This is a genomic window from Thermosipho atlanticus DSM 15807, from assembly GCF_900129985.1.
Taxonomy (GTDB): domain Bacteria; phylum Thermotogota; class Thermotogae; order Thermotogales; family Fervidobacteriaceae; genus Thermosipho_A; species Thermosipho_A atlanticus.
The window spans coordinates 346,030-403,700 of sequence record NZ_FQXN01000001.1 but is presented as its reverse complement, the minus strand read 5'-3'; the positions used below and the strand labels follow the sequence as shown (position 1 = coordinate 403,700).

Genomic DNA, 57,671 nt, shown 5'->3' with positions numbered 1-57,671 from the left:
TTTAAAAAAACTCTCTTTTGACGAAACTTTCATAAACGAATTTATAGAACAAATTAACTATTTTGAAAGTGAAGCAGAGATAAGAGACAACATTGTAAGAGGTTATCTTGATGAAGAATGTATTGAAGCAATTATTGATGAAATTACTAATGAATTATCAGCACTTAACAAAAATGAACTAACGGTTTTGGATGTCGCAGCTGGTTCAGGATTTTTTACAGAAAAAGTTAAAAAGAAATTGGAAAAAAACAAAATAAAAATTCATCTTTTTGCTTTAGATATAACACCAGGTATGCTAAAAAACCTTCAACAAAATGGTATTTCAATTGTCTGGGGAGTAGCTGAAAAAATTAAAGATTCTATCAAAATTTTTAATGAGTATTACAAAACAAAAATACCTGAAGAATTTGATGCTATTTTTACCACTTTAGCTTTTCATCATTTCTTAGAACCCGAAGAAGTTCTAACCAGCATGAAAAAAGTCCTGAAAAAAAGAGGTAAAATTATTATAGTTGATGTTTTAAAACATAGTTACAAAGAACTTGCTGAAACACTTAAAGATACACACCTTGGATTTTCATGTGAAGAAATTAAAAACATGGGGATAAAATTGTTCGAAGACGTGAAGGTTGAACCAATGAAAGCCTATTGTAAAGTTGATGGAAAGATAATAAATCTTTACAAAGCAATTTTCAAATAAAATTTAAAAGGGAGGAAAAAGTATGAGTACAGGTAAAAAGAAAATAGAATGGGTAGCAAACTATATGCCCCTTCTTAACGAAATAAGTAAAATGGGACAACCACTTAAAAATTGGAAAATAGGAATGGCAATCCACATGGAAGCAAAAACAGCATATCTTGCTATAACTTTACACAAACTAGGAGCCGAAGTAATTGCAACAGGTTGTAATCCATTATCTACTCAAGATGATGTGGCACAAGCATTAGCTGAAATGGGAATTACAGTTTATGCCAAAAGAACACATGATGAGAATGAATATTTAAAAACTGTTCACAAAGTGTTAGATCATAAGCCCGATTTAATATTAGATGATGGCGCTGATATGACAGTAATCGCCCATACTGAAAGAAAAGAAGTCTTGGAAAATCTTAAAGGAATATCTGAAGAAACAACAACAGGAGTAAGAAGAATAAAAATTCTACAAAATGAAGGAAAATTAAAAGTTCCGGTAATAGCGGTAAATAATGCGCGAATGAAACACTTATTTGATAATAGATACGGAACAGGACAATCAACATGGGATTCTATCATGAGAAATACAAACTCACTAATAGCTGGTAAAAAAGTAGTTGTTGCAGGATACGGTTGGTGTGGTAGAGGAATAGCATTGAGAGCAAAAGGATTAGGAGCCCATGTTATTGTTACGGAAGTTGATCCGATAAAAGCAATAGAGGCTTTGATGGACGGATTTGAAGTATTAAATATGGATAATGCAGTGGAAATTGCAGATATAATTGTAACATCAACGGGAAATAGAGATATAATAAAAGAAGAACATATCTTAAAAATGAAAAACGGTATAATCCTAGCCAACGCTGGTCATTTTAACGTAGAAATACCAATGGAAAAAATCGAAGAAATGGCAGAAGAAAAATTTGAAGCCCGAACAAATGTAACTGGATATAAAATAAATGGAAAAACTATATTCGTAATTGGTGAAGGAAGATTAGTAAACTTGGCTGCTGCAGATGGACATCCAATAGAAATAATGGATCTTTCATTTGCTTTACAGTCTTTATCTTTGATGTATCTATCAGAAAATTATCAAAAACTTGATAATAAAGTTTACGATTATCCAAAAGAGCTTGATGAAAAAGTTGCTTATATGAAACTCAAAACCTTAGGTATAAAGATCGATCACCTCACACAAGAACAAATAGAATATCTGAAGAAATTTTAAAACCAATATGACAAACACAAAATACATTAAAAGGCCCCTTAAGGGGCCTTTTAGTATGGCATTAAATTCATATTAAATCATTACTTTGTTCGCAACAAGCCTAATAAATCCTACATATTCACCTGCATCTTTTCTCAAAGCAATTAAGTCATCTGGCCATGGATTTTTCCCAATTGTGTCTTGAGCCTCTTTCCATTTAATGTATAAATTACATCCATTCGATAAAGTATCTGCAACCTTTATTTCAACTAACCCTGTTCTATCCCACAACTTTTTCCACCAATCAACTGTATGCCAACTCCAACAGTCTTGACCCCAAAAATCTTTTAAGTGTTCTGGAATATCTTTTTCAAATTCTTTCATCAAACCTGGCACAACTATACCTATTATCCCACCAGGTCTAACAAACTTTTGTAAATAATTCAGATACAAATCATCAGTACCAAAATAAATATATGAATCAATACAAATAATTGCATCAAAAAATTTTTCTGCAAATGGCATATTTCTTGCATCTCCACGAATCGGAAATACTTTATCTTCTACTCCTTTTTCTTTTACCCTATTCCAATTCTCCGTTGGGTCTATCCAAAGATCGTAAGCCCATACCTTTACGTTAAATTCCTTGGCAAGAAATATACTTGAAATTGCCTTTCCACACCCCAAATCAAGAACTTTCATTCCAGGTTTCAACTCTACTTTTTCACAGAGCCATTCAGTCAGCCACAAAACATTTGGCCCCATAGAATTATCTAAAATCCATTTAGAGTCATATTTGTTCGATAATGGAAAGTCTTTATGATATAAAATATCTGTTTTTTTCACACTTTTTCCTCATTTCCATCAATTTTCAAAAAATTCATTTTGATTTAACAAACTACTCTACTATCCAATAACTTCAGTTAAATATTTTTTTATTATACTTTTTGATTTTTCAAAAAGTTCCTTCTCTTGTTCATCAAGTTGTATATTAACAATTCGTTCAACGCCATTTCTTCCAACTATGGCCGGAAAGCCTATATATAAGTCATCTATAAGAATAGACGGTGTCCAAACTCTTTTTTCATCTTTATACATACTTTCAATAAAAGTAGCAGTAACTGCTCCTATAGCTAGGTTAGTTGCTCCTTTTTTTTCAATAATTGTATACGCTGCGTTTTTCGTCTCTACAAACAAATTCTCCAAAGGTGTGCAACTTCTTATTGTACATCTTTTACAAAATTCTTTTATATTTACACCTCCTATTGTTGCGCTACTCCAAACCATCAACTCGCTGTCTCCATGTTCGCCGATAATATAGGCATGGATACTTGTTGGCGACACTCTACATTGTCTTGATACTAGTGAACGAAATCTTGAAGTATCTAATATTGTTCCACTTCCTATTACTCTTTCATGCGATATACCGGTTTCTTTCCACAAAATATACGTTAATACATCGACCGGATTAGTTACGTTAATTATAATACTATTTCTTGCATATTTAGAGATTTCTCTTGCTATGCTTTTAATAATTCCAGCATTTCTTTTTGTTAGATCCAATCTTGTTTCACCAGGATTCTGTGAAGCGCCTGCAGTTATAACTACGAAATCACTACCTTTCATTTTTTCAAAATCTCCAGCGTAAATATTACTTCTTTTAAACATAGGAGTACTGTGATACAAATCTAAAGCTTCTCCTTCAGCTCTTTGAAAATTTTTATCAATTATCACCATTTCATCTACTATCTCTTTATGTAATAATGAAAAAGCAATACTTACCCCAACACGTCCGGCACCTATTATAGATACTTTCATAACTTTCCCCCCTCTTTAATTAATCTTCACCCTTTTCAGATAAAGTTTTTATTTCGTTCTCAGTGTCTATAGTAATCCTCTTGCCTTTTATTGTACTGTTTCTGATACCTTCATTAGCGTTCTTAATCGTTGTTAAAGCTCTTTCAATTGTATCGGTTTTCTTGCTTATACTTTCAAGTAATTGCATTAGCGTGTCAACAATTTGTTTGTATCTACCAATATCCCCTTCTTCCTTTAATCTAATATACCTATCCTGTAACGTATGAGCTATAACAAATACATCTTTATAACTACATACAAATACTTTGTTTTCTCTTCCTATATTCACAAGCTCCGGTGCTATATCCAAAACTGCTTCTGGAACTACTAGAATACAACTATCTACTGTATTTGCAAGATTTTGATATTTTTGAACTCTTTGAATTTCTTTTTTCACTTTATTTATTACTTCCTTTTTCAATTTTTCTCGTTCGTTCATATCTTCAGTACTATTGTATTTCTCTAACAATTTAAACACATCTGGAAGTTTTGAATCAATTGGAATAAATTTTCCGTCACCTAAATCCCACGCAAACTCAACTTCCCCATTTTCAGTCTTAAGATTTGTTTTTACTAACCCAACTTTAATAGATTCTTTAATTGCATCCTTTAATAATATTTCTCCTGTCATGCCACGCGTTTTTGTCCCGGAAACTGTCTTAGTAAAAACAGATATCATTCGTTTCATGTCTTCAATTTGTGCATCTCTTCTTTTTTCAATTTCTTCCCTTGATTTCCCCTGCTCAAGTAAAAATTTTTCAGTATTTTTCTTTTGTTCTTCAAAGAAATTCTTCATTTGTTCAACAAGTTCAGCTATTCTTTTATCTTTTTGTTCGTCTATTTTTATTGTTTTTTCACTTAATTCGGAAAATAGTTTATGAATGTTTTCTATAAATTCATTAAATCTTTTTTCTCTTTCTTCGTTCAACTTTTCTTTCTGTTTCTCAGCTTCTTGTCTTGATCTTTCAATCTCTTCATATTTAGCTTTTAATTCTGCGATCTGAATTGATAAATTATTTATATTAGCAAGTTGATTTGCAAATTGTTCAGTTTCCTTATCCTTTTTCCCAAAACTATATCCTAATTTATAACCAACAAAAATCCCGATCACAAAAGTAAATATAGCAAGTATGATAAAATAAATGATTTCCACAAAAAATCACCTCTTTTTATTCTCTTCATATTTATTTTATCACATATGTTCAACATAATTTAGAAAGCTTGAAGTAAATATCTCCTTCATGCAAAAATACATAATAAAGAATTATATTGCACTATTTAAAAAATATTGAAAAGAATATTTTAAAAACATAACCCCTCGAAAACCGAGGGGTTATAATGTTTATACGTCAAAATAGTTTTCAAATTCTTTGGGATGTGGAACCGCGTTTATTTCAATCTCCTCCTTTAATTTTTCCTTTACCCAATGCTTAATAAGTTCTTTAGGAAAAGTTTCTAAATATTCATTATCCTGCTTGAGTGCATAACACGCTTCACTCAAACTCGATGCAAGAGGTTTCACCTTTTCTTTGTACGCATCTCCTTCAAATGGCCCAAATCCTTCAGCAGTTGGATCTAAGTTTTGTTTTATACCATCAATACCTGCTAGAATCATTGCTGAAAAAGCAAGGTATGGATTTCCAGTTGAATCTATTGTTCTAAATTCGATTCTTCTTTTCTCTGGATTTTTCACATATGCGGGGATTCTAATTGCTGCTGTTCTATTTGCAAGAGCAAATACCGCATTAGTTGGTGCTTCAAACCCTGGCACAAGTCTTCTGTACGAATTTGTAGATGGATTAGTAAATGCCATAACAGATTTCGCATGTTTCAATAAACCTGCTATATACGACAAAGCATAATTTGAAAGATTATATATTTTATCCCCATTAAATATATTTTTACTATTTTTTACCAAATACTGGTGTATATGCATCCCATTGCCTGCCTCATCATACAAAGGTTTAGGCATAAATGTTACAACTAAACCATATTCTTTTGCTATTTGCCTTGCAACATATTTAACTAACAATGTATAATCGGCAGCCTTTAAAGCATCCAAAAAGCCTAGCTCAATCTCTACTTGACAACTCCCAACTTCATGATGATGATATTTCACCGGTACTCCATAGCTAAGTAGTCTATTAACTATTTTATTCCTTACTTCCATCAATGTATCAAATGGTGGTATTCTATGATAACCTCTCTTTTTTCCTATAAAATACTCTCCTCTATTTTGAGCATTCCAGAAACCTTCGCCACTATCAATTTTAACGCTAATATCGTTATTTGAAATGTTGTACTTGACATCTTCAAAAATATGAAATTCATACTCAGGGCCAAGATACACTTCATCGGCAATATCGGAAATTAGTTCCAATGTTCTTTTCATAATACTTCTTGGATCTTGAAGTGAAGGCTTTCCTGTAACAGAATCGTACACATCACAAATTATAGATAAAACTTTATCTTCACCAATATATTCTATAAACGCAGTACTTGGATCAGGAATTAAAATCATATCGCTATTAGTAACTTTCGCATAACCAAGATTTGAAGCATCGAACCCTACTCCATCGGTAAAAGTTTTCTCAGAAAAACTTGTTCTTGCTAAAGTTACATGTCTCCATCGGCCCCAGAGATCAACTACTTTTAAATCAATAAAATTAATTTTTTCACTTTTTACCAAATCCAAAATCTCTTTTATTTCCATAACACACCTCCACAATTTTTTTCACACTATAGTCTATCATCACAAAAGTAATATATCAATCTTATTTATGCATTTTTATCTCTCAAATTGTTAACTTTAAACTTTATTTCTTTGATTATCTTTTTCTTTCATTTTTATGCTATATTTAAATTGGAGGGAAAACATGAAAATCCTAGTTATTTTTTTTCTAAGTGTTTCTGTATTTTTGTTTTCTTTTTCATTCAGCCTTTTCGGACACCATGGTGCTATATGGCAATTACAAGTTGATAAAAATCTCTTGTACTCTTCCGCTTCCGATGGTATTGTAAACATCTGGAATATCAGATCAAAAACTCTTTTACTGTCTATTTATTCTCACAATTCTTGGGCCAGAGCCTTGGCTGTTGATGATAAATATATCATCGTAGGTGGGTACAAACCTGATGGTAATCTGAAGATCTATGATAAAGTTTCTGGAAAATTCGTTAAATCTTTTTCATCTAAAGGTTCAATTTTTACAATTTACACTAATTCAAATTATATAGTCTTCGGTGGTTCAGATAACAAAGTATATATAATTGACAAAAAATCTCTAAAACTTTTAACAATCCACGCCTTCCATGAAAGATGGATTAGAGATTTGGTTATTATCAATAACCAATTAATAAGTTGTGGTGATGATGGAAAAGTAATATTTTACGATATTAATAATCTTAAATTTGACTTTGAGAAAACCTTTAAGGGAAGAATCATAAAATTACTCACAATTGAAAATAAAGTATACGCAGTTAGTTCTTTCGGGATTATCTACGACATCGAAAAAGAAAACGAAGTATTCAAAATTGAAAATATTACAACAGCATATGCTGATGAAAATCATATATACATTGGGACAAATATTGGTGAATTATACATTTTAGATCACAATTTTCAAACTATAAACTACATAAAAATTGCCATAGATCCTATAATAAGCATTACATCATCTTCAAACAACGTATTTATTGGTACTTCCAGTGGCAAAATTTTACAATATAATCTACTTGAAAATTCCATAACTTCATTTTTAAATAATTTCTCTCTAATCAAAAAAACTATTTTATACAAAAATCAACTTTATGTTTTAAAAAATACCGGTTCTTTAATTTCCTATAATACGAAAACTGGTGAAGCATACCGAAACATTATAAACCAAACAAATATTAGCAACTTTTTCATTAATAACGATCAAATATACTATTCATCAAACGAATATAATGAATATAAAGTATACGATTCACAAAAAAATGTTATTTTTGAATCTGAAAATGATATTTCACTTTTATTTAAAATCGATAATTACGTGTTTATTGGCACATATGGTTTTATATATATTTTTGATAATGATTTACTTATAGACTATATCGAACTCGATAACGAATGGCCAATTTCTTTTCAGATAAATGCAAAAACAGTAAAAATAGGAACAAATACTGGTAAAATTATTGAATATTCATTAAATGATTTTTCTGTAAAAATACACAAAATTTCAAACAATCCAATAATCAAAATATTAAACAATTACATAGTAACTTTTAACGGTGAAATTTTTGAAAACGACAATTTGATTTTTACATTTGAGACTAACATCTTTGATACAACAATGTATAATAAAGATCTTATCTTAGGTACAAACAAAGAATTGATTATTTTCAACACAATTACACATAGCTTTTCAAAATTTGAAATTAGTTTTCCAATAGTTTCATTACAATCCAACGAGTTTTTGTATGCTTCTCTTTCCAATGGAGATATAATGGTTTTTGACTCTAATTTTAACGAATATGGAAAACTAGCCGAAAACGAAGCCAAAATTGTAACTGTTGATATAAGTAGTAATGGAAAGTACATAGTCACAGGCGGTGCAGATAAAAAAATAAAAATATGGAAAATTGAAAATGGAAAATTAATTCTCATCAAAACATTTACTGGACATAACGATTGGATTAGAACAATTAAAATTGTAGATCAAAAATTTATAATCTCTGGTTCAAGTGATAATACTGTAAAAATTTGGAATTTTAATGGAAGATTGTTAAAAACACTTTCATATCATACAGGATATGTGTGGAGTTTAGAATATAAAGATGGCGTTTTATACAGTGGTGGTTGGGATAATAAATTGTTTGCTTACAATTTAAATAAAATGAAGGTAATTTTCAGCAAAACATTTAAACAGCCTATAACACACTTAAAAATTTACAAAAATAGCCTCATTATTTCATTCATCAATGGCGATATTATCAAGCTAAACTTAACCAATCTTTCTATCGAGAAGTTTTTTTCTACCAAAAGTATCATATGGAACTTTGATATATTTAACAATATCCTTGGAGTTGGTGATGAAAAAGGATTCTGTTATTTAATTAATCTTGAAAATAACAAATTAATAAGAAAATTTCAGGCACATCGAACTACAATTTTCAACGTAAAATTATGGCAGAATAAAATAATAACTGCCAGCAGTGATAATACAATTAAAATTTTTGATTTCGAAGGAAATTTAAAAGGAATAATTAAGGATTTTTCATTATCTGTCTTAGCAGTTGCTATAGATCCTGCTAGAAATTATATTATTACTTCTTCAGGAAAAGATCCTATAATTTTGCAAATTCCCTAAATTGTTCAATACTTTCTTGACTACCCAATATTATTAATTTATCATTAGCTCTAATTATACTGTCCCCAGTTGGTGCAAACAAAATGCTTCCTTCTCTATTTATACCAAGAACCATTATATTAAAATTTTTGGCTAAATTAAGTTCTCCTATTGTTTTATCAACAATGTAACTTTCTCGAACAACTTCCAATTCCTCTATTCTATATGATTCGTTACCAAAAGCAACAATATCAAGAAAATTAACTGCATGGGGTCTGGTTGTCAACCTCGCCATTCTCGTCCCGGCAATTTGATCTGCCGCCACTACCGTTGTAGCACCTGCATATTTTAATTTTTGTATTGAACTAGTATCAGTTACCTTTGAAATAATTGTTAAATCAGAATTTAAAGTTCTTGCGCTTAAAACGACAAAAACATTTACAGAATCTTCAGGAAGAGTCGTAATTAATGCTTTTGCTTTCTTGACACCAGCATTAATTAATGTTTCCTCTTCTGTTGCATCCCCCAACACAAAGGGAATAGTGGTATCCTTGTATATATTCAAAACCTTATTAATCCTCTCTTCATCATTATCTATAATAACAAATTTTTCTCTTTCGTTTATTAACTCCCCAATCACATATTCCCCTGTTTTCCCCGCACCAACAACAATCACATGATCTTTTAATTTTTCAATCATTTTTTCAATTTTCCTCCTTTTTAAAAAATCCCGTAACTTTCCTTCGACAATTATTGCGGTAATTGTTGTAACTCCATACAACACAACACTTATACCACTGAAAATCATTATTGAAGTAACAATTTTTCCAATAGTTGATAAGTTATCTGGTAAATTATATCCTACAGTTGATATAGTAATAGTAGTAAAAAAGAAGGCATCAACTATCGATAAACCTTCGAAAAAATGATAATAGCTGATGCCTAATACGAGAATTAATATTACAAGTACTGTCAGAATTACTATCTGTTTAACTATAACTTTTCCCAATAAATTATTTTTACTCATTTCCAGGAATATACGGAATTACGCAAATAAATTCCGCATCATTTTCACCAATATTAACAAATTGATGCTCTTCATTTGCGGGGACATAAATAAACGATCCCTCTTCAGCTTCGTATTTTTTATCTTTGGAAACAGCCTGAATCTTTCCTTTAACAACAAAAATTTCATGCTCCCAATCATGCGTATGATAAGGTGTATTTGCACCAGGTTTTAATTTAAACAACCTCATAACAAAATTTCTTGCACCATCTTTTGAACCTATCAATATCCTTTTTTCAATTTTACCTTCATCTATTATTATAGGTTCTACTTTTTCTGGCTTTGAAACTAGCATCTTTCTCTCTCCTTTCAATTACAACATATCTATATGGTTCAACTCCAACAGAGTACGAAACAACATCCTTGAAATTTTTTAATATTTCATGGACTAACATTCGCTCAAAAGCAAACATAGGATCTAATTCCACTTTCTTGACACCATCTTTTTTCAACTTTTCCAATGCATTTTTTACTATTCTTTCTATAAGTTCTTTTCTCTTTTCTCTGTAATCTCCTGCATCAATAAGAACTGTTACTTTTGTATCTGATAACCTATTTAAGAAAATAGTTGAAAGATGCTGAAGTGCTCCGAGACCCTTGCCATGTTTTCCGATTATCTTTCCAATACCTTCACCATTTATCTTTGCAATAAAAACTCTCGGATTTTTCGAATAAACTTTTACAGATATATCAGGATCAAAATGAGATACAATTTTTTTAACAAACTCTTGAAGTTTTCTTTCATAATATTGCTTCTTAATAGTAATTTCTACCACTGCATCTCTTGCAAAAATACCTAAAAATCCAACAGAACCTTTATCAACAACATTATAATCATATTCACCTTTTTTTATATCATAATCCTCTTCAAAAACTGATAAAATTTCTTCTACTGATCTTCCTGTGATTGTTAACCTCTTCAAATACTTCACCCCTTATTTGGTAAACCCCATAATTCACGTTGAGTAATTCCTTTAATTTTATATTTCTTATAAATATAATATGTTGTTCCAAGTTGAATTAAAGTATTAGCTGTATAATAGAGAAATACACCACTCGGAAGTCCTATAAACAAAAACGGAAATATAAACGTCATTAATATACTTTGCCACGCCGTTTTAGTATCTTGACTTGTAATTAAAGCAAGGTAATAGCCTGCAAGAATTTGGATGATCAAGAAAGACCAATTTTCAGAAAGGCCACCTGCAGCTAAATCTTTCCATATAAAGAATGAACCATTAAAAGCAAATTCCTCTTGATAATACCTGATTACTTGATAAAGTACAATAAATACCGGTAATTGAATTAACGCCATTAAACATCCACTTGCAGGATTAATTTTATTTTCCCTATATATTTTTAGTAACTCTTCTTGTTGCTTTTGAGGATCTTTGTATTTTTTCTTTACCTGTTCAACTAGAGGTTGTATTTTTCTCATTTTTATCATAGATTTAGTTTGCGCATGGTAAAGAGGATAAAAAATAAACCTAACAATAATAGTAAATATTATTATTGTTAAACCAAAGTTTTTCGTAAAATCATTTATCCAACCAAAGAAATTGACGAGAGGATATTTTATATAATCAAACCAACCATTAAGTCCAGAAATAGAATTTAACATTTCGGATATGACGTCATAATCTTCTGGAAATGCATCTTTTATTAACGTTTTTTTATAAGGGCCAATGTATGCCAAAAATCTTAGCTGATTTCCTGCAACTAAATTTCCTCCAATAGATTTTTCATTGAACTTGACTATAGAAACAATTTTCGATTTTGCATACCCAGACACAAATATATTTCCTCTAACTCTATCATCCTGCTCAAATCCAACTCTGGGAATACTTACAGTTACATCTTTTGAAGCGTTGACAAGGACATTGAAAGTATAATTTGGACCTTCTTTAAAATCAAAAATCTTTTCAACACCATCATATGCAAACTTCAATGTTACTTCCGAATATTTATCACCATCTTTTAAACCCTGCCAAGAAAAAGTTGGTGTTCCCGCATCTAAGACATCAAAACCGTCATTAGAATATAAGAACACTCTCGTTCTTCTTTCCAAAATACTGTAAATTTCTTGGATGTTTCCCATATAATCAAAACGATATTCCATAAATCTAGTAATCACATAAATACCATCTGTTCTTTCTTCAACAGTAATAGTTCCAGCGTTTAATACTGTGAAAACTGCTAATAAAAAAAACACGACGGTTAGTACCTTTTTCAATGAGACCGCCTCCTTGTAAATATGTAAAATTCATCAGGTACAGGATCCTCCCCACCCTCATGCATAGGATTACATTTCAAAATGCGCTTGAAGCCCAGGAATAATCCTTTGATTACTCCAAACTTTTCAACAGCTTGCAAAGTATATTCCGAACAAGTCGGAGTATAAATACAGGTAGGTGGTTTTAAAGGTGAAATTACCTTTTGATAGAATCTTATCATTATTTTAACTATTTTTTTCATTGCTTACCCTCTCAAACATCGCAAGAAATTCGCTTAAAAATTCTTTATAAGTGATATTTTCAAATTGATCTGAAAGCTTTTTCCTTGCAATTATTAAATAATCGTATCCTTTTGGAATTGTACTCTTGTTATTCCTAATACTTTCACGCAACCATCTTTTTAATTTATTTCTTTTTACTGCTTTTCCAAATTTCTTTTTAACTGAAAATGCATATCTACTGTAATCTAGTCCATTCCTAATATATAATACTACAAACCAATCATTCTGAATTCCTTTTCCATTTCTTATTACATTCAAAATATCTTTCCTGAGCTTCAAGCGTTCATATTTCCTAAAAGTATTCGTTTTTAAACTGCTAATCTCCATCTTCCTTTTCTTCTACGATTCTTTAATACTTTTCTACCTGATGCTGTTCTTTTCCTTGCTAAAAATCCATGTGTCCTTTTTCTTTTAATTCTTGATGGTTGATATGTTCTTTTCATAATCCTTTCCTCCTTTTCTTATTGTATTTTCCTAATTTATATTAACATAAATTTAAATTTTAATCAACCACGTTTCTTAAATCTTCTTAATGCTTCTAGAAAAACAGTATAAATCTTTTCAGAAAATTTCTGACCAACCATATTTCTTATTATTTCCAAAGCTTCCTCCTCACTCAAAGCTTTTCTATATGGTCTATCTTCAGTCAATGCTGTAAAAACATCTGCAATTGATATTATTTGCGCTCTTAAAGATATCTCATCGCCTTTCAAGCCATCTGGATATCCACTTCCATCCCAATTTTCATGATGATGTCTAATTATTTCTGCAACTAAATCCCAACCAGGAATTGATTTTATTATTTTTTCACCATAAATTGTATGTTTCTTCATTATTTCAAATTCTTCGGCTGTCAATTTTGATGGTTTATTTAAAATTGACTCTGGAATTCCAATCTTTCCAATATCGTGCAAAATGGCACCGTATTTTATTGCTTCAATTTCTTCAGGATCACTAATACCCAATAGATTAGCAATTTCAACGGATAAATCTACTACTTTTTTCGAATGATTCCCAGTAACAGTATCCTTTAATTCAACAGCTTCAGCCAAGGCAGTAATTAATTGTAAATCCCTTTCATTAACCAACTTGTGTGTTTCCTCAAGTTCTTTAATAGTTTTCTTAAAAGAGGATGAAGTAACCTTATATTCTTTAATTATTCCAGAAAATTCATCAAAAATTAATTTCAAAGTATTCTGTAAATTCTCCAACTCTGGAACATCCGTATCTAAACAATGACACTGAACTGTTTCTCTTTTTTTGAGTTTTTCATATGAATTTTTTAGTTCACTAACTATATTGTTGATTGAATTACAAACTTTTTCATCTTTTTCACTGTAGAATTTGATAACATACAACAAAAGCATATACAAAAAGAGCAAAGGTAGTAAAAAGTAAACAGAATATTTTAAAACTTTTTTTAGATCATATCTTATAACTACTTCAAATCCATAGTCAGTTACCTCAGATTTTGAAAATAAGCCCTTTGTCTCTAATTTTGAACCTATTAATTCGTAATTGTTGGAATAAACTACTTCATTTTTAAAAAGAATCAAAAACTCTTCTTCTTCAGCTTGTGGCATTTTAATTACTCGTTCAGGAATTTCATAAAGTAAATATCCATCTTTTACTTTTTTTACATATTTCAAACTCATATTCGAATAGTATATACCTTCAATGTAAGAATTCGGACCTTCGTTCAAAATACCAGATAAATTCTGATTCAATTTTTTATCAAAAAAATTCAAATCTAACTTTGATACGATAAAATTGTCAGTACTAAATAAATTATTTATAAACGCAGCAAAAACTTTAACCCCAGAGGTTAAATGGCTTTGTAAAAACATATAAAAAAAGAACAATTGTAATATCACCAATAACATAAAAATAACAAATACAAACCTTTTTTTTATTCTATTCATTTCCCACCTTTATCTCAGAAAAATTAAGTACCTTTATTTTTCTTTGTAATGTGCCAATATAATTAAATCTTTTACCATCAACAAAATTATTTTGCAAATAAAAACTTATAACTTGATTTGCACTCAAAAATTTGTGAGAAGCAACTAAATCAATAGCTTCTTCAATAAGATCAGCAACATAATTAAAAGGATTATCAGTAAACGAAATCAAATAAATTTTTTCTTTAGGCCCATTGTATTTTGTTAATTCCATATCCAATGCACTATCAGTTAAAACAAATAAACCTTTATAAATTGAACTTATCTGTATAATGATGTCAATTGCTTCTTTTGATGTAGTTGTAATTACTATAGCATCATATTTATTCCAGTCTTTGCTATGTGAAAACAAAGTGTTTAAACCGTAATAATACCAATAATCACCTTTAAAATTCTCAATTATTTTTACAAATTCATTTGAATAAGCTTTGTTCCTCGGGTCAAGAATGATTAAAACATTTTTAACATTTTTACTCCTTAAAAAATTCTCAATTGTATCAATCAAATAGTCATTATCTGGTACAAGCGAAAAAATTCTATTAGTGCTTGCCAACAATCGTTTTGAGGTAATTGTTGGTGAAAAAGCCACTAAATCATATTTTTCCAAAAATGGTAATAATTTTTTTCCATCCTCACTAAACATCGGACCAATTATTATATTAATTCCCTTACTTTTAAGCGATCTAATTATCTTTTCATGTCTACCTTCTTCATTATATTCAATTAAATGTAATTCTCCATGATAATCCTTCAAAAAATTATACGAAATATTTTTGGTTGAATACAAAAAACCAACTCTATTACTTAAATAAAAATACCAATAAACAAACAAAATAGCAATAATAGCTAAAAGCAAAAAAAACACTAAATATTGCTTTAAATTAATCATAATTTATTTTCACCTCTAAAAAATTTTAACATATTTTTTCGAATTTTAAAAAAACAAAAGCTCCCTACTAAAAGGGAGCCCTAAAAAATTAGTTCATTCTATCTACGAAACATTCCGCTAATTTTTCCAAGTTCTCCAAATCTTCCGAACTTGGACTAAATTGCACTTCAATTGGTTCACATACTAACTCCCAATTGTTCTTCTGTAGGTATTCGACGACTCCTTTAACTCCTCCACCACTCCAACCATACGTTCCAAATACGCCAAATATACGATTTTTCAATCCTTTATGACTTAAATTAATTAAAAGATTTTCTACTGGCGGAAATATGCCGTTATTGTAAGTACATGTTCCAATAATAACTCCTTTAAACCTCCAAATTTCATTTATTATGTATGATTCATGAACTTTGGAGGCATTCATAACTCTAATATTTTTAATCCCTTTCTTTGCAAGAACATTTGCAATATAATCGGCCATTTTCTCTGTATTCCCGTACATAGAACCATATACTATCACAACACCATCTTCAGCTTCATATTTGCTCCATTTATCGTACAAATCAACTATGACTTGAGGATTGTTCCTCCATACTGGACCATGAGTTGAAGCAATAATCTTTATATCGATTCCAGATAATCTTTTTAAAGCTTTTTGAACCATAGGTCCAAATTTCCCAACAATATTTGAATAATATCTTCTAATTTCATTTTTATAATATTCAATATCTACTTCATCATCAAAGATTCCTCCATCTAAAGTACCAAAACCCCCGAATGCATCTCCTGTAAATGCGATTTTTTCAGTAACCTCATATGTAATCATTGTTTCAGGCCAATGAATCATTGGGGTCAAAAAAAACTTCAATTTATGCTTTCCAAGAACTAACTCATCACCATCCTTAACTTCAAGCAAATTCTCATCAATCCCATATAATGCTTTCAAAAATTCAAATGTTTTTTTATTTCCAACAATCTTTATATTAGGAAACGCATTTAAAATCGCAAGTATCGAACCAGAATGATCAGGTTCCATATGATTTATGATTAAGTAATCTAGTGAATTTCCATTAATAATATCTTTTATTTTCTGTATAAATAAATCTGATTTACTTACTTTTACAGTATCAATCAAAACATTTTTCTTATCTTTAATTAGATATGAATTATAACTGACACCTTTTGGAAGAGGCCAAAGGCCTTCAAATAAATATGTTTCTCTATCGTTTACTCCAACATAAAAAATGTCATCTGTTATATTTATTACTCGTTCCACTATCTCCCTCCTTTAAAAAGGAAATTCTATTTTTTTAACTCTAAAAGCATTTAATTCATCTTCAGTAGATGGAATTACTAACTGTCCTTCCTTAACTAACTTTATCAAATATTCTATTTCCGCAAGAAGTCTGTTAGGAACTAATCCTTTTGTAAATGGCATTCTACTAATTCCTTCACCATCTTCCTTTATACCAAGTTCAACATTACCCGAAGTCCATTCACCGTTGAAGGCTTTCACAACTCCTAAATAACTTGCAACATCTACCCTTTTTATAGCACTTGCTAAAATATGACCTGGAGCTTGCCATTCTTGTTCAACATCTCCACCTAACATGAAATATCCATTATTATCATATAAATAATCAAGTAACTCACTCAAATTCTTTGCATTTGAACACTTATTATTTTCTTCTTTTATAGCTTCTATTATTCCCAAAGCAGTACCGCCACATGCTTGTTGGATTATATCTACACCTTCACTCATCAATGCCTGTGTCAACTCTTTACCTTTTTTAGGATCTATAAATGTATTGGCGTAAACCAATTTTCCTTCAACATTTGTACCATGAAGTTGGTTATAAGCTTTAACACCTGCTAAGAAGCCTATAGCATATCTTTGAACTGGCGGAATAGGAATTCCTCCAATGATTGCAACTTTTCCTGTTTTTGTCATTCCCGCAGCTAAATATCCTGTTAAAAAACTTCCCTCTTGTTCTTTAAATGTAAAAGTCATAACGTTTGGCAAATTATTCTCACTTGTAAAATCAATTCCTACAAAATATGTACCAGGATATTGCTCGGCTACTTTATAAAATGAATCGGACATTAAAAATCCTACGGCAAACACAACATCTGCAATTTCTGCAGCTTTACTTAAATTCGGTATGTAATCACTCTGTTCTTTTGATTGAATTACATCGTATTCTATCCCAAGCTCTTTACATGCTTTAACAATTCCAGACCATGTTCCATCCATAAAAGAACCATCGCCTAAGCCACCAACATCAGTTACCATGATAACTTTAAAACCAAAAATACTAATGAAAAACACTCCTAGTAATACTACAACAAAAAGCTTTTTCATATATAACCCCTCCTAATGTCTTGATTTGAATTTGAGGAACAAAGGAGCCCCAGAAAAATGATAAATATTCTCCCTAATTGTCCTCCTAATTAAATTCTGATATGAGTCTGGCACTTTTTTACCATTTGTAAAAAACAAAAACGTTGGTGGCTTTATATCAACTTGTGTTCCATAAAGAATTTTCAATCCCCTGGGAGGTGGTGTAAACATCATCATCCTCTGAATTGCGGCATTTACCGCACTAGTTGAAACTCTATGATGAAGTGATTTATACGCTTCTTCAATAGCTCTTATAAGGACATCTATTCCTTTCTTCTCCACTGTACTTGTAAAGACCAACGGACTGTAATTTATAAAATATAACTTCTCTTCAAACTGATACAAAAATTCCCCTTTTCTTTCCCTGAAATTTTTCACAAGATCTATTTTATTAAATACAACCACCGTTGCTTTTCCTCTTTTTTCCGCTATACCAGATATTCTCTGATCTTGGTGAGTAATTCCTTCAGTTGCATCAACAACTATTACAACAACATCTGCAAATTCAATACTTCTAATTGATCTTACATTACTGTACATATCCAAGCTTTTATATTCTACTTTACTCTTTCTTCTTAAACCCGCCGTATCAATAAATAAAAACTTTCTTCCATTCAATTCTACCAATTCATCAACAGAATCGCGTGTTGTACCTGGGATAGGTGTAACTAACGCCCTTTCAGTATTAAGAATAGAATTAAACAGTGAAGATTTTCCAGCATTTGGTCTTCCAACCAACGCTACCCTTATTATTTCTTTTCTACTATCCTCCTTTATTCTCAAGTCGAAACCTTTTTCTTCAAGCTTTGCAATTATTTTTTCAATTAACACATCTATATTTTTTCCATGTTCCGCTGAGATTTTTAAAGGTTCATCAAATCCCAAAGTATACAAATCAGGCAAAACTTCCATAAATTTTTTTTCACTTTCAACTTTATTAGCAACAAAAATAACATCTACAGAGCTTTTTCTAAGTAAATCAGCTAAATAATGATCTTCAGAAGATATCCCGTTTCTGCCATCAACAACAAAAATTATAAGTTCAGCTTCTTTTAGCATGTTTAAAGTATTTTCTTTCGACTTTTTACTAAATAAATCATTAGGATTTTCAAAAACTCCACAAGTATCAACTATTTGAAACTCTTTATCATTATATATGACGCGGTCAGAGACCGCGTCCCTTGTAACTCCTTCTTTATTATCTACAATTGATTTTTTTCTTCCGATCAGCCTATTAAATAGAGTTGATTTTCCTACATTACTCTTCCCTACTATCAGTACTGTTGGCATTTTTAACCTTCCCCTCAAGTGAAACTACCCTCTCTGCATTCGCTTTTTCACTAAGTTCTTTTAATTGTTCAATTTCTTCTTTTAATTTTTCACTTATCGTAATTTTATATATTTCTTTGTCTTCGACAATCTTTAATATTCTTCCTGTTAGTTGATCTCCAACATTTTTTTCTTCCAGCGCATGTGTTTCCGGTAAAAAGGCTTCAATATCATCAATTTCAACGATATATCCTTTTTTGACCTTTTTGACTATTTTTCCAGTAACTATATCTCCTTCTTTATAATTTTCCACAAACAGCTTCCATGGATTTTGAGTAGCTCTTTTTATACTCAGTCTCATTTTTCGAGCATCTTTATCTAAACTTGTAACAACTGCTTTTACTTTCTGCTTGATTGTTACAACTTCCTCTGGTTTTTCAACATATTTCCAAGATAATTCTGAAATCGGACAAAAACCGCTTATTTCTTCTTCCAAGTCAATTATAACTCCTGAATTTAAAATTGCTCCTACAACACCTGTTACAACATTACCTACAGGATACTTCTCTTCAATATTTTTCCACGGATCACCTTTTGCTTCTTTATAACTCAAAGATAACTTTCGGTTTTCTTTATCAACATCCTTTACAATAACTTTTACTACATCCCCTTCCTCAACTACATCTTGAATTCTACCTTGTCTACCCCAAAATACTTCACTAATATGCACTAAACCATCAATGCCGGGTTCTAAATTCACAAAGAATCCAAATGGCATAATTTTCTTTACAATACCACTTACAACTTCCCCTATGGGATACTTTTTCTCGATGTTTTCCCAAGGATCTGGCATCAATGCTTTTAAACTCAGTATAATTCTCTTCTTATTTCTGTCAATATCTTTTATTAGCAATTTTACAGATTGTCCTTCTCTCAACACATCTTCTACAGTCAAAGAAGTATCATATGAAACTTCCGAGTTTGGTAATAATCCTGTAATTCCTTCAGCAATTCTTATAAATGCTCCGAATTTTTCTACCTTTTCTACCAAACCTTCAATCACATCACCAGGCTTTCTGTTTGAATAAAAACTATCTATCATCTCATCAACAATTATCTTTCTCGATACCACAATATTTAATTTCTTCCTTGATGCGTTAAATTTTATGATTTTGAACTCTAAATAATCTTCTGGAATTTTATCGCCACTTCTTATTAGCGACTCTCTACCAGGCAAAAATGCTTCAATTACATTATCAATTAAAACTTTATATCCTCCTTTTACTCTTTCTTTGATTTTTCCTATTACTTTTTCTCCATTTTCAAACTTTTCTTTAATTAATTCTCTAGCTTTCCTTAAATATACTCTCCGTTCAGATAATAGAGCGGTTCCTTCCTCTTCATTTATTCTCAAAACCAATAAATTAATTTTTGTACCCGGTTTATACTCCGAAGGCTCTTTTACTAACTCATCTGTTGGTATCACTCCTTCCCCTTTCCAACCAAAATCAACAAAAACATCCGTATCTGTTGACCTTACAACCACACCTTCTACTACCGTTCCAACTTTTACCTCATTAAAAAGATAATTTTCCAGCATTTTTTCAAAGTTATTTTCCATACTACTGTTCCCCTCCCAAATCTTTTATTCTATGAACAACTTTATTGACAACTTCAATTGGAGTTGACGTACCACTTACAATCCCTACGCTTTTTACATTTGAAGGTGTCTCAAGTATTTCTTTTGCTGTCTCAACATGAACTACATTTGTATATTGAGATGCTATCCTAGCAAGCTTTTTAGTGTTGGAACTATGTTTTCCACCAACTACAAATAGTAAATCTACCTGTCTTGCTATTCTTTTTGTTTCATTTTCGCGAGACACAGTAACATTACATATAGTGTTTTTTATCAAAAACTCTGAAAATTTCGAAATTTGTTTGGTACTGTTCGCAAATCCCTCAAATTCTTCAACTGACATAGTTGTTTGGCTTAACAAAGCTATCTTTTCAGCTTCAACTGCAACTGGTTCTAACGAAACTATTGCATTTTTTGCATAACTTCTAATTGCTATCATTTCTGGATGATTTGGTTTTCCAAACACAACAACTTGATAACCTTGTTTTTCAAACTTTTCTGCTAACCAAAATAAATTATACACAATTTTACACGTCAAATCCTCTATTTTATATTTTGTCGATAATTTTTCTATTTTTTCTTTTGGCAAGCCGTGTGCTCTTACCAAAAAAATTTCTCCATCTTTAAAAGACAAGCCAAGTTTTCTTAGTTCATTCATAACTACCTTATTGTGAACTATATCATCATCTGTGAAAACCTTAAAACCTGCTTTTAATAATTCTTTAGATTTTTCTACCGCTTCTTTTACACCAAAACAAAATCCTATGTTACTAGCAACTACAATTTGCATTTCTCTTTAACCACCTCATATATCATATCAACTACTTCTTCTAAAGAATATTCTGTTGAATCAATTTCAATTGCATCTTTTGCTTTCATTAATGGGGCAATTTCTCTTTCACTATCTTGTTTATCACGAAGAATTATTTCATTTAAAATATCTTCAAAATTCACCTTTACACCTCTATTGGTCAGTTCTTTATACCTTCTTTTCGCTCTTGCTTCTTGGGTAGCCGTCAAAAATATTTTAACTTCAGCATCTGGAATAACTACCGTCCCTATATCTCTTCCTTCAACAACTATATTTTCATTTAAAGATATTTTTCTCTGAAGTTCTGTTAGATATTTTCTAACTATAGGAACGCTTGCAAATCTTGAAGCATAAATACCAACTTCAGGAGTTCTTATCTCATCTGAAACTTCCTTTCCATTGACCAAAAAATGTCCTTCTTTAAATTGAATATTTAACTTTTTCAACTCTTTTTCTATTTCTTCGTGAGATTTTTCATCAATATTTTTGTTTTTAAGGTAAAGTCCAACAATTCTGTACATCGCTCCAGTATCAAGATAATAAAATCCAAGTTTTTTCGCTAATAATTTTGCTACTGATGTTTTTCCAGAACCTGCTGGGCCATCTATAGCTATTCTACAAGGCATAGTATCACCTAATCTTATATTTTTTCTTTATTTTTTACAACATTTATCGACAATTCTTCTAACTGTTGTTGTGTGACTTCCGAAGGAGCACCTGTCAATTGACATACTCCACTAGCTGTCTTTGGAAATGCAATTACATCCCTTATACTTTCACTATTTGCTGCAATTGCCACCATTCTATCGAACCCAAATGCTATTCCACCATGTGGTGGAACACCATATTGTAATGCTTCAAGGAAAAATCCAAATTTTTCATTTGCTTCTTCTTTAGTTAATCCAATCAAATCAAATACTTTCTCTTGTATTTCTCTGCTAAATATTCTTAAACTCCCTCCACCAAGTTCATTACCATTTAATATCATATCATATGCATGTGCTGTAATTTTGTGTGGTTCGTCATCAATGTTCTTTGGTAACGTAAATGGATGATGTTTCGCAACGTATCGTTGTTCGTCTTGATTCCATTCCAAAAATGGAAAATCTATAACCCAAAGAGCATCAATTACTTTAGTTTTGTTTTCAAAATGTTCTTTACCTATTTTTAATCTCAAAGCACCTAAAGCAATATTTAAAGTTTCACGTTCCTTAAAAGCAGCAAGTAAAACCACATCTCCATTTTTAAGTTTGTATTTTGTTCTCAACTTTTCATAATTTTTAGCAAGAAACTTGGCAGTTGGAGAAATAATTTCATTGTTATCAATTTTAAACCACAATAATCCACCTAATCCAAACGACTTTACATATGCCTCGTATTCCGACGCTATTTTTCTACTCATGGGTATATTTGTTATAAATCCTTTTACTGTTCCACCATTTTCTATTACATTGTCAATAACTTTAAATCCTGTATTTCTAAAGTCTTCTGTAAAATCATGTAATTCCATTCCATATCTTCTATCTGGTTTATCACTTCCATATTTTTCCATTGCTTCTTCATAAGTTAATCTGTCGAATTTTTCAGGCAAAACTATTCCAACACTTTTATAAACAAATCGAACAAATTCTTCCATTATATTTAGAATCTCCTCTTCTGTAACAAAAGACATTTCAATATCAATTTGGGTAAATTCCGGTTGTCTATCGGCCCTTAAATCTTCATCTCTAAAACATCGTGCAAATTGATAATATTTATCAAAACCAGAAATCATCAATAATTGTTTAAACAATTGGGGAGACTGTGGTAAAGCATAAAATTTTCCTTTCTGAAGTCTGGAAGGGACCAAGAAATCTCTGGCACCTTCAGGAGTACTTTTTGTTAAATAAGGAGTTTCGATTTCCAAAAACCCGTGTTTGTTTAAAAACTCCCTGGCAGCTTGGGCCATTTTATGTCTTAAAATGATGTTTTGTTGCATTTTATCTGAACGAAGATCGATATACCTATATTTTAATCTTAATTCTTCTGAAACACTATCGCCAGGATAAAATGGGGGTAATTTTGATTCAGATAATATCTTTATCGAAGAAGCATAAACCTCTATTTCTCCTGTTGGAGAATTAGTCTTTGTTTCTTCTGGCCTTTCTCTTACCTCACCTTTAATTTGAACAACATATTCCCTGCTAATTTCTTGAGCAATAGAATAAGCTGAAGATGAAGGATTAACTACAACTTGAGTTGTACCGTATCTATCCCTTAAAACTATAAATTTTATTCCGCCAAGATCTCTTATCCTTTCAACCCAACCAGCCAAAACTACTTCCTTTCCTACATCACTCTTGGTCAATTCATTGCAATTGTGTGTTCTAAACAACTTTTTCACCTGCCCATTTTATATTTTTCCCAATCTTCTAAAAACTTCTTTATGCCGCTATCAGTTAGACTATGAACAAACATTTTTTCTAAAACATTAAAAGGTACGGTAGCTATATCAACACCTATTAGTGCAGCTTCTAAAACATGCATAGGATGTCTGATACTTGCCGCAATTATTTCTGTTTCAAAACCATAATTTGCGTAAATATTAAGGATTTCCTCTAAAAGTTTTACACCATCATTAGCTATATCATCTAATCTTCCGACAAAAGGACTAACATAAGTTGCTCCAGCTTTTGCAGCAAAAAGAGCTTGGTTTGCACTAAAAACTAACGTAACATTCGTTTTTATCCCTTCAGATGACAATATCTTTACCGCTTTAATTCCATCAGGAGTCATTGGAATTTTTACAACAACATGTTCATCTATTTTTGCAAGTTTTCTCGCTTCTTTTACCATTCCTTCCCAATCAAGAGAAATTACTTCGGCTGAAACAGGCCCTTGGACTATTTGGCAAATTTCTTTAATCGTTTCTTCAAAAGGTTTTCCTTCTTTTGCAATTAATGTAGGATTTGTAGTAACCCCATCAACAATTCCCCATTCAACACCTTTTTTTATTTGTTCAATGTTTGCTGTATCTAAAAATATTTTCATAAATTCACCTCCTTTTATTATTTTAAACCAGTCCTTGCAATACCTCTAATAAAGTATTTTTGAGTTAATAAGAACAAGATTATAACCGGTAAAATTGAGAACGTCGCCGCTGCCATTAATTGATTATACAAAGTTCCCACATCCGAACTGAAATTTTGTAATCCGACTGGTAATGTTCTGAATTTATCACTGTTAGTTACTATTAACACCCAGAGAAATGCATTCCAACTTCCCACAAATTTTAACAATGCACCAGTTATAATTACAGGTTTACTCAAAGGAACAACTATTTGCCACAAAAATTTCCAATGGGAACATCCGTCAATTTTTGCGGCATCAAATAATTCCTTTGGTAAAGCTAAGAAATGTTGTCTCATTAAGAATATTGCAAATACACTCACAATCCATGGGACAATTAATGCATAGTACGTATCAATCCATCCAAACTTGGATATAGTAATAAAGTTTGGAACAAGCAACACTTCGCCTGGAACCATCATTGTAGCCAAGAATAGTCCAAAGATAAAGTTTCTTCCCGGGAAATTCATCCAAGAAAATGCATATGCAGCCATAGAAGCAAGTATTATTTCTAAAATTGTCGTTACAGTGGCAACTAACACCGTATTAAAGTAGTATCTACCGAAAGGAGCTGATCTCCATGCATCAACGTAATTCTGAAAAATATTTGCAAGTGTTTCTCCAAACGAGAAGCTCAGACTTACTTTCTTGATACTATTATCACTTAAATAAATTGGACTTACACCTTCAAGTTCTACTTCTATAACTTCTCCGTTTTTCACTCTCACTGCTTTCACAAATGATGGAGCTTCGACAATTTTCCAAGCGTTTAAAGAATTATTGTAAACTCTTCTGACTTGATCTAAATAATCACTGTAAACAATTAGATCTTTTACAAGAGCATGTAAATTATTAATGTGTGAATACGTCTCAAGTTTCGATTTAAAAATTCTATATGTACTACTGGATAAGAGCTTTAAATCTGCATAATCAAGTAACGTATCCAGGCTTCCTTTGGATAATATTTGCTTATAATCGATTTTATTATTAATTAAAACATTTTTAAATGTAACAGTTAAACTCTTCAAATCAATCAACTGTGAACTTGAAATATTATATTTTTCTTTTATAAAGGTATCTATACTTTTCGAAAAATTTTCCGGTAAGTTCTCATAGCCATATTCTGAGATTACTTTACTTAAAAGTTGAACATCTTCAAATTTTTTTAATTCTTCTTTCAATAACTTTATTTTTTCACTTTTGCTGATAGATTTTGCAATTATAGGTTTATCGATTTTTTTAGTCTGAATGTTTTTGAAGTAATTAATTGTATCTAAATAAAATTTCACCTTTGTTATCTCATCATCAAAAACATTAACTACTTTTGAGTTATACACATTCAATAACTCATTTTCTCCATCATAATTTAAATTAAGTTTATTCAACGTTTTATAAATGTTTTCTATTTCTTCATCGGTTAAAATCAAATATTTACCAGATTTATATTTTGATAATTCTTCTTTAACATTTTGAATTTCTTCTCCTTTAATTTTCAAAAACTCTCTGAATCTTTCCCTTTCATTTTCATCTTTTATTCTTCTATCTATAAACCTCTCTATTAACTTTATTCCCTGCAAAGCTCCATCAATTCTCTTTGCTAAATTACTGTAGTAATTTAGTCTCTGAAAATAAGGAGTTGGCCCACTTTTATAGTATAAAAAGACTTCTTCGAAGAATTTCTCAGGAGTTTCCGTGGAAAAATTAGCAAAATTATCAACATTATTTAGCCAATTTTTAAAAGCATTTACATCAGCAAACTCTATATAATCAAAATTCTTTGTATCTATAAACAATGTTCCACGATAAAATGGATCATCATCAACCACAATATTTAAAACATTATTCACTTCATTTGTCGATGAAGTAAAACTCAATGCTTCACTCAAACTTATTCCTTTTACTGTTTTTACAGCTCCAAGCTTAACATTTACTTTTACTTCTCTATGTGTAAAGAAATTTTTTGAATGCCACTTTGGAGGCCATTCTTGAACTTCGCTAGGTAATTTAAATGATGTAACTAACATCCATGCAAAAGGTAAAATCATAATCACAAAACCAAATGAAAGTAATAAATATATAATCAACTTTTTCATCACTATCACCTCACGAAACGTATTCTACTACTTTACTTCCTACTTTAAATTGAATAGCAGTAAAAATTAGAATAATAGCAAATAACAAGTATGCCGCAGCACTCGCTATTCCCATTCTCTGTTGTCTATAGAAAAGATCGAAAACATAATATACCATTGTTAAACCACTGTTGTTGTAAGGCCCTGGAAGTCCATCATAAAGAACATAAATTTGTGCAAATACTTTAAACGCACCTATTATCGACACAATCAAAAGGAAAAATGTAGTAGGTGAAAGGAGTGGCCAAGTAATCTTTGAAAATTTATGCCATGAATTTGCTCCATCAACTTCGGCTGCTTCATAATAGAACTTATCTATATTTTGCAACCCTGCTAGGAATATTATTGAGTTATATCCAAGTTGCTTCCATATAGAAACAATTGCAATGGTAGGAATTGTCCATTTTTCATCTTTTAACCATCTAATCGGTGCTACATTGAACCAAGAAAGTATATAATTTAACAATCCAAACTCATCGTTAAATATCCATTTCCAAACAAGAGATACTGCAACTACAGATGTAACAAATGGAATAAAGTAAGCGGTTCTAAAGAAAATCTTAAATCTTATATTAGAATTTAGCAGCACTGCTACTCCCAAAGACAAGATTAAAGTTATAGGTACAGATAAAAATACATAATAAAATGTATTAGATAAAGCTTTAAAAAATAAGTTCTTGTCCTTTGCATCTATAAAAAATGCAAAGAAACTTTTATCACCAGCCATACCTGTTTCAATAAGTACATAAATCACTAAAATCAAAGCCATATTAATCCAAATATGAGATTTAAAATATTTCATTTGACCTTTTTCATAAAAATTGAAGATTAAAAGCGCCCATAGTATTACTGCTATGATCAATGAAGTAATGCTATTCAAAAAACTAAAAATCGAAAAGTAAAATACTATTGCAAAAAGGTTTAGAAAAAGCAACTTATTTCCTTTTCTTAAAAAAGTAATAAATGAATAAATAGTTATTACGATAAGTAAAGTTAAAGCAACATAACCCAATGAATAAACAAAACCCTCAAAAAATGAGTACTTGGGTGGATAGTTAAATTCAAAAATTTGTTTATAATTAGCCAACCCATTAAAATAAGGAGTTTTCATATTTCTAAAATCCCATTTAAAAAAGCTCAAGACAAACGAAAAACCTACGGGCCAAAAGACAAAAATTCCAAGAACAATTAGTGAAGGTAGTAAAAATAAATATGCAAGTAAAGTTTCTTTGAGCTGTCTCTTCTTTGATGCAACCATTCTTACACACCCCTTTATAGGATATATGAACTTAAATCTTCATCTTCAATTATACCTTTTAATCTATTTCTTACAAATTGAGAGTTGACAATTACCTTATCCTCAACTTCAGGTGCTTTAAACATGACTTCTTCTAAAACTTTTTCGAGCACTGTATACAAGCGCCTTGCACCAATATTTTCAAGTTTTTGATTTAAATTATATGCAATCTGTGCAATTTCTTCAATTCCATCTTCTGTAAATTCCAATTGCACTCCTTCAGTATACAACAAAGCTTGGTATTGCTTTGTAAGTGCATTTTCAGGTTCAGTTAAGATCCTTACAAAATCAGACTTATCTAAAGGTTCAAGTTCAACTCTTATAGGAAATCTTCCCTGAAGTTCTGGAATTAAATCAGTTGGTTTAGCTACATGAAATGCTCCAGCGGCTATAAAAAGAATGAAATCAGTTTTCACAGGGCCATATTTAGTTGTTATTGTTGTACCTTCAACAATAGGCAACAAATCTCTTTGGACTCCTTGCCTTGAAACATCTGGCCCACTCCCAGAATTTTTACCAGTAATTTTATCCATCTCATCTATAAAGATTATTCCTCTATTCTGCGCTAAGGATAACGCCTCCTGTGTTACTTCGTCCATATCAACAAGTTTTTCTTCTTCTATTGGAAGTAAGACTTTTTTAGCTTCCGAAATTTTCATTCTTCTTCTTTTCCTTTGCTTGGGTAATAAATTTCCCAACATATTCGATAAATCCATTCCCATATCTTCCATTTCGGGTAAACCTATAAAACCTATAGGTGAACCAGAAGATTCAATTTCTATTTCGATTTCTTCATTATCAAGCTCTCCTGCTCTGAGTTTTCTTCTCAATTCTTCCCTTTTTTCAGTGATCTGCCTACTATCTTCATATTCTTGTGGCTTTTCTTGAATACCGAAAATATTTGCAAAAGGAATTTGTTGTGCTCGCCTTTTTGAGGGGACTAGTGCCTCTAAAATTCTATTTTCAACATTTAACTTTGCTTTTTCTTCTACCTCTTTCATCTTGCGTTGCTTTACCATATTAACAGCTATTTCTACTAATTCTCTTATCATCGAATCAACATTTTTGCCAACATAACCAACTTCTGTAAAACGTGTTGCTTCAACCTTCAAAAATGGTGAACCAGATAATTGAGCTAATCTTCTTGCAATTTCAGTTTTTCCAACTCCTGTTGGTCCAATCATCAGAATATTTTTAGGGGTTATTTCTTTTTTCCAATTTTCGGGAAGTTTCTGTCTTCTAATTCTATTCCTTACTGCAACCGCAACTGCTTTTTTGGCTTCATTTTGACCAATTATATACTTGTTTAACTCTTCAACAATTTCTCGAGGTGTTAATTTATCAAAATCAACCATTTTTTTACCTCCTACTAATAATTTTCTTAAGAATTTCCCCAGTTTTTCGGAATCCATTTATCATCCGTTGGTGAAACATAAAAGAGGGAACATTCTCCTTTAATTAACTTTTCATACACTTTCTGTACTTCTTTTTTACTCACATCTTTTATTTTTTGAACTATTTCCATCGGTGTTAAAGGTTTAACATCATTTGTTAAATAATCAATAATCATGTTTGTTAATGTTGCTGTACTTTCAGTTGAAAGTTCCAGTTTTCCAATTAATCTTTTCAAGCCATAATCATATAATTGATCACTCAAATTAAAATTAGAAAAAATATCAAACAATTCTGAATGGAAAGTATCCAGTTTATCAGTTGAAGTAGCAGCATACAACAAAAATATTCCCCAATCTTTTTGAAATATATTCATTGTATAAATATCATAAACTAACCCACGTTTTTCTCTTATTTCATCAAACAAAAAAGAACTCATACCGCTACTAAGTAACGTATTTAAAATCATTGCTGGGAATCTTTCTTCACTTTCAAGTGAAAAACCTGGCTTGACATAAAGAAGATGTATCTGCTGGCTGTTTTTCAATACTTTTCCTTTCAATATCCCCGTTTTAACTTTTGAACTATGTTTTGTAGTTTTAAACCCTTTGGAAATTTTCAATTCCTCTTTTATTTTTTCCAGATCATTTTCATCAACGTGTCCAACTATTATTACTTTAATATTATAAGGATTATAATATTCTCTATGAAAACTTTCTACATCTTCCAACTTAATCTTCTTAATTGTTTCCTCGCGACCAATTACTGGTTTAGAATGTGGACCGTCTATTGCATTTTCATACATCAAATCAAACACATTACTTACTGGATCTTCAACATGTGATAAATATTCCTGATAAATTATTTGTCTTTCTAATTCTAAATCTTTTTCTTTAAATAGAGGGTTAAAAACAATATCTTTTAATACCTTAAAAGTTTCATATGCATGAAACGATGGGACTTTTGCATAATAAACTGTATTTTCTTTATCCGTCCAAGCATTCAATAATCCTCCCACCGATTCAACTTTTAACTTTAATTCTTTCATATGGTAATTTTTAGTTCCTCTAAATGAAAGATGTTCAATAAAATGTGAAATACCTGATACATCTTCTGATTCATATACTGACCCCACACCCACATTAAATGCAATAGTAACAGATCTAATATTTTCCATAGGATAAAAATATAATTCTATTCCATCATTAAATTTGTAACATTTCATAGATTAAACCTCTCCTCTATTTATCTTGTTTTTATTCAGACTTTCCTAATTGAATTCTTCCGTTTTCATCAATATTTACTACAACGACTTTTATATTATCTCCTATTTTATATTTTTTAGTAAATACTTTCGAGTCTTTACCTAATTTGCTTACATGTGCTAAGCCTATTTTTCCCGGTAAAATTTCCACAAACAAACCGTAAGGTTCTATTCTTATAATTTTCCCATCATAAAACTCTCCAACTTCAACGTCCTTAGTTATACTTTTTATATACTCGACAGCATTATTTACTTTTTCTTGGTCTTTACCATATACAGATACTTTACCCGTTTTATCATCAATAGAAATTTCCACATCATAGTCTTTAACTATAGACTTTATCACTTTTCCACCCGGACCTATTAACTCACCAACTTTTAAAGGATCAATCTGAATATTTACAATTAATGGAGCGTGAGGTGAAAGAGTTTCCCTTGGTTTCTCTATAGTTTCGAACATAATATCAAGAATTTTCATTCTTGCTACTCTTGCCTGTTCTAAAGCTTGCTTTAATAAATCTTCTCCTACACCTGCTACTTTACAGTCCATTTGAAAAGCAGTTATGCCTTCCCTTGTACCAGCTACTTTAAAATCCATATCTCCCCAATGATCTTCTAATCCTTGAATATCGGTCAAAATTACAGCTTGACCTTCTTCAATTATAAGACCCATTGCGACTCCCGCAACATGCGTTTTTATAGGAACCCCAGCATCCATTAAAGCTAAAGAACCAGAACAAACAGTTGCCATTGATGACGAACCATTAGATTCTAATATCTCTGAAACTACCCTAATAACATATGGAAAATCATCTTCAGAAGGTGCAACAGCTTTTAAGGCTCTTTCAGCTAAATGCCCATGCCCTATTTCTCGCCTGCCAGGTCCTCTTAATGGTTTTACTTCCCCAACTGAAAACGGAGGGAAATTATAATGAAGTATAAATCTTTTAGTTCCTTCTTCAGTTAAGGTATCAACAATTTGTTCCTCCATAGGAGCACCCAATGTAACTATTCCTAAACTCTGAGTTTCTCCACGAGTAAACAATGCAGAACCGTGAGTCCTTGGCAACAATCCTAATTCGCATGTAATTGGTCTTATTTCATCAGGTTTTCTCCCATCAGCTCTTATACCTTCATTTATTATTATCTTCCTCATCAGTTTTTTTGCTTTTTCATCAAAAAGTTCTTTTAATAAATTCTCTTGAATTTTTAACTCCTCTTCATCCTCGATTGGATTTTTCTCAAAAATTTTTTCCAATAGATTATCTCTATACTCCTTCAATTTCGCCGACCTTTCTAGCTTTTCTTTTGTCAATAGTCTTTCTTTCAATTCCTTTTCATCAAGTAATTTTTCAAACTCTTCAAGCAAAACTTCATTTGGTTTCGGTTCTTCTATATTCATTTTTTCAACATTGAATTCTCTGAGTATTTCTTCTTCGAAATCTATTATTTTCTTTATCGCATCATGTGCAGTCATCAATGCTTTGACCATTTCTTCTTCACTGATTTCTTTTGCTTCGCCTTCTACCATGGTAATAGCTTCTTTACTACCAGCTACTACTAAATCCAACTTACTCTTTTCCAATTGCTCTTCAGTTGGAAAAACTACGAATTCTCCATCTACGTACCCTATTCTCACACCTGCAACAATTCCATCAAATGGTATTTTTGAAATATTAAGTGCCAATGAAGCTGCAGTTATCCCAGCCACATCTGGTGGCGAATCATTATCCACTGAAAGGACTGTTACAATTAATTGCACATCATTCCTTAAATATTTTGGAAATAAAGGTCTTATAGGTCTGTCAATTAGCCGTGAAGAAAGAATTCCTGATTCTGTGGGTCTTCCTTCTCTTTTTATAAAACCACCTGGAATTTTCCCCGCAGCATAAAATTTTTCCTGATATTCGACAGTTAATGGCACAAAATCGATTCCTTCAACAACCCTATCTGAGATATTAACTGTCGCCAAAACAATACTATCCCCAAATCTTAACCATATTGACCCTGCCGATTGTTTTGCTACTTTTCCATATTGAACTACCATTTTCCGTCCAAATATTTCCCGTTGCCATTCTCGAAAATCCATTCCGACACCTCCTGAATATTTTATATTTTTAAACTTATTTCTTTCAAACCTTCTTTTGTATAAATTCTAAAGTTCCACACTTTCTTCATATGTATATAATTTTCCCTAATCTTCAGAACTTCTATTTTCCCTTTATCATACGTGATTTTATACAGATTATACATTCCTTTTTTATAATTTTCTGTTTTTCCATCGTCTTCATAATAATAACCTATAGCTTTATTATTATAAGCACTCACAATAACTGTAAAGTCACTTTCTCTCTCATCAACATAATTCATTGGCTCTTGAATTGGTAAAATCCTACCGTCAACTAAAAAATGAGGTATCACTTCTAGAGGTGCTTCTACTTCATGCCAACCTTTATTCAAGAATACTCTCTTATTCAAATCCAGTGATCTTTTAGGTAAATAAACTAACCTACTACGTTGTCCAGGTTTATAAATTGGGGCAACAATAACACTTCTTCCAAGCATGAACTGATCGTCTACATCAAATGTCATTTTATCTTTTTCAAAATGGAAAAATAAAGGTGTAACTAAGGGAATATTCTTAAAAACACCTATCATATATTCACTATAAATGTATGGTAAAAGCATATATCTATATTCGATTGTTTTTTTCATTATTTTTTCATATTTTTCTCCAAAACACCATGGCTCTTGTCTTCTTGTACCTATAGCTGAGTGATTTCTAAACATAGGTATAAAACTACCAAATTGCATAAACCTTACTAACAATTCTGCGTTCACATCACCCCCAAAACCTCCTACATCACACCCATTGTAAAATACTCCAACTAACCCCAAGGACATTATTCTACTTATTTCAAGTTGAATATGTTCCCACCAACTATGATTATCACCCGTCCAAACACCACCATATCTTTGAACACCTGAATACGCAGAACGTGTAATTATCATCTTCCTCTCTTTCTTCTCAAATCCTTCATATGAAGCTCTAATCATATTAAATCCATATATATTTTTTATTTTATAATGTTTAATTCCATCCAAATGGATTATATTTTCAACTTTTACGCGCCTACCAATCTCTCCAATCATTCCAGCTTTTATAGCAATATTTATTCCATCCTCAAGTTTCATTTTTTTGATAATTGACTTCATTTCCTCTATATCCTTTTCTGTGGCAAATATAGAGAGCTCATTCATATCATTCCAAAAACCATCTATACCTTCTTCGCGTAGTTGTTTTACTTTCTGTCCCCACCACTTTCTAACTTTCCTATCCCTAAAATCCGGAAATCTAACTCTACCTGGCCATACAGCCCCCTCAAAATCCTTTCCATCTATATCTTTTAAAAAATATTTGTCCTTTCCTTCTTCGAATATCTTATATCCTTTTTCTACCTTTACTCCTGGATCTAAAATTGCAGAAATTTTAAACCCATTGTTGTGCAATTCTCTTAGCATATTTTTATAATTTGAAAAGTTCCGTTCATTCCAAGTAAAAATTTTATAATCATCCATGTAATCAATGTCAAGATAAATTACATCACAAGGTATTTTCTTCTCTCTAAATTTTTTAGCAACTTCCAAAACTTCTTTATCAGAAAAATAGCTCCATCTACTTTGTTGATAACCAAAAGCCCATTTTGGAAAAGCAATATTTTTACCTGTTAAATATAAATATTGACTTAAAATGTCACGAACGGAATTTCCTACTATGACATATTGATTAAACCCTGAGCCTCTTATTTTAAAAACTATCTCACTTTTTCCCTCACTACCTAAATCTATCTCTAAATATCCCGGATAATCAGTAAAAATTCCATATTTTTGATTATCATTGATAAAAATATTAAAAGGGAAACTTTTATACAAAGGATCAGCACCTGGATGGTGGGTATAATTATCTGTATTCCAAAAAATATACTTTTTTCCCCATCTATTAAAAGGCCCAACTTTATCACCAAAACCGAAAACTTTTCCTTCTAACACTTTTCTTATAACAATTAATTCTTCAGATTCATCGTTTTTTATAATTTGTAAATCTTCAAATAGCCCTTCAACCTTATACAAACCTTTTTCATTAGGCGATAAATTTATTACTTTTTTCTCATTAATTATTGCCTCACTACCTACGTCAGGAATTCCATATTTTAGTTTGTAAATCAACAAAATCCCTCCATTAAATAATAATATTATCTATTAGTCTTGCTCTACCAACAAAAACAGCTAGAGCAACAATCACTTTATTTTCTATTTTTTCTACAGGTTTTAAAGTTTGTTCATCCACTATTTCAATATAATCAATTTTCAGCAACGGATGGTCTAAAATCTTCTTCATCTCGTTTTTTACTTTTGAAGCATCTTTTATTCCCATTTCAATTAATTCTTTTGCTTTAAGTAAAGATTTGTACAATCTCGTTGCTGCTTTTCTTTGTTCGGGTGTAAGATAAATATTACGTGAAGACATGGCCAAACCATCTTCTTCCCTAACAATTGGTAACTCAATCATTTCAACATCCATATTCAAATCTCTAACCATTCGTCTTAAAACCCTAAATTGCTGAGCATCCTTTTGGCCAAAATATGCTCTCGTCGGTTTTACAATATTAAACAACTTTGTGACCACAGTACATACTCCTCTAAAGTGTCCGGGTCTTGAGGCACCACATAGATATTTAGAAAGTTCTGTTTCTTCAACAAAAGTAGAAAAATCAGAAGGGTACATTTCACTAACATCTGGAACAAAGGCATAATCCACTTCTAAATCTTCTAAAAGTTTTAAATCCCTCTCCAAATTTCTTGGATAATTGTTGTAATCTTCATTAGGCCCAAATTGTGTTGGATTAACAAAAATACTTACAACTACTACATCATTTTCTTTCTTTGCATACTTTATAAGGGACAAATGACCTTCATGCAAATAACCCATTGTCGGGACAAAGCCAATCGATTTTTTTTTGTACAAATTGTTCACAATTGTTTTCATTTCATTAATGTTCGTGACCGTTTTCATACATTATTCCCCTTTCAAATTGCAAATAATCAACAATATCTTCCGGTTTTGTAACTGGAATAGCCCCATTCTTAATCAAAAAATTAGGACATTCAGAATTTTCATTAAAAATATCTCCAGGAATTGCAAATACTTCTCTACCAAACTCTAAAGAAAACTTTGCTGTGATCATCGTTCCACTCTTAATTTTACCTTCCACTATTAAAACACCATCAGTTATCCCTGAAACAATTCTATTTCTCATAGGGAAATATTCCTTTTTAGGTTTTTCCCACGGATAGTATTCGCTTAAAACACACCCATTTTCCAAGATCTTGTTATATAAACGTTCATTACTTTTCGGGTAACATACATTCACACCCGAGCCTAATACCGCTACAGTGTTACCTAATGCATTCCAATGAGCTACAGAATCAACACCTAAAGCCATACCACTTACAATAACAAAGTTCTTTTTTAAGTAATCAACAAAATATTTTGTTACTTTATAACCATATTTTGATATTTTTCTGGTACCCACTACAGCTAGAGAACTTTCATTTAATAAAGAAATATTTCCTTTGTAAAAAAGGAAAATAGGTGGATTCCATATGTTTTTTAACTTATCTGGATATTCATCATCCCAATAAGTCAATATACTATATTCTCCAGAATTCAAACCTTCATTTATCTTATTTAAAATTTCTTTATTTTTTACACCTTTGTCTTTTAAACAATTTAAGTTATTCACTAGAGATATTTTTTCAATTTCTTCTATTGAATATCCAAGTTTAGCTAACAATACTATTTCTGATTTAGTCATTTATTACTATCCAAAATCTCTTTAATTTTTTCTTGAACCCCTGATTTTTTACCAGGCAAACATTTATCAATAGCGTCTCCTTTTTTTACAATTGCATTTGCATAACCTTCACAACCTGGATAGCCACAAGCACCACAATTAATTCCAGGTAAAACGTTTATAATCATTTCTACTCTTGGATCTGCTTCAACTTTGAATTTTTCATTACTATATGCTAGAAAAAGTCCAAAAGCTAGGCCTAATGCACCCATTACTAATGCAGAATATAAAACTACCACTTTCGCCACCTCCGTCAAAAGTCTTCGTTTTTATTTTACCATATTTAACATAGAATTGTTAACATTTAAATGGTATAATTAGTTAAGAAAAAACTTATTAAAAGGTGATTAAATGTCAATATTAATTCACAGTATATTCTTTTCTGTAGCAACATTTCTTTCAAGAATACTTGGTTTATTTAGAGACATTCTTTTTGCAGAATATTTTGGGGCATCTTATTTCTTAGATGCTTATTTTATTTCTGTCATGTTTCCTTTCTTTCTAAGAAAAGTTTTCGCTGAAGGGGCAATGTCTTCAGCATTCGTACCATTATATTCAGAAATAGAAGATAAAGAAGAAAAAGACAGATTTTTATCATCTGTGATCAATGGATTCTCGTTAATAATCTTTTGTATTCTTATCTTACTCTATTTATATCCAAATATAGTTGTAATATTATTTGGTTCTGGTTCTCCTCTCGAAACAAAACTGTTAGCCATTAAGCTTGTAAAAATTACCGCTCCAACAATTTATTTCATATTTCTATGGGGAATTGCTTATTCAATTTATAATACAAAACAAAAATTTTTTTGGCCAGCTTTAACACCAGCCTTTTCAAATATTACAATTATTATTGGTATACTATTTTCAATAAAATTTGGAATATTGGGCCCCACTTTTGGTTTTTTAATCGGCAATATTTTTATGTTTTTGGGACTTTCAAAAAAAATATTCGAACATAGATATTATTTAACACTTGAATATTTCCCACATTTTTTAAAATTATTTGCTCCGTCATTTGCAGCAATGACAATTTCTCAACTTAATACTATTGTTGATATGAACGTAGTTTCCTATTTTGGAAAAGGTGGAATTTCCTATCTTCAATATGCTTCAAGATTTTATCTTTTACCGTATGGATTGTTTGCTGTCTCTGTTTCAACTGTAGTTCTATCAAAGGTTTCCAACAACAAAAGCAAATTCACCAAACACTTAAATGAAGCTTTAACTTCAACAATGTTACTTACAATTCCTTCAACTGTGGGATTAATTTTACTTTCAAGACCAATAATTAAATTCTTTTACGAACATGGTGAATTCACAGCAAAAGATACTAAAATTACCGCATTGGTTTTAATCGCTTACGTAATTGGTTTACCATTCTATGCCATGTATGCTACAATATCAAGAAGTTTCCATGGAATGAAAAATATGAAAACTCCATTCTACGCAACTGTTATTGTTTCAATTTCTAATATTATACTAGATATAATATTGGGATTAAAATATGGACCTTTTGGTGTTGCAATTGCTACAAGTATTTCCGGAATTATTGGTTTTTCTTTTTTACTGCTAAAAATTAAAACATTTCCAGGAAAAGATTCAATAAAAATTATCTTTTCCTCGACTGTTATGGGAATAGCTATTTTCTTGTTGAATTTTGTAAAAAATAAATACTGGTTTCTTTTACAGATCGTAGTAGCTCTAGTAATATATTTTATATTCATATTCTTCTTCTACAAAAAGAGCATTTGGAGGTTTTTAATTGATAGGAGACAAAATAATAATTCTTGAAAAGACAAACAGTACAAATGATTATCTGAAGAAAAATTATGAAAATTTTATTAATGGTACAGTTGTTGTTGCTATTGAACAAATAAATGGAAAAGGAAGAAAAGGAAGAACTTGGTATTCTCCAAAAGGTGGTTTATGGTTTTCTATACTTTTGAAACCTAAAAAAAATATTTCTCCACATTTTTTTACAAAACTTTCTTCAATTACCATAATTAAAATTTTGAAAAAATACAAAGTAGATGCTCAAATTAAATGGCCAAATGATATTTATGTAAACAACAAAAAACTTGCAGGTATATTAACCGAAAGTGAATATAAAAATTCAAAACTCTTAGCATTGATAGTAGGAATCGGAATAAATATTAATAATGAAATTCCTAATGAATTAAAAGATATAGCAGTTTCGCTTTCAGAAGTTATTGGAAAAAATATTAACATTTCAAATTTTTTAAATCTTTTTCTAAAAAGATTTAATACCTATTATTTAAAATATAGAAAGACTCCTCACATATTAACAAGAATATGGAAGAAATTTCTTACATTTAAAGAAGGAGATTCTATAAAACCAAATAAAGAAAACTACATCATTGAAAAAATTGAAGATGATTATATAATTATTTCAAACGGACTTAAAAAGAAAAAAATTACAAGTATTCATGAACTTGAAAAGGAGGAATTTGATGATTGAAAAGTTAGTCGAAGATTTAAAGAGTGACATAAAAAACACCATTGAAAGTTATGGTAATAAACAAGTAATTGTGGCTTTTTCAGGAGGTTTAGATAGTACAGTTGCCAGTTTATTGACAAGAGATGCTATTGGTGCAAAGAATGTAGAACTTGTTAATGTAGTATATGGACCATTCACCTATAAAAGAAGTATAGAAATAGTTAAAAAATCAGCTAGTAAAATGGGGCTGAAAGTTACTTTCGTAGAATCTCTTAAGCAAAAAGAGATTTGGAGATTTGGACCTTCGTGCAATATGTGTACAAAAATTGTAAAGATGAACACAGTTAAAAATTATGCGAAAGATCGTTTAGTTATTACTGGCTCAAACTCAAGTGATAGTTGGGGAAAAACTGGTTTGAAATTATTCAATGGAATGTATGCTCCTCTCGGAGATTTGGACAAAAAAACAATTTGGAAAATACTTGAATTCTATTCGTTTACTTTAGAAAGAATTGGTGAACATGCTGAAAGAGAAGGATGTAAATTAAAGCATTTATTAAAAATCATGACAAATCTTGACTATCATGGAAAAGCTGTTTCGCTTGCTAATGAGATACTCTTAGAAAATTTACCAAAAAATATGGAAATTGCCAATGTCAAGATTGTTGGTCCTTTATCTAAAAATATTGCAATTATAAATGTTAAACCATTAGTAGATAACATTGATGAAATTGCAAAAAAGATTGAAAAATTAGATGTAATAGATGAAGTAATAATTGCAAAAAAACCATTAATATTGAAAGTAATTGCTAATCCTTCAATTTATAGAGTCGAAGAATCAAAATATTGGATTCATATTGGGAAATTACAACCAGAATTTGCCGTGCCAATAAAAATTGAATGGAAAGAATCCAAAAACAACAAACTTAGAACAATCCAGGTTGTCGGGGTGGAAGAATGGAAAAATTATCAGGAAGAATCGAAGAACTTGAAAAAACCATCGGATATAAATTTAAATCAAAAGAGCTCTTGTTCACTGCTTTAAGACATACATCATACGTAAATGAACGTAAGTTAAAAACTGAAGAACTACCTTCGTATGAAAGACTCGAATTTCTAGGTGATGCAGTAGTTGAATTGTTAGTATGTACAAAATTATATGAAAATTTTGCAAACTTACCAGAAGGCATAATGGCTCAAATAAAAGCTGCTGTTGCTAGTGAAGATGTTCTTTCGGAAATTGCACAAAAATTAAATTTAGGCAAATACATCTTACTTGGAAAAGGGGAAGAAATAAGTGGAGGAAGAAATAAAAAATCTATTTTAGCCGATGTATTTGAAGCTTTAACAGCCGCTGTTTACATCGATTCAGGAAAAGATTTAAATCTTACTAGTGAACTTTTTACTCCACTACTCAATGAATATATTCTTCTATTTCTCGAGGGAAAAAGAATTTTCGACTACAAAACAAAATTACAAGAACTAACTCAAGAATTTTTTAAAGTGCTTCCAACATATATTGTTGAAGAAATTGAAAAAGAATTTAAAGCTACTGTGCTTGTAAACAACCAGGTCTATGCTACTGGAATGGGTTCTTCCAAAAAGGAAGCTGAAAAAAGGGCAGCCGAAATCGCTTATAAAAAACTTTTAGAGGAGGTATCAAAAAAATGAATGAAAAAAAGTTAAAAGAATACAACATTCTTTGGGAAAGGTATGAAAAAGCAATTTCAAACGTTTTACAAAATCTTGCTAACAGAGGCCTCGAAAAAGTTTCAATCGAAGAATTATGGATTGAAACATCATTACCCAAAGACTTAATTCTCGAAACATTTAAGAGAGGAAATGTAATAATTCCAGAAGAAATTAAAGAAATCTTAGATAAGGAAAATATAATTTGGAGTGTTGAGAAATAATGTTTGACGTTTTTAATAGCATTTTGCCACCATTTTTGATCATACTTATTGGCTTTATTTATGGGAAAATCTTCCCCTTTGACTTAAAAATAATCTCAAGAATAGCACTTTGGTTAATGGCAACTGTAATTGCCTTTACATTTATAAATGATTATCCGCCATCTTTTTCAAATCTTAAAAACTATGGTATAGGTATACTTTTAATTTTTCTTGTTTCTCTTATAATTTCAAGATTTTCAAAAAATAACAAAGATGTAATTTTAACTTCAGGAATATACGTAAATTCAGGATATTTAGGATATCCTATTCTCTTTTCATTATGGGGAGAAAAAGCAATGTCTTATGGCGTTGTTTATTCTGTCATGAATATAATTATTGCTTCAATTATTCTCCCAATTTTCATAGGAGTGAAAGTAAATATCAAGAATGTTTTAAAGCTCCCTTATGTATATACAATAATTATTGCTTATATTTTAGGAATAAACGGTATTAATTATAAGATGCTCCCAAATCTTTTTCTAGAAACAATTTTAATGATTAAAAATTCCGCTATTCCTTTTCTGCTCTTATTCGTTGGACTCTCTTTGTCAAAAATTAAATTAGAAAAATCTTCGCTCATGGCTGTTTCTTTTAGTACTATCCTTAGACTATTAATTATCCCAGCTTTTTCATTAACATATGTCTATTTTTACAAAATGGATTTTGAATTGTCTAAAGTATTTGTCTTAGAAAGCGCCATGCCAGTAGCAGTTAATAGTGTTCTCTTAATTGATAATTTAGGAGGAAATACTTCATTAACGAGTCTCAGCGTATTTGTTACTACCATACTTTCGATTTTCACAATTCCAATTTGGGCATATATTTTAGATAGACTTTATTAACTTGTGTAAAATTTTCACTTTATATAAAGTTATTTCTAAATAAATTTATTAACATTTACAATCCTAATAATTTTATCACTTTATTTTTTTCAACTTTGTGATATAATTTACATGAAGAATAAAATCAATTATGCTTAACACGAAAAAATTAAATTATTTTCAAAATATATTGTGAAAAAAATCTTTTAGCAATAGAGGAGGGATACGATGGTAAAAATCTTTATAAACAACAAAGAATACGAAGTCCCTGAAAACATAACAGTACTAGAAGCTGCTCAGAAAATAGGTTTGCAGATTCCTACGCTTTGTCATCATCCTGAACTTGAACCAATTGGGGCTTGTAGAGTTTGTGTGGTTGAAATCGAAGGGGCTAGAACACTTCAACCTGCATGTACAACAAAAGTATATGATGGCATGAAAATAAAAACCAACTCTGATAGAGTAGTAAACTCTATAAAATTTAATCTTTCTTTAATAATGGCAAATCATCCAAATGACTGTATGTATTGTGAAGCTGATCAAAGATGTGAGCTAAAAAAGCTTGTGCATATATATGACGTAAGACCATTATTTCCTCCCACTGATTTATCTGACGTTTTTGATGACAGTAGCCCTTCCATTCAAAGAGATCTTTCACGATGTATTAAATGTCAAAGATGTGTTAGAGTATGTAGCGAAATTCAAGGTATGAACATTTATTCAATGATTGAAAGGGGTTATAAAACGATCCCACAAACTGCTTTTGATGTACCAGTATATGAAACTGATTGTATTTCTTGTGGTCAGTGTGCTAACCTTTGTCCTGTCGGTGCAATATACGAAACACCTGATTGGAAAAAAGTTTTGAGATTAATCGAAAGAAAAGATAAAATTCTTATTGCTCAAACAGCACCTGCTGTTAGAGTAGCAATTGGTGAAGAATTCGGAATGGAACCAGGTTCAATTAGTACTGGAAAAATGGTTGCAGCTGTAAAACGGCTTGGTTTTGATTACGTATTTGATACAAATTTTGCAGCTGACCTTACAATTATGGAAGAAGGAACGGAATTAATTCACAGATTAAAAGAGGGTGGACCATTCCCAATGTTTACTAGCTGTTGTCCAGGGTGGATAAATCTTCTTGAAAAGCAATATCCTGAATTTATAAATAATGTTTCAAGCGCAAAGTCTCCTCAGCAAATGATGAGTTCTGTTATTAAAACATATTTTGCTAAGAAAATCGGAGTAGATCCGGAAGATATAGTTGTTGTGTCAATTATGCCTTGTACCGCAAAGAAAGACGAGATAACAAGACCTCAGCAAAAAATAAAGTTGGAAGATGGAAGAGAAATCAAAGCAACAGATTATGTAATTACAACAAGAGAATTTGCTAAATTAATCAAATTTAAAGAAATCAATTTCATGGGATTACCTGACGAAGAATACGATAACCCACTTGGTACATCAACAGGAGCAGGTGCAATCTTTGGCGTAACTGGTGGAGTTATGGAAGCAGCTCTTAGAACTGCATATGAAATCTTAACCGAAGAAAAACTTCCAAAACTTGAATTTACGGCTGTTAGAGGATTAGAAGGAATAAGAGAAGCTGAAATTGATATTAAAGGTAAGAAATTCAAAGTTGCAATTGCTCACGGTACGGCAAGTGTTAAAAGATTACTTGATGATATGAAAGATGGTAGAAGATATTACGATTTTGTTGAAATAATGGCTTGTCTTGGAGGATGTATTGGCGGTGGAGGACAACCAAAAAGTCTTGATCCAGAGATTTTACAAAAACGTGCTAATGCAATTTACACAATTGATGAAAGAAGCACACTTAGAAGATCTCATGAGAATCCAGATGTCCAAAAACTATATGCAGAATTTCTTGAAAAACCATATAGTCATATTGCTCACAAATTACTACACACATATTACACTGATAGGACAAAAAACAAAGATAAAGCTATGTCAAGTTAATTGTATTTAAACTTGTAACAAATAAAAGTTAATATTCCTTTCTGAGGTGAAGGGAGTAATCCTGACACCAAGGAAAGGGGAGAAAGTAAGTATATTAAGTATAATAATTCCCCCTTCCTTGGTGTCGAAAAAGGAAGGGGGATTTTTATGGAAAGGTACTACACAATAGATATAATTGTTCATAACAGGGACGATGCGTATGATAAAGTTAATGAACTTCTTCATCAATTTGCAAAATATATCAAATTGAGAGTTGGTTATCCATTAGAAAAAGAAAATATGGCAGTCATATTTTTAATTTTTAAGGCGAACAACGACAAACTAGGCAGCTTTACAGGTAAATTGGGGCAGATAAAAAGTGTAAAAGTGAAAAGTATTGCAATTACAAATTAGGGGTGATAATATGTATGTTTTTGTGAAAGAAAATGAGCAAGAAAGAACTTTTGTAAATGAAGAAGAAATCAATCGATTACTTGAAGAAAATTCAGATCCTGATGACTTCAAAATCAAAGAGATACTCCAAAAATCTTTATCAAAACAAAGGTTAGAACCAGATGAAGTTGCAACACTTTTAAATGCAAAAAACAAAGAACAATGGGAAGAAATTTTCCATGCTGCAAGAACACTCAAAGAAAAAGTTTACGGAAACAGAATTGTTCTTTTTGCACCATTATATATTGGAAACGAATGTGTAAATGATTGTGAATACTGTGGATTCAGAATTTCAAACAAAGATGTAATTCGAAAAACTTTGTCCCTAGATGAACTTAGAAACGAAGTTAAAGCGCTCGTTTCAAAAGGTCATAAAAGACTTATAGTAGTATATGGTGAACATCCAAAATACTCACCCGAATTTATTTCAAAAACTATCGATGTTATATACAATACAAAACTTGGTAATGGAGAAATTAGGCGAGTAAATGTAAATGCAGCACCACAAACAATTGATGGATATAAGTTAATTAAAGAAGTAGGAATCGGAACCTACCAAATCTTTCAAGAAACATATCATTATCCAACATACAAAAAAATGCACCCTAGAGGGCCAAAATCAAATTTTGCTTGGAGATTATACGGCCTTGATAGAGCAATGCTTGCTGGAATAGATGACGTTGGCATAGGTGCTCTATTTGGATTGTACAATTGGAAATTTGAAGTCATGGGGCTTATTTATCATACAATTCATCTTGAAGAAAGATTTGGCGTAGGGCCACATACAATCTCTTTTCCAAGAATTGAACCTGCAGTTGGAACACCTATAGCTGAAAGACCTCCATATCAAGTAAATGATGAAGATTTTAAGCGTTTAGTTGCTGTATTAAGACTTGCTGTACCATACACAGGATTGATTTTAACTGCAAGGGAGCCTATTCAAATACGAAAAGAAGTTTTAAAACTTGGAGTTTCACAAATTGATGCAGGTTCAAGTATTGGTGTCGGATCATATTCGGAAACGGATCCTGAGGTAGTTAAAAAAAGTCAATTTATACTTGGTGATACAAGAACTTTAGATGAAGTAATATATGAGTTGTTAAGAGAAAATTATATACCCTCATTCTGTACCGCATGTTACAGAGCCGGAAGAACCGGTGAACATTTCATGGAATTTGCAATTCCTGGTTTTGTTAAAAGATTTTGTACTCCTAATGCTCTATTTACTTTAAACGAATATCTAAATGACTATGCTTCAAAACAAACCAAACTTCTTGGAAAAGAAAAAATACAAATCGAACTTAATAAAATTTCTGAAAATCAAAGGTCAAAAATCATAGAAGGTCTTGAAAAAATAGACAAAGGTGAAAGAGATGTTAGATTTTAAGAAACTAAAAAATACTTTAAATCAAATAGCAGAAAAATATCAATGTAAAATTTGGGTGTGTCAAAAAATAGGCAGACGCATATCATATATTGAAGGACTAAAAGCAGGAAAAGAATACTATCTCCCACCAGAAATTTTGTGGGAAAATGAAAACTATGTAATCTTCGGTGAAAATGTAAACACTAAAGATATTGAATTTAATCAATTACTCAACGAGGTGATTAAAATTGTCAGAAATTATAAATAAATTAAAAACAAAAAAAGATTCAATTACATATGAAGAACTAGTCTATTTGCTTTCTACAGATAAATACGACCAGCAAATATTTGAACTTGCCGATCAAATAAGAAAAAAATATGTAGGAAACGAAGTTCATATACGGGCAATCATTGAATTTTCTAATATTTGCAAAATGGATTGTCTATATTGCGGACTTAGAAAACAAAATAAAAACTTAAAAAGATATAGAATGAAACCCGAAGAAATTCTAGAACGTGCTAAACTAATTGCCGAAAGAAATATTAAAACTATTGTTCTTCAGTCTGGAGAAGATCCATTTTACACAACTGAAATTATCAAAGATCTAATTATTGAAATAAAAAAATTAGGAGTAGCTGTTACTTTAAGTATTGGAGAAAGAGAATTTGAAGAATATAAAATTTGGAAAGAAGCAGGAGCAGATAGATATCTAATGAGACATGAAACAGCAGATTCAAAGCTGTATAAAAAACTTCATCCCAGTGATACTTTTGAAAACAGAAAAAAACATTTATTCAAATTAAAAGAACTAGGATATGAAGTAGGAGCAGGGTGTATGGTCGGATTACCTGGACAGGGCCCTAAAGAACTTGCAAAAGATTTAATTTTTCTAAGAGAACTTGATTCAGATATGATAGGTATTGGTCCCTTCATTCCAAATCCAGATACTCCATTGAAGAGTGAAAAAGGTGGTGATTTAAACACTACTCTAAAAGTAATTGCTTTAGCAAGAATTTTAATACCAACAGCCAATATACCAGCTACCACTGCAATGGGAAGTATTCACCCATTTGGCAGACAACTAGCATTGAAATGTGGGGCAAATGTAATAATGCCGAACCTGACTCCCAATCCTTATCGCCCAAATTACACTTTATATCCAAATAAAATTTGCTTATTCGAAGCAGATACAGCTTGCATAGATTGTGTTAGAGCAATGATTAAAGGATTAAATAGAAAAGTAGGAGAAACTCATGGCTTTAGGATAAAATATTCAGCAGTTTAATATACTTTTTCTCCATTAACATACACTGCTTCAATGTTTGTTAAACTTTTATCACTATATACTACAAAATCTGCTTTAAATCCTGGATGTAATTTTCCAATATTTTCATTAATTATCATTCCAGAAGCTTCTGTATACAACTTAATAGATTCTTCTAACGTAAAACCAATTTTTAATGCTCCTTCTATAACATACCTAGGATCGTGGGGTGAAACTGGCGCATCGCTAGAAAATGCGATTTTTATCCCATTATTGAACATTTGTTTAAAAGGATATAGTAAAAAATTGCCTTTTGGAATATAATTAATTATTTTTTGGTCTTCAATAAAAAAGTGAGGCTGAATCGAAAACACAAAATTTTGAAGTTTTGAAAAATCAGATTTTTTTATTATTTGGGCATGTATTATTCTATGCCCATAATTTTTTCCTAAAAGTTCTAACACTCTAGTTAATGCTTCATCACCTATAGTATGAACACAAACTTGTAAACCGTTATTATTTGCAAACTTTACTATTTCCTTAAAATTCTCTGGAAGAGTAAATTTTCCATAATTTGCTGAGTTAACATAAGGCTTCGATAAATATGCAGTTTTTCCACCCAGTGAACCGTCTGCAAAAACTTTAATTCCAAAGATTTTTGAAATTCCAATTGTACCGTATTCATACTTCCAAGGTTCTGAAGTATATAATTTCTCATATATCCTTAATTTACTTTCTCTTAGTAATCTTAAAAGTGTTTCAAAAGAAACACCATGTAAATCATCAGAATGAACACTAGTAATACCTTTTTTCAGAAATTCTTCTTGACCTCTTTCAAATGCTTTAACATAAAATTCTTCAGGGAGTAATTTCCAAATTTTTTCTAATTCCTCTTCATATATAAAATGATCATTACATTTCAAAAAGCTCATGGCATATTTATTAATCCATGCTACATGTCCACACCGTCTAATCAATATTACAGGTTTCTTTAAATCATTAAGTTTACTAACATCGCTGGGAAGTTCACTCCAACCTCTACCAATAACTATTTCCCTGTTTGAGTGTAAAACCTGTTCAATATCATTGTCCTCTAAATTCAAAGTTAGAGATTTAATTCCTACTCCTAAAACATGTGCATGAGAATCAGAAAAACCTGGAAAGACGTACTTACCTTCCAGGTTTATTTCCCTTTCAGGATTTTCTAACTTAGCCACAAAATTTCCATTTTTTATATAGAGATCTCTTCTTACAAAAATTCCATTATGCCAAATATATGCATTTTTCAAAATCATGAAAGTAAAGCGGTCAACTCCACTAATTCCATATTTAACGTTTTCTTTTGTTTTAATACTTCGTCCAATTTAACAGGTACAATCTTTCCACCCTGTAGGGCTGTCATTACATAACTTATACCCCTTTTCAAATATTCAACAGCGGTAACACCCATACGAGAAGCTAAAAGTCTATCAAAAGCTGTTGGTGACCCCCCTCTTTGAATATGGCCTAAAATAGTTATCCTTGTCTCGTAGCCAATCCTGTGCTCAAGGTGTCTTGCAACTGTATATGCACTTGCTGCACCTTCAGCAACTACTACTATACAATTAATTTTTCCTCTTTCTCTTTCTTTTAAAATCTTGTTTCCCAACGCTTCATAATTCACGGGAATTTCAGGAATTACTATTGCTTCTGCTCCAGTAACAAGTCCTGAAACAGCGGCAATATAACCTGAAGAACGCCCCATAACTTCAACAATAAATGCACGTTCATGAGATGAGGCTGTATCCTTAAGCTTTTGTATTGCATCAACAACTGTATTTAAACACGTATCAACACCTATACTCATATCTGTAAATGCTATATCATTGTCTATTGTTCCAGGAATCCCAACAACTGGTATTTTCTGCTCTTCTTCTAAAAACATTGCTCCATGCAGACTTCCCTCACCCCCAATTACAATAAGACCTTCGATACCATGCTTAGCCAAAATTTTTGCAGCCTCTGCTCGCGTTTCTTTCCTCACAAATTCAGGACATCTACTACTTCTAAGAATAGTTCCACCTTTTTCCATAATTCCTCCAACAGAGGCAAACTCCATCTCTACAAAATCTTCATCTAAAAGACCTGCATATCCTCTTTTTATACCAACAACTTTTATATCGTTATTAACTGCGTATCTAACAACAGCCCTTATAGCAGCATTCATACCGGGAGCATCTCCTCCACTTGTCATGACGGCAATTTTTTTCATTTGTCTTCCTCCTTTGTGCGTTAAATTTTCAATTATATAATATCACAACTAGTTTCACTTTCGTATATACAGAATTTTTCAAAATTAGACATGATTATTAACAATTATCTTAAAATTTCTTTATCTTAGTTATTGCAGTATTAATACTTGTTCGCCAATACTTTATCCTTCATTTTTAACCAAAAATTGATAAACCAAATCAATTAATTTTAAAGTTTCAATACTAAAGCCTTTTGCAAGTTTTTCATTAGTAAACTTTTTAAAATCTTTTACTTCAAATCCAACTAGATTATTTTCTTTTTCTATCTCTTCAAAATTTTTAAAGGTTTCTATTTCAAGCAAATATCTTATTTCAAATTCTATCACTTTATCTACTCTTAAAAATTCATCCAACACTATCTCAGGATCAGAATTAGGTAATGTAAGGTAATATCTTATTTTAGCTGTTAATTTGTATTGTTTTAAAGCATTTATGTTAATCTCTGTTTCGGGAATTTCAAATTCTATTTCCTCTCTTTCAAATTTTCTTAGATCTCTTTTAATTGCAATACTCCATTGTTTATTAAAATTTTTGTCAATTATTAATCTTAATCTATATTTATTGCCCACATAATATTTGTCAATCAAAAAATTTTTATCATCAATATACCATTGTATTACCCCTATTTTCAAAACACTTTTACTTTTCAAATCCTCCGCTAAATTTTCAGGTATTAAATATTTTTTCTCTCTTTCTATTTTCATGTTTTCGCCCTCTTCTGTAAACAAAATTCTTTAAACTCATTAGAAAGAGAATAAAAGAAATAAAAAATATATACACCTAAAGTAACAAATGAAAAGATTAGCATTTTAATAACTGATTTTTTCGATTTAATTATCACTATTAATAACCGAAGATAAACAAGTGTCAAAATGAAAGAAAAAAACTGGGCTAATGCCCATGTAAAATAAGATTTCGTTAAATACAAAGGAAGTAATGAAAATAAGTCAATAATCAATATAGCAAAAAACAGTGAAAACAAATTGGCTATCTTCAATTTTTTTAAATAAAATGAGTATAAAAATAAAAGTAAATTAAAAAACACAATAGAAAAAGTTACAAATACATTGGAAACACTTGTATTTATAAAATAAAAAACATTTCCCAAAATAGAAGTGATGATAAAACTGAAAACAGTAAAATCCAGAAATTTAATAATATCACCCCTTAAATAATAATTGCTACTTTTATTATTATACATTATTCCAACTAAGTCAATAAAAATAAAAAAGGCTCCATTTTTTTATGGAGCCTTTTTAAATCACATCTTTGTTTTAAGAATTTACCTGTTCAAATTGAATTTTATCAAAGTGTACAATGTTCAAACGTTCTCTTTTTAACATATTTGAAAGAATATTTTTTGGGCCAACTTCTATAAAACTAGTTACTCCCAGTTCAACCATTCTTAAAACCGATTGGTACCAATATACTGGACCTGAAATTTGTTCGAGCAAATAATGTTTCAATTCCTCAGGATCTTTAGATTCTCTAGCTGTACTATTTAGAACAATTGGAAAACGTGGCTCTTTAAATTTAACGTGTTCTATTTCTCTTGCCATTTTCTCTTTTGCACTTTCTAAATACGGCGAATGGAAGGGTCCAGATACAGGAAGTTCAGTTGCTCTAATACCTTTTTTCTTACAATCATCCAGAAATCTGAGTATAGACGTTTTCAACCCACTTATTACTGTTTGAGTTGAAGAATTATAATTTGCAATATAAAGTTCTTCATATTCCTTGATCATTTTTTTCACTTCTTTTGGACTAACCCTTAAAACCGCTGCCATACTACCTTTACCTGGTTCTATTGCTTCCGAAATGTATTCTCCTCTCTTTCTAACTAAATAAATTCCCATTTCAAAATCATAAACACCAGCAACGGCAAAAGCGGTGTATTCACCTAAACTATGTCCTGCAACAATTTCGGGGACTATCCCATTTCTTTCTAAATATTTATATGCAACATAACTAGTTAAAAAAATTGCCGGCTGAGCATTTTCAGTTATTTTTAAAATTTCTTCATCACCATCCATTATATTTATTAAATCCAAATTTAATATTTTCTGAGCTTTTTCACTATATTCTTCCCAATCAGGATAGATTGAAAAATCATTAGCCATTCCAGAATATTGAGAACCCTGACCTGGAAACAAGAAAGCTTTCATTGTTTCACCTCCAACATATACAACTTCTCCGAAACCAAAATTCCTGTCGTCAATTTCAAAAGATCAATCCAAATAAAAGGAATAACTCCCACCATCAAAGCTTTACTAAAGCTCTTAAGGTAAAATGACAAAACCAGAACTCCAAAAAGGTAAATTGTTGATAATCCTAAAATTCCAAACAAAATTTTCGAACTTAAACTGTTTTTTGAAAAAGCTACTATCATAGCAGCTAAAGGAAAAGCTAAAAGATATCCTCCTGTAGGCCCTAAAATATGCGCAATTCCTCCAGAAAAATTAGAAAACACAGGAAGACCAATAATTCCCATCAAAAGATAAACTAACTGGGCTAAAAATGCCATTTTCGGAGTTAAAAGATAACCTGTTAAGAATACCATCAAAACTTGTAAAGTAATTGGAACACTACCAATTGGTATAGAAATCTGCGCTCCTACAATAGTCAATGCTACAAATAAGGAAATTCTTGTTATGTTATTAGATCTCAAAATTTTACCTCCTCGAGCTTTTTTGTCGTTCTATAAAATTCTTCAATAATTTCTTTAATAATTTCTTCCACACTTTTCAAATCATCAATAAGACCTGCTGACTGCCCCGCCATAAAAGAACCTTCTTCAAGATTACCATCTAATACGGCTTTTCTTAAACTTCCTACAAGGATTTTTTCTGCTTCGTCTGGGCTTGTAACTTCTAACTCTTTCACCTTCTTAGCAAATATAGTTTTTATTACACGAGCAGAATGACCTAATTTTGCACCAGTAATTACTGTATCTCGAATACCTGATCTTAATATCAATTTTTTAAATTCTTCATGTGTATCTGCTTCTTTGCTTGCAATGAATCTTGTTCCCATTTGTATACCTTCAGCCCCTAAAGCAAAAGCAGCTGCCATTCCCCTACCATCAACAATCCCTCCAGCTGCTATTACAGGTACTTTTACCTTTTTTGCTACAGCATTTACTAAAACAACTGTCGTAACTTCACCAATATGGCCCCCAGATTCCATTCCTTCCGCTATTATTGCATCTGCTCCGCTTCTCTCGACCATTCTCGCTAGACTGTCTGATGCAACAACCGGAACAACTTTTATCCCATTTCTTTTCAATTCTTTTACATATTTTGTGGGATTTCCAGCTCCAAAGGTGACAATTGGAACTTTACATTCAATAACTGTTTCAATTAATTCATCAGCATACGGTGAAACCAATATGATATTCACACCAAAAGGTTTGTCAGTTAATTTTCTTACATCTTCGATTGCCTTTCGGAGTTCATCTCTTCTCATTGGTCCAGCTCCAATAATACCTAACCCACCAGCTTCAGAAACTGCCGCTGCAAGTTTAGGTGTTCCAGCCCAAGACATACCACCCATGAGTATTGGATACTTTATTCCAAATAATTCGCAAACTCTATTCATATAATCACTCCTTAATACCAAGCATAAGCTGGGATTTTGTAACCAATTTTTTTCCTACGTATGCTTTAGCGTCTACAAAAACAATAACTCCTTTTCTTTCCTTTAATTTTACTTCATATCTTAAAATACAATCCGGTCTAACTTCAGCCTTAAATCTAGCGGAATCTATACCTAAAAACAATGGTATTTCATTACCTTTTAGCAATAATAATCCAGCTGCTTGTGCTAACCCTTCAATAATATACACACCCGGATAAATCGGATAATCAGGAAAATGACTTTTAAAAATTGGATTATCAATTTTTATTTCTTTTTCAGCAATAATATAATCCTCACCTTTTTCTATTACCCTATCGACCAATAAAATTGGATCTCGATGTGGTAAAATCTTCATTATCTCTTCTTTCGTCATATTATTCATACCTCCCAATGATAACACATGCATTATGACCACCAAATCCAAAAGAATTTTTTAAGAAATTTCTAATTTTAGCTTCTTTTGTTTCTTTCACTAAATTTAGATTTGAAGATAATTCATCAGGTTTCTCCAAATTTGGCATTCCATGCACAAAATTATTCTGCATCTCAATTAAAGCTGCAATCGTTTCTACAGCTCCAGCCGCACCGAGCAAATGACCAACCAATGATTTTGTAGAATTTACAAAAACATCAGTATTTCCAAAAACATTTAAAATTGCCTTTGCTTCAAGTTCATCACCAACTGGTGTACTGGTGGCATGACAACTGACTAAATCAATTTCCTCTGGCGACATATTGGCATCTTTCAAAGCAAGTTTCATTACCTCAGTAGAACCCCGGGCTTCAGGATCAGGTGCGCTAAAATGATATGCATCATCATTCATTCCAAATCCTTTTACTTCTGCAATGATATTAGCTCCTCTTTTTTTCGCAACTTCCTCGGATTCAAGTATTAAAGCCCCAGCACCTTCTGCCATTACAAAACCATCTCTATCAACATCAAATGGGCGGGAAGCTTTTTGAGGCTCATCATTTCTAGTAGAAAGAGCTCTCATTGCTGCAAATCCCGCAATAGGGAGTGGAGCAATGGTTGCTTCACTACCTCCTACTATAACTACATCCGCATACCCATGTCTAATTAACATTGTTCCCATTGCAATTGCGTGAACAGAACTTGCACAAGCACTTACTGGTGTAAAATTTGGACCTTTTAATCCATACACCATGGAAATAACACCACTAGCCATGTTTGCTAATAACATTGGTATCATGAATGGGCTAACTCTTGATGGTCCTCTTTCATTCAAGACTTTACTTTGTTGCTCAATGGTTAAGTAGCCACCCATCCCACTTGCAAAAATAACACCTACTCTTTTTTCTAAATTTTCAAAATTAATACCCGAATTTTCAACAGCTTCTTTTACAGCAACAAGAGCAAATTGAGAATATCTGTCAATTCGTTTTGATAATTTCCTATCGATAAATTTCGTTGGGTCAAAATCTTTCACCTCAGCAGCAATTTGTACCGAAAGATCACTTGGATCAAAATTCGAAATTCTATCAATCCCTATTTTCATTTCTCTTAACGATTTTTCAAATTCCTTTACATTCTGTGCAATAGGATTAATAGTTCCAAAACCTGTTATAACTACTCTATTCATTTACTCACCCCCAAATTCTATCGTTCTTAAAAATTATATCAATTTAACTTTCTTAAGTCAAGCAAACTCATTTAATGACCTTATCTTTACTATTTCCTAAATTGAATGATATAATTATGTAAAACAAGTGGGGGTGAAATTGTGGCTATAAAACGAAGCGAGTTCCCTGAGAATTTTATTTTTGGAACTGCAACTTCAGCTTATCAAATTGAAGGTGCTGTCAATGAAGATGGAAGAGAACCTTCAATATGGGATGTATTCTCCCATACACCGGGTAAAATTCAAAATAATGAAAATGGAGATGTTGCCTGTGATCATTATCATCGTTACAATGAAGACGTTCAAATAATGAAAGAAATTGGTTTTAATGGCTATAGATTTTCTATTTCATGGCCTCGTGTATTATTTTCTAACCAAAAAAAGAATCAAAAAGGTCTTGATTTTTACAATAAACTTGTTGACACACTTCTTGAAAACAATATTACACCATTCATCACTTTATACCACTGGGATCTACCATATTACTTGTATGAAAAGGGAGGCTGGTTAAACCCTGATATTGCTTTATATTTCCAAGATTATGCAGCTTTAATGTTTGAAATTTTAGGTGACAGGGTAAAACATTGGATAACACTAAATGAACCATGGTGTTCTTCTTATTTGGGTTATTTCATGGGCAAACATGCCCCAGGTCATACAAACATTCAAGAAACAATCATAGCTGCTCACAATCTCCTAAGAGCTCACGGATACGCAGTAAAAATTTTTAGAGAAATTGTAAAAGATGGAATAATTGGCATTACAAACGTTGTCTCAAAGATTGAGCCTGCAAAAGAAAGTGAAGAAAACTTTCAAGCTGCTATTTTGGTTGACGAAATAGTTAATGGATGGTTTCACGATCCTATTATTTTTGGAAAATTCCCTGAGAATGCCAAAGGTTTATTCAAACAATTAGGTCTCGAAATACCCGAAACTGATATGGATATAATTTCTCAACCAATTGACTTTTTCGGCGTAAACTATTACACGAGGCAGTTAGTAGAATATGATCCAACCAGTCCATATTTGTACAAAAACGTAGAAGGTATTTTGCCTAAAACGGAAATGGGCTGGGAAATCTATCCTGAAGGATTATATGACATGTTAAGAAAAATCCATCGAAGGTACGGCCTTCCATTGTACATAACAGAAAATGGAATGGCTGGTCCAGATAAGCTACAAAATGATATTATAAATGATGATTACAGAGTGAAATATCTAGAAAAACATTTCGAAAAAGCTCTAGAAGCAATTGAAGATGGTATAGATTTGAGAGGTTACTTTGTATGGTCATTACTTGATAATTTTGAATGGGAAAAAGGTTATTCAAAACGTTTTGGAATCGTCTATGTTGATTACAAAACTCAAAAAAGATATCTTAAGAAAAGCGCTGTATGGTTAAAAGAATTTTTAAGAAAATAATTTTAAATACCAACTAAAACTAATTATACAGAATTTTTGCAATAACATATTCGCAAATATTAAAAATTAGTTTAATTTACAGGAGGGATTATTATTTTTAAAGTAATTATTTCCGGTATTTCAATGTCTTTTATATTTGGACTATCATTTCTTTTTACAAAAAATGCACTTGATTATACCTCACCAATGAATTTTATCGCAATTAGATTTTCTATTGCAAGTTTTTTTATGTTAACCTTACTTTCTCTAAAATTGATTCGCTTTCAAAAGAAAAATTATTTTAAGTTACTAATTGTTGCTTTATTTCAACCTATTTTATACTTTCTGTTTGAAACTTCCGGTTTAGTATTCGTTCCATCGTCCGAAGCCGGAATTTTAATAGCTTCTATTCCAATATTTATAACATTTTTAACTCCATTTGTTTTAAAGGAAAAAATAAAAAAAATCAATTTTTTGTTCGTTTTCACAAGTTTCTTTGGGGTTGTTATAATCATAGGGTTCAATAGTTTAAAAGGGAACATCAAAGGTGATTTATTAATTCTTGGAGCAGTTTTTTCCGCAGTTTTTTACAATTTCACTTCAAGAAAATTTTCTAAAGAATTTGAACCCATCGAAATTACTTCATTCATGATGTTTACTGGAGCTATTTTCTTTAATATTTTAGCTTTTCTTCGAAAAGAACTTGATTATACTGCATTAACAAATACTCACGTATTAATTTCTGCCGTATACCTTGGAATTTTATCCTCTTCTATCGCCTTTTTTCTTGTTAACTACATGTTATCTAAAGTTTCGCCAGCTCAATCTTCAATTTTTGCTAATCTCACAACAGTAATTTCAGTTTTTGCTGGAGCTATTTTTAGAAATGAGCAAATCTCCTTTAATCACATTATCGGAATGATATTAATCATACTAGGTGTATGGGGAGTTAATTACTACAATTACCGTTTTAGTAAAGAAAAATAAATATGCTCCGCATTTTTTATTTCTTTTTTAGAGTTTTTTATTTCCTCTACAAAATTCTCTGATACTCCACAACCCCTGATTTCTAATATTTTAAAACCATATTTTTCAAGTTTTAAAATATCCTCTAAAGTAAAGCAGCGCGATTCAAAGCTGCCATATTGCGAACCAACTGTAGTAATATGAGTTTTTTCAAATTTTTTAATGTCATACTTTGTTCCATCTTTTTCAATTAATTTTTTCATATAGTAATAACTATCAACAGTTGCAAATAAAACCCCATCTTTTCTCATCAAATCACTTATTTTTTCCATTACTTGCTCTAAATTTTCAACATAACTTAACACATCACCTTGAGCGTTGACTATATCAAATTTCTTATCAGAAATAAACTGCTCAATTCTCATATTGAAAAACTTTACATTAGACCTATACTTTTTCTTAGCTAATTCAATCATTTTTTTTGAAGGCTCTACCGCGGTAATACTTAAATTCTTTTCCAAAAAGAATGAAATCCAATACCCTGTACCCGTACCAACATCAAGAACACTCTCATATTTTTTACCCTTAATAGTATTTTCAATATAATACTTTACTGCCTTTCTTAAGGTTACCCATATAGCTTCTTCGTACATCTGATCATAAAAACAAGCTATTCTATCATAATAATGATATGATTTCACATTATTCACCTA

57 protein-coding genes (2 of these 57 only partly in view) are annotated in these 57,671 nt (G+C 31.1%); 16 read left to right on the top strand and 41 right to left on the bottom strand.

The features are described from left to right. Both BUB65_RS02120 and BUB65_RS02115 read left to right on the top strand, forming a co-directional pair. Positions 1–700 carry the 3' portion of a class I SAM-dependent methyltransferase gene (locus BUB65_RS02120; protein ID WP_073071637.1) on the top strand. It extends 32 nt beyond the left edge of the window, so only the last 700 of its 732 coding nucleotides appear in the window; its start codon lies beyond the left edge, outside the window; it ends in the stop codon at positions 698–700. A 22-nt stretch (positions 701–722) separates the two neighbouring features. Then, positions 723–1,922: an adenosylhomocysteinase gene (locus tag BUB65_RS02115; RefSeq protein WP_073071635.1), complete on the top strand. Its 1,200-nt coding sequence runs from the start codon at positions 723–725 to the stop codon at positions 1,920–1,922. A 72-nt stretch (positions 1,923–1,994) separates the two neighbouring features. Here the strand turns inward: BUB65_RS02115 and BUB65_RS02110 are convergent, their stop codons facing one another. The 4 genes from BUB65_RS02110 to glnA form a co-directional block, all read right to left on the bottom strand. After that, positions 1,995–2,747, bottom strand: coding sequence for an SAM-dependent methyltransferase (locus BUB65_RS02110; protein ID WP_073071633.1), 753 nt, complete (start codon positions 2,745–2,747; stop codon positions 1,995–1,997). Between the two features lie 60 nt (positions 2,748–2,807). Next, positions 2,808–3,719 carry an L-lactate dehydrogenase gene (locus BUB65_RS02105; protein ID WP_073071631.1) on the bottom strand — a complete coding sequence of 304 codons (912 nt, stop codon included), beginning with the start codon at positions 3,717–3,719 and terminating at the stop codon, positions 2,808–2,810. A 19-nt stretch (positions 3,720–3,738) separates the two neighbouring features. Then, complete coding sequence (gene rmuC / locus BUB65_RS02100; protein WP_073071629.1) at positions 3,739–4,911, bottom strand: DNA recombination protein RmuC; 1,173 nt, start codon at positions 4,909–4,911, stop codon at positions 3,739–3,741. Between the two features lie 189 nt (positions 4,912–5,100). Next, on the bottom strand, positions 5,101–6,471 hold the full coding sequence (glnA, locus tag BUB65_RS02095; protein ID WP_073071627.1) for a type I glutamate--ammonia ligase: 1,371 nt from the start codon (positions 6,469–6,471) through the stop codon (positions 5,101–5,103). A 163-nt stretch (positions 6,472–6,634) separates the two neighbouring features. On the opposite strand from glnA, the gene BUB65_RS02090 reads away from it, so the two are divergent. After that, on the top strand, positions 6,635–9,109 hold the full coding sequence (locus tag BUB65_RS02090; RefSeq protein WP_073071624.1) for a WD40 repeat domain-containing protein: 2,475 nt from the start codon (positions 6,635–6,637) through the stop codon (positions 9,107–9,109). Here BUB65_RS02090 and BUB65_RS02085 read toward each other — a convergent pair. The 26 genes from BUB65_RS02085 to BUB65_RS01960 form a co-directional block, all read right to left on the bottom strand. After that, positions 9,087–10,097, bottom strand: a complete 1,011-nt coding sequence (locus BUB65_RS02085) for a potassium channel family protein (RefSeq protein ID WP_234946707.1) — start codon at positions 10,095–10,097, stop codon at positions 9,087–9,089. The genes BUB65_RS02090 and BUB65_RS02085 overlap by 23 nt on opposite strands. 10 nt (positions 10,098–10,107) lie before the next feature. Continuing rightward, positions 10,108–10,449 (bottom strand): cupin domain-containing protein, encoded by a 342-nt coding sequence (locus BUB65_RS02080; protein WP_073071621.1) that lies wholly within the window; start codon positions 10,447–10,449, stop codon positions 10,108–10,110. After that, entirely contained in the window at positions 10,403–11,086 is a 684-nt protein-coding gene (jag, locus tag BUB65_RS02075; RefSeq protein ID WP_407701157.1) for an RNA-binding cell elongation regulator Jag/EloR, read from the bottom strand. The genes BUB65_RS02080 and jag overlap by 47 nt, the downstream gene beginning before the upstream one ends. After that, on the bottom strand, positions 11,083–12,387 hold the full coding sequence (gene yidC, locus BUB65_RS02070; protein WP_073071616.1) for a membrane protein insertase YidC: 1,305 nt from the start codon (positions 12,385–12,387) through the stop codon (positions 11,083–11,085). Before yidC ends, jag begins: the two co-directional genes overlap by 4 nt. Then, positions 12,384–12,629 carry a membrane protein insertion efficiency factor YidD gene (gene yidD, locus BUB65_RS02065; protein ID WP_073071614.1) on the bottom strand — a complete coding sequence of 82 codons (246 nt, stop codon included), beginning with the start codon at positions 12,627–12,629 and terminating at the stop codon, positions 12,384–12,386. The genes yidC and yidD overlap by 4 nt, the downstream gene beginning before the upstream one ends. After that, complete coding sequence (gene rnpA, locus BUB65_RS02060) at positions 12,613–12,996, bottom strand: ribonuclease P protein component (protein ID WP_073071612.1); 384 nt, start codon at positions 12,994–12,996, stop codon at positions 12,613–12,615. Before rnpA ends, yidD begins: the two co-directional genes overlap by 17 nt. Then, complete coding sequence (gene rpmH, locus BUB65_RS02055) at positions 12,978–13,112, bottom strand: 50S ribosomal protein L34 (protein ID WP_073071610.1); 135 nt, start codon at positions 13,110–13,112, stop codon at positions 12,978–12,980. The genes rnpA and rpmH overlap by 19 nt, the downstream gene beginning before the upstream one ends. A 63-nt stretch (positions 13,113–13,175) precedes the next feature. Next, the gene (locus tag BUB65_RS02050) at positions 13,176–14,591 is read right to left on the bottom strand and encodes an HD-GYP domain-containing protein (RefSeq protein WP_073071607.1); all 1,416 of its coding nucleotides are present in this window, start codon (positions 14,589–14,591) and stop codon (positions 13,176–13,178) included. Continuing rightward, positions 14,584–15,519 carry a type 1 periplasmic-binding domain-containing protein gene (locus BUB65_RS02045; RefSeq protein ID WP_073071604.1) on the bottom strand — a complete coding sequence of 312 codons (936 nt, stop codon included), beginning with the start codon at positions 15,517–15,519 and terminating at the stop codon, positions 14,584–14,586. The genes BUB65_RS02050 and BUB65_RS02045 overlap by 8 nt, the downstream gene beginning before the upstream one ends. Positions 15,520–15,607: 88 nt before the next feature. Then, positions 15,608–16,795, bottom strand: coding sequence for an FprA family A-type flavoprotein (locus BUB65_RS02040; RefSeq protein ID WP_073071602.1), 1,188 nt, complete (start codon positions 16,793–16,795; stop codon positions 15,608–15,610). A 12-nt stretch (positions 16,796–16,807) separates the two neighbouring features. Then, a complete protein-coding gene (locus BUB65_RS02035; protein ID WP_073071599.1) occupies positions 16,808–17,881 on the bottom strand; it encodes a BMP family lipoprotein in 1,074 nt (357 codons plus the stop codon). A gap of 12 nt (positions 17,882–17,893) precedes the next feature. Continuing rightward, positions 17,894–19,210, bottom strand: a complete 1,317-nt coding sequence (gene der / locus BUB65_RS02030; RefSeq protein ID WP_073071597.1) for a ribosome biogenesis GTPase Der — start codon at positions 19,208–19,210, stop codon at positions 17,894–17,896. Further along, entirely contained in the window at positions 19,179–20,810 is a 1,632-nt protein-coding gene (locus tag BUB65_RS02025) for a S1 RNA-binding domain-containing protein (RefSeq protein WP_073071594.1), read from the bottom strand. Before BUB65_RS02025 ends, der begins: the two co-directional genes overlap by 32 nt. Before the next feature lies 1 nt (position 20,811). Next, the gene (gene ispH / locus BUB65_RS08420; RefSeq protein ID WP_073071592.1) at positions 20,812–21,618 is read right to left on the bottom strand and encodes a 4-hydroxy-3-methylbut-2-enyl diphosphate reductase; all 807 of its coding nucleotides are present in this window, start codon (positions 21,616–21,618) and stop codon (positions 20,812–20,814) included. Next, the gene (gene cmk / locus BUB65_RS02015) at positions 21,606–22,265 is read right to left on the bottom strand and encodes a (d)CMP kinase (RefSeq protein WP_073071590.1); all 660 of its coding nucleotides are present in this window, start codon (positions 22,263–22,265) and stop codon (positions 21,606–21,608) included. Before cmk ends, ispH begins: the two co-directional genes overlap by 13 nt. 14 nt (positions 22,266–22,279) lie before the next feature. Continuing rightward, positions 22,280–24,013, bottom strand: coding sequence for an aspartate--tRNA ligase (aspS, locus tag BUB65_RS02010; RefSeq protein WP_073071588.1), 1,734 nt, complete (start codon positions 24,011–24,013; stop codon positions 22,280–22,282). Between the two features lie 5 nt (positions 24,014–24,018). After that, positions 24,019–24,669: a fructose-6-phosphate aldolase gene (gene fsa, locus BUB65_RS02005; protein ID WP_073071586.1), complete on the bottom strand. Its 651-nt coding sequence runs from the start codon at positions 24,667–24,669 to the stop codon at positions 24,019–24,021. A 17-nt stretch (positions 24,670–24,686) separates the two neighbouring features. After that, on the bottom strand, positions 24,687–26,840 hold the full coding sequence (locus tag BUB65_RS08385; protein WP_073071584.1) for a carbohydrate ABC transporter permease: 2,154 nt from the start codon (positions 26,838–26,840) through the stop codon (positions 24,687–24,689). Positions 26,841–26,850: 10 nt separating this feature from the next. Then, complete coding sequence (locus BUB65_RS01995) at positions 26,851–28,137, bottom strand: carbohydrate ABC transporter permease (RefSeq protein WP_073071582.1); 1,287 nt, start codon at positions 28,135–28,137, stop codon at positions 26,851–26,853. 14 nt (positions 28,138–28,151) lie between these two features. Continuing rightward, positions 28,152–29,531 (bottom strand): ATP-dependent protease ATPase subunit HslU, encoded by a 1,380-nt coding sequence (gene hslU, locus BUB65_RS01990; protein ID WP_073071580.1) that lies wholly within the window; start codon positions 29,529–29,531, stop codon positions 28,152–28,154. Between the two features lie 26 nt (positions 29,532–29,557). Next, complete coding sequence (locus tag BUB65_RS01985) at positions 29,558–30,793, bottom strand: M16 family metallopeptidase (protein WP_073071578.1); 1,236 nt, start codon at positions 30,791–30,793, stop codon at positions 29,558–29,560. Between the two features lie 31 nt (positions 30,794–30,824). After that, entirely contained in the window at positions 30,825–32,921 is a 2,097-nt protein-coding gene (locus tag BUB65_RS01980) for a polyribonucleotide nucleotidyltransferase (protein WP_073071576.1), read from the bottom strand. A gap of 20 nt (positions 32,922–32,941) precedes the next feature. Continuing rightward, the gene (locus tag BUB65_RS01975) at positions 32,942–35,059 is read right to left on the bottom strand and encodes a TIM-barrel domain-containing protein (protein ID WP_073071574.1); all 2,118 of its coding nucleotides are present in this window, start codon (positions 35,057–35,059) and stop codon (positions 32,942–32,944) included. Between the two features lie 13 nt (positions 35,060–35,072). After that, positions 35,073–35,906, bottom strand: a complete 834-nt coding sequence (gene panC / locus BUB65_RS01970; RefSeq protein WP_073071572.1) for a pantoate--beta-alanine ligase — start codon at positions 35,904–35,906, stop codon at positions 35,073–35,075. Then, complete coding sequence (gene dprA / locus BUB65_RS01965) at positions 35,884–36,708, bottom strand: DNA-processing protein DprA (protein WP_073071570.1); 825 nt, start codon at positions 36,706–36,708, stop codon at positions 35,884–35,886. The genes panC and dprA overlap by 23 nt, the downstream gene beginning before the upstream one ends. Further along, positions 36,705–36,986, bottom strand: coding sequence for an RnfABCDGE type electron transport complex subunit B (locus BUB65_RS01960; RefSeq protein WP_073071568.1), 282 nt, complete (start codon positions 36,984–36,986; stop codon positions 36,705–36,707). The genes dprA and BUB65_RS01960 overlap by 4 nt, the downstream gene beginning before the upstream one ends. A 112-nt stretch (positions 36,987–37,098) precedes the next feature. Between BUB65_RS01960 and murJ the strand changes: the two genes are divergently transcribed. The 11 genes from murJ (at position 37,099) to hydE (ending at position 47,045) form a co-directional block, all read left to right on the top strand. After that, the gene (gene murJ, locus BUB65_RS01955; RefSeq protein ID WP_073071566.1) at positions 37,099–38,541 is read left to right on the top strand and encodes a murein biosynthesis integral membrane protein MurJ; all 1,443 of its coding nucleotides are present in this window, start codon (positions 37,099–37,101) and stop codon (positions 38,539–38,541) included. After that, positions 38,513–39,229, top strand: a complete 717-nt coding sequence (locus tag BUB65_RS01950) for a biotin--[acetyl-CoA-carboxylase] ligase (protein WP_073071564.1) — start codon at positions 38,513–38,515, stop codon at positions 39,227–39,229. Before murJ ends, BUB65_RS01950 begins: the two co-directional genes overlap by 29 nt. Beyond that, a complete protein-coding gene (locus BUB65_RS01945; protein ID WP_143606625.1) occupies positions 39,219–40,253 on the top strand; it encodes an adenine nucleotide alpha-hydrolase family protein in 1,035 nt (344 codons plus the stop codon). Before BUB65_RS01950 ends, BUB65_RS01945 begins: the two co-directional genes overlap by 11 nt. Then, positions 40,166–40,879 (top strand): ribonuclease III, encoded by a 714-nt coding sequence (rnc, locus tag BUB65_RS01940; RefSeq protein ID WP_073071560.1) that lies wholly within the window; start codon positions 40,166–40,168, stop codon positions 40,877–40,879. Before BUB65_RS01945 ends, rnc begins: the two co-directional genes overlap by 88 nt. Next, the gene (locus tag BUB65_RS01935; RefSeq protein WP_073071558.1) at positions 40,876–41,121 is read left to right on the top strand and encodes a hypothetical protein; all 246 of its coding nucleotides are present in this window, start codon (positions 40,876–40,878) and stop codon (positions 41,119–41,121) included. Before rnc ends, BUB65_RS01935 begins: the two co-directional genes overlap by 4 nt. After that, positions 41,121–42,002 carry an AEC family transporter gene (locus BUB65_RS01930; RefSeq protein ID WP_073071556.1) on the top strand — a complete coding sequence of 294 codons (882 nt, stop codon included), beginning with the start codon at positions 41,121–41,123 and terminating at the stop codon, positions 42,000–42,002. The genes BUB65_RS01935 and BUB65_RS01930 overlap by 1 nt, the downstream gene beginning before the upstream one ends. A gap of 207 nt (positions 42,003–42,209) precedes the next feature. Continuing rightward, positions 42,210–43,961, top strand: coding sequence for an NADH-dependent [FeFe] hydrogenase, group A6 (locus BUB65_RS01925; RefSeq protein ID WP_073071554.1), 1,752 nt, complete (start codon positions 42,210–42,212; stop codon positions 43,959–43,961). A 147-nt stretch (positions 43,962–44,108) separates the two neighbouring features. Further along, positions 44,109–44,354, top strand: coding sequence for a TM1266 family iron-only hydrogenase system putative regulator (locus tag BUB65_RS01920; RefSeq protein WP_073071552.1), 246 nt, complete (start codon positions 44,109–44,111; stop codon positions 44,352–44,354). Between the two features lie 10 nt (positions 44,355–44,364). Continuing rightward, complete coding sequence (gene hydG, locus BUB65_RS01915) at positions 44,365–45,780, top strand: [FeFe] hydrogenase H-cluster radical SAM maturase HydG (RefSeq protein ID WP_073071550.1); 1,416 nt, start codon at positions 44,365–44,367, stop codon at positions 45,778–45,780. Then, positions 45,767–46,027 carry a hypothetical protein gene (locus BUB65_RS01910; RefSeq protein ID WP_073071548.1) on the top strand — a complete coding sequence of 87 codons (261 nt, stop codon included), beginning with the start codon at positions 45,767–45,769 and terminating at the stop codon, positions 46,025–46,027. The genes hydG and BUB65_RS01910 overlap by 14 nt, the downstream gene beginning before the upstream one ends. Next, positions 46,008–47,045: a [FeFe] hydrogenase H-cluster radical SAM maturase HydE gene (gene hydE / locus BUB65_RS01905; protein WP_073071546.1), complete on the top strand. Its 1,038-nt coding sequence runs from the start codon at positions 46,008–46,010 to the stop codon at positions 47,043–47,045. Before BUB65_RS01910 ends, hydE begins: the two co-directional genes overlap by 20 nt. Here hydE and BUB65_RS01900 read toward each other — a convergent pair. The 9 genes from BUB65_RS01900 to fabF form a co-directional block, all read right to left on the bottom strand. After that, on the bottom strand, positions 47,042–48,319 hold the full coding sequence (locus tag BUB65_RS01900; protein WP_073071544.1) for an amidohydrolase: 1,278 nt from the start codon (positions 48,317–48,319) through the stop codon (positions 47,042–47,044). The two genes, hydE and BUB65_RS01900, sit on opposite strands and share 4 nt — an antisense overlap. Beyond that, on the bottom strand, positions 48,316–49,275 hold the full coding sequence (gene pfkA / locus BUB65_RS01895; RefSeq protein ID WP_073071542.1) for a 6-phosphofructokinase: 960 nt from the start codon (positions 49,273–49,275) through the stop codon (positions 48,316–48,318). Before pfkA ends, BUB65_RS01900 begins: the two co-directional genes overlap by 4 nt. 162 nt (positions 49,276–49,437) lie before the next feature. After that, a complete protein-coding gene (locus BUB65_RS01890; RefSeq protein WP_073071540.1) occupies positions 49,438–50,019 on the bottom strand; it encodes a hypothetical protein in 582 nt (193 codons plus the stop codon). Next, positions 50,016–50,123: a DUF4234 domain-containing protein gene (locus BUB65_RS08535; RefSeq protein ID WP_407701158.1), complete on the bottom strand. Its 108-nt coding sequence runs from the start codon at positions 50,121–50,123 to the stop codon at positions 50,016–50,018. The genes BUB65_RS01890 and BUB65_RS08535 overlap by 4 nt, the downstream gene beginning before the upstream one ends. 466 nt (positions 50,124–50,589) lie before the next feature. Further along, on the bottom strand, positions 50,590–51,480 hold the full coding sequence (gene fabD, locus BUB65_RS01880) for an ACP S-malonyltransferase (protein ID WP_073071536.1): 891 nt from the start codon (positions 51,478–51,480) through the stop codon (positions 50,590–50,592). Next, positions 51,477–51,983, bottom strand: a complete 507-nt coding sequence (locus BUB65_RS01875; protein WP_073071533.1) for a biotin transporter BioY — start codon at positions 51,981–51,983, stop codon at positions 51,477–51,479. The genes fabD and BUB65_RS01875 overlap by 4 nt, the downstream gene beginning before the upstream one ends. Beyond that, positions 51,980–52,912, bottom strand: coding sequence for a nitronate monooxygenase (locus BUB65_RS01870; RefSeq protein WP_073071530.1), 933 nt, complete (start codon positions 52,910–52,912; stop codon positions 51,980–51,982). Before BUB65_RS01870 ends, BUB65_RS01875 begins: the two co-directional genes overlap by 4 nt. A 4-nt stretch (positions 52,913–52,916) precedes the next feature. Then, entirely contained in the window at positions 52,917–53,324 is a 408-nt protein-coding gene (fabZ, locus tag BUB65_RS01865; protein WP_073071528.1) for a 3-hydroxyacyl-ACP dehydratase FabZ, read from the bottom strand. 1 nt (position 53,325) lies between these two features. After that, entirely contained in the window at positions 53,326–54,552 is a 1,227-nt protein-coding gene (gene fabF / locus BUB65_RS01860; protein WP_073071526.1) for a beta-ketoacyl-ACP synthase II, read from the bottom strand. 147 nt (positions 54,553–54,699) lie between these two features. Here fabF and BUB65_RS01855 point away from each other — a divergent pair, with 147 nt between their 5' ends. Both BUB65_RS01855 and BUB65_RS01850 read left to right on the top strand, forming a co-directional pair. After that, positions 54,700–56,013 (top strand): GH1 family beta-glucosidase, encoded by a 1,314-nt coding sequence (locus tag BUB65_RS01855; protein ID WP_073071766.1) that lies wholly within the window; start codon positions 54,700–54,702, stop codon positions 56,011–56,013. Positions 56,014–56,100: 87 nt separating this feature from the next. Continuing rightward, positions 56,101–56,979, top strand: a complete 879-nt coding sequence (locus tag BUB65_RS01850) for a DMT family transporter (protein WP_327192010.1) — start codon at positions 56,101–56,103, stop codon at positions 56,977–56,979. Here the strand turns inward: BUB65_RS01850 and BUB65_RS01845 are convergent. Then, positions 56,955–57,659 (bottom strand): class I SAM-dependent DNA methyltransferase, encoded by a 705-nt coding sequence (locus BUB65_RS01845; protein ID WP_234946705.1) that lies wholly within the window; start codon positions 57,657–57,659, stop codon positions 56,955–56,957. The two genes, BUB65_RS01850 and BUB65_RS01845, sit on opposite strands and share 25 nt — an antisense overlap. Positions 57,660–57,668: 9 nt before the next feature. Then, positions 57,669–57,671: the end of a cyclomaltodextrinase gene (gene aglB / locus BUB65_RS01840; protein WP_073071521.1), read on the bottom strand. The gene runs 1,434 nt beyond the window's last position; the window shows 3 of its 1,437 coding nt (coding positions 1,435–1,437); its start codon lies beyond the right edge, outside the window — the gene reads right to left on this strand; it ends in the stop codon at positions 57,669–57,671.

Coding starts and splice junctions, on each gene's coding strand:
- BUB65_RS02115 (WP_073071635.1), top strand. CDS start 723: ATGAGTACAGGTAAAAAGAAAATAGAATGGGTAGCAAACTATATGCCC.
- BUB65_RS01935 (WP_073071558.1), top strand. CDS start 40,876: ATGAATGAAAAAAAGTTAAAAGAATACAACATTCTTTGGGAAAGGTAT.
- rnpA (WP_073071612.1), bottom strand. CDS start 12,996: ATGGAGATTAGCAGTTTAAAAACGAATACTTTTAGGAAATATGAACGC.
- fabZ (WP_073071528.1), bottom strand. CDS start 53,324: ATGACGAAAGAAGAGATAATGAAGATTTTACCACATCGAGATCCAATT.
- BUB65_RS02090 (WP_073071624.1), top strand. CDS start 6,635: ATGAAAATCCTAGTTATTTTTTTTCTAAGTGTTTCTGTATTTTTGTTT.
- fsa (WP_073071586.1), bottom strand. CDS start 24,669: ATGAAAATATTTTTAGATACAGCAAACATTGAACAAATAAAAAAAGGT.
- BUB65_RS01910 (WP_073071548.1), top strand. CDS start 45,767: ATGTTAGATTTTAAGAAACTAAAAAATACTTTAAATCAAATAGCAGAA.
- BUB65_RS01930 (WP_073071556.1), top strand. CDS start 41,121: ATGTTTGACGTTTTTAATAGCATTTTGCCACCATTTTTGATCATACTT.
- BUB65_RS01985 (WP_073071578.1), bottom strand. CDS start 30,793: ATGAAATGTTACAAATTTAATGATGGAATAGAATTATATTTTTATCCT.
- dprA (WP_073071570.1), bottom strand. CDS start 36,708: ATGACTAAATCAGAAATAGTATTGTTAGCTAAACTTGGATATTCAATA.
- BUB65_RS01890 (WP_073071540.1), bottom strand. CDS start 50,019: ATGAAAATAGAAAGAGAGAAAAAATATTTAATACCTGAAAATTTAGCG.
- BUB65_RS01920 (WP_073071552.1), top strand. CDS start 44,109: ATGGAAAGGTACTACACAATAGATATAATTGTTCATAACAGGGACGAT.
- BUB65_RS01995 (WP_073071582.1), bottom strand. CDS start 28,137: ATGGTTGCATCAAAGAAGAGACAGCTCAAAGAAACTTTACTTGCATAT.
- murJ (WP_073071566.1), top strand. CDS start 37,099: ATGTCAATATTAATTCACAGTATATTCTTTTCTGTAGCAACATTTCTT.
- BUB65_RS02035 (WP_073071599.1), bottom strand. CDS start 17,881: ATGAAAAAGCTTTTTGTTGTAGTATTACTAGGAGTGTTTTTCATTAGT.
- rpmH (WP_073071610.1), bottom strand. CDS start 13,112: ATGAAAAGAACATATCAACCATCAAGAATTAAAAGAAAAAGGACACAT.
- rnc (WP_073071560.1), top strand. CDS start 40,166: ATGGAAAAATTATCAGGAAGAATCGAAGAACTTGAAAAAACCATCGGA.
- BUB65_RS08535 (WP_407701158.1), bottom strand. CDS start 50,123: ATGCTAATCTTTTCATTTGTTACTTTAGGTGTATATATTTTTTATTTC.
- BUB65_RS01980 (WP_073071576.1), bottom strand. CDS start 32,921: ATGGATTTTCGAGAATGGCAACGGGAAATATTTGGACGGAAAATGGTA.
- fabF (WP_073071526.1), bottom strand. CDS start 54,552: ATGAATAGAGTAGTTATAACAGGTTTTGGAACTATTAATCCTATTGCA.
- BUB65_RS02025 (WP_073071594.1), bottom strand. CDS start 20,810: ATGGAAAATAACTTTGAAAAAATGCTGGAAAATTATCTTTTTAATGAG.
- fabD (WP_073071536.1), bottom strand. CDS start 51,480: ATGAAAGCTTTCTTGTTTCCAGGTCAGGGTTCTCAATATTCTGGAATG.
- cmk (WP_073071590.1), bottom strand. CDS start 22,265: ATGCCTTGTAGAATAGCTATAGATGGCCCAGCAGGTTCTGGAAAAACA.
- der (WP_073071597.1), bottom strand. CDS start 19,210: ATGCCAACAGTACTGATAGTAGGGAAGAGTAATGTAGGAAAATCAACT.
- BUB65_RS02045 (WP_073071604.1), bottom strand. CDS start 15,519: ATGATTAATTTAAAGCAATATTTAGTGTTTTTTTTGCTTTTAGCTATT.
- hydG (WP_073071550.1), top strand. CDS start 44,365: ATGTATGTTTTTGTGAAAGAAAATGAGCAAGAAAGAACTTTTGTAAAT.
- ispH (WP_073071592.1), bottom strand. CDS start 21,618: ATGCAAATTGTAGTTGCTAGTAACATAGGATTTTGTTTTGGTGTAAAA.
- BUB65_RS01870 (WP_073071530.1), bottom strand. CDS start 52,912: ATGAATAGAGTTTGCGAATTATTTGGAATAAAGTATCCAATACTCATG.
- glnA (WP_073071627.1), bottom strand. CDS start 6,471: ATGGAAATAAAAGAGATTTTGGATTTGGTAAAAAGTGAAAAAATTAAT.
- BUB65_RS08385 (WP_073071584.1), bottom strand. CDS start 26,840: ATGAAAAAGTTGATTATATATTTATTACTTTCATTTGGTTTTGTGATT.
- yidD (WP_073071614.1), bottom strand. CDS start 12,629: ATGAAAAAAATAGTTAAAATAATGATAAGATTCTATCAAAAGGTAATT.
- BUB65_RS02080 (WP_073071621.1), bottom strand. CDS start 10,449: ATGCTAGTTTCAAAGCCAGAAAAAGTAGAACCTATAATAATAGATGAA.
- BUB65_RS02105 (WP_073071631.1), bottom strand. CDS start 3,719: ATGAAAGTATCTATAATAGGTGCCGGACGTGTTGGGGTAAGTATTGCT.
- BUB65_RS01900 (WP_073071544.1), bottom strand. CDS start 48,319: ATGATTTTGAAAAATGCATATATTTGGCATAATGGAATTTTTGTAAGA.
- hslU (WP_073071580.1), bottom strand. CDS start 29,531: ATGGTTGATTTTGATAAATTAACACCTCGAGAAATTGTTGAAGAGTTA.
- BUB65_RS02050 (WP_073071607.1), bottom strand. CDS start 14,591: ATGAATAGAATAAAAAAAAGGTTTGTATTTGTTATTTTTATGTTATTG.
- BUB65_RS01925 (WP_073071554.1), top strand. CDS start 42,210: ATGGTAAAAATCTTTATAAACAACAAAGAATACGAAGTCCCTGAAAAC.
- panC (WP_073071572.1), bottom strand. CDS start 35,906: ATGAAAACGGTCACGAACATTAATGAAATGAAAACAATTGTGAACAAT.
- pfkA (WP_073071542.1), bottom strand. CDS start 49,275: ATGAAAAAAATTGCCGTCATGACAAGTGGAGGAGATGCTCCCGGTATG.